Annotated in this window: 53 protein-coding genes and 4 pseudogenes (1 of these 57 only partly in view); 51 read left to right on the forward strand and 6 right to left on the reverse strand. The window is 38.5% G+C overall.

Features of this window, described 5'->3' with window-relative positions:
- Nucleotides 1-192: 192 nt before the first annotated feature.
- The 6 genes and pseudogenes from HMPREF9707_RS06180 (at nucleotide 193) to HMPREF9707_RS06200 (ending at nucleotide 4,903) form a co-directional block, all read left to right on the forward strand.
- Nucleotides 193-687, forward strand: a complete 495-nt coding sequence (locus HMPREF9707_RS06180) for a hypothetical protein (RefSeq protein ID WP_006701842.1) — start codon at nucleotides 193-195, stop codon at nucleotides 685-687.
- A gap of 420 nt (nucleotides 688-1,107) precedes the next feature.
- Nucleotides 1,108-2,096: pseudogene (locus tag HMPREF9707_RS06185) on the forward strand (virulence RhuM family protein).
- A 186-nt stretch (nucleotides 2,097-2,282) separates the two neighbouring features.
- Nucleotides 2,283-3,082: pseudogene (locus HMPREF9707_RS06190) on the forward strand (virulence RhuM family protein).
- Between the two features lie 499 nt (nucleotides 3,083-3,581).
- Nucleotides 3,582-4,031: a GNAT family N-acetyltransferase gene (locus tag HMPREF9707_RS06195; RefSeq protein WP_006701847.1), complete on the forward strand. Its 450-nt coding sequence runs from the start codon at nucleotides 3,582-3,584 to the stop codon at nucleotides 4,029-4,031.
- A 398-nt stretch (nucleotides 4,032-4,429) separates the two neighbouring features.
- On the forward strand, nucleotides 4,430-4,564 hold the full coding sequence (locus tag HMPREF9707_RS08790) for a LuxR C-terminal-related transcriptional regulator (RefSeq protein ID WP_083857187.1): 135 nt from the start codon (nucleotides 4,430-4,432) through the stop codon (nucleotides 4,562-4,564).
- A 120-nt stretch (nucleotides 4,565-4,684) separates the two neighbouring features.
- Nucleotides 4,685-4,903 (forward strand): hypothetical protein, encoded by a 219-nt coding sequence (locus tag HMPREF9707_RS06200; RefSeq protein ID WP_006701848.1) that lies wholly within the window; start codon nucleotides 4,685-4,687, stop codon nucleotides 4,901-4,903.
- Nucleotides 4,904-4,962: 59 nt separating this feature from the next.
- On the opposite strand, the gene HMPREF9707_RS06205 is transcribed toward HMPREF9707_RS06200, so the two are convergent.
- On the reverse strand, nucleotides 4,963-5,379 hold the full coding sequence (locus HMPREF9707_RS06205; RefSeq protein ID WP_006701849.1) for a helix-turn-helix domain-containing protein: 417 nt from the start codon (nucleotides 5,377-5,379) through the stop codon (nucleotides 4,963-4,965).
- Between the two features lie 325 nt (nucleotides 5,380-5,704).
- Between HMPREF9707_RS06205 and HMPREF9707_RS08990 the strand changes: the two genes are divergently transcribed.
- From HMPREF9707_RS08990 to HMPREF9707_RS06270, 14 genes are all read left to right on the forward strand, one after another.
- The gene (locus tag HMPREF9707_RS08990) at nucleotides 5,705-5,860 is read left to right on the forward strand and encodes a hypothetical protein (protein ID WP_006701850.1); all 156 of its coding nucleotides are present in this window, start codon (nucleotides 5,705-5,707) and stop codon (nucleotides 5,858-5,860) included.
- 244 nt (nucleotides 5,861-6,104) lie between these two features.
- Nucleotides 6,105-6,854, forward strand: coding sequence for a nucleoside phosphorylase (locus HMPREF9707_RS06210; protein ID WP_006701851.1), 750 nt, complete (start codon nucleotides 6,105-6,107; stop codon nucleotides 6,852-6,854).
- Between the two features lie 250 nt (nucleotides 6,855-7,104).
- Nucleotides 7,105-8,148, forward strand: a complete 1,044-nt coding sequence (locus HMPREF9707_RS06215; protein ID WP_006701852.1) for a Fic family protein — start codon at nucleotides 7,105-7,107, stop codon at nucleotides 8,146-8,148.
- A 177-nt stretch (nucleotides 8,149-8,325) separates the two neighbouring features.
- Entirely contained in the window at nucleotides 8,326-9,177 is an 852-nt protein-coding gene (locus HMPREF9707_RS06220; RefSeq protein WP_006701853.1) for a VOC family protein, read from the forward strand.
- A gap of 220 nt (nucleotides 9,178-9,397) precedes the next feature.
- The gene (locus HMPREF9707_RS06225) at nucleotides 9,398-10,807 is read left to right on the forward strand and encodes an aldehyde dehydrogenase family protein (protein WP_006701854.1); all 1,410 of its coding nucleotides are present in this window, start codon (nucleotides 9,398-9,400) and stop codon (nucleotides 10,805-10,807) included.
- 302 nt (nucleotides 10,808-11,109) lie between these two features.
- Entirely contained in the window at nucleotides 11,110-11,949 is an 840-nt protein-coding gene (locus tag HMPREF9707_RS06230) for a hypothetical protein (protein WP_006701855.1), read from the forward strand.
- Nucleotide 11,950: 1 nt separating this feature from the next.
- Nucleotides 11,951-12,898: a hypothetical protein gene (locus tag HMPREF9707_RS06235; protein ID WP_006701856.1), complete on the forward strand. Its 948-nt coding sequence runs from the start codon at nucleotides 11,951-11,953 to the stop codon at nucleotides 12,896-12,898.
- 395 nt (nucleotides 12,899-13,293) lie between these two features.
- The gene (locus tag HMPREF9707_RS06240) at nucleotides 13,294-15,153 is read left to right on the forward strand and encodes a heavy metal translocating P-type ATPase (protein ID WP_006701857.1); all 1,860 of its coding nucleotides are present in this window, start codon (nucleotides 13,294-13,296) and stop codon (nucleotides 15,151-15,153) included.
- A gap of 63 nt (nucleotides 15,154-15,216) precedes the next feature.
- On the forward strand, nucleotides 15,217-15,504 hold the full coding sequence (locus tag HMPREF9707_RS06245; RefSeq protein ID WP_006701858.1) for a hypothetical protein: 288 nt from the start codon (nucleotides 15,217-15,219) through the stop codon (nucleotides 15,502-15,504).
- Between the two features lie 15 nt (nucleotides 15,505-15,519).
- Complete coding sequence (locus HMPREF9707_RS06250) at nucleotides 15,520-15,753, forward strand: heavy-metal-associated domain-containing protein (RefSeq protein ID WP_006701859.1); 234 nt, start codon at nucleotides 15,520-15,522, stop codon at nucleotides 15,751-15,753.
- Nucleotides 15,754-15,836: 83 nt separating this feature from the next.
- The gene (locus HMPREF9707_RS06255; RefSeq protein WP_006701860.1) at nucleotides 15,837-16,514 is read left to right on the forward strand and encodes a Crp/Fnr family transcriptional regulator; all 678 of its coding nucleotides are present in this window, start codon (nucleotides 15,837-15,839) and stop codon (nucleotides 16,512-16,514) included.
- Between the two features lie 450 nt (nucleotides 16,515-16,964).
- Nucleotides 16,965-17,456: a methylated-DNA--[protein]-cysteine S-methyltransferase gene (locus tag HMPREF9707_RS06260; RefSeq protein ID WP_232217670.1), complete on the forward strand. Its 492-nt coding sequence runs from the start codon at nucleotides 16,965-16,967 to the stop codon at nucleotides 17,454-17,456.
- Nucleotides 17,457-17,630: 174 nt separating this feature from the next.
- Nucleotides 17,631-19,607 carry a DUF4767 domain-containing protein gene (locus HMPREF9707_RS06265; RefSeq protein ID WP_006701862.1) on the forward strand — a complete coding sequence of 659 codons (1,977 nt, stop codon included), beginning with the start codon at nucleotides 17,631-17,633 and terminating at the stop codon, nucleotides 19,605-19,607.
- A gap of 566 nt (nucleotides 19,608-20,173) precedes the next feature.
- Nucleotides 20,174-20,413 (forward strand): zinc ribbon domain-containing protein, encoded by a 240-nt coding sequence (locus tag HMPREF9707_RS06270; RefSeq protein WP_006701863.1) that lies wholly within the window; start codon nucleotides 20,174-20,176, stop codon nucleotides 20,411-20,413.
- Nucleotides 20,414-20,479: 66 nt separating this feature from the next.
- Here the strand turns inward: HMPREF9707_RS06270 and HMPREF9707_RS06275 are convergent, their stop codons facing one another.
- Nucleotides 20,480-21,508 carry an Abi family protein gene (locus HMPREF9707_RS06275; RefSeq protein WP_006701864.1) on the reverse strand — a complete coding sequence of 343 codons (1,029 nt, stop codon included), beginning with the start codon at nucleotides 21,506-21,508 and terminating at the stop codon, nucleotides 20,480-20,482.
- A gap of 465 nt (nucleotides 21,509-21,973) precedes the next feature.
- Here HMPREF9707_RS06275 and HMPREF9707_RS06280 point away from each other — a divergent pair, with 465 nt between their 5' ends.
- The 20 genes and pseudogenes from HMPREF9707_RS06280 (at nucleotide 21,974) to HMPREF9707_RS06370 (ending at nucleotide 40,502) form a co-directional block, all read left to right on the forward strand.
- The gene (locus HMPREF9707_RS06280; protein ID WP_006701865.1) at nucleotides 21,974-22,738 is read left to right on the forward strand and encodes a DNA methyltransferase family protein; all 765 of its coding nucleotides are present in this window, start codon (nucleotides 21,974-21,976) and stop codon (nucleotides 22,736-22,738) included.
- Nucleotides 22,719-27,014 (forward strand): Eco57I restriction-modification methylase domain-containing protein, encoded by a 4,296-nt coding sequence (locus tag HMPREF9707_RS06285; protein WP_006701866.1) that lies wholly within the window; start codon nucleotides 22,719-22,721, stop codon nucleotides 27,012-27,014. The genes HMPREF9707_RS06280 and HMPREF9707_RS06285 overlap by 20 nt, the downstream gene beginning before the upstream one ends.
- 272 nt (nucleotides 27,015-27,286) lie before the next feature.
- A pseudogene (locus HMPREF9707_RS08795) lies at nucleotides 27,287-27,391 on the forward strand (helix-turn-helix domain-containing protein); the annotation flags it as partial.
- 199 nt (nucleotides 27,392-27,590) lie between these two features.
- Nucleotides 27,591-28,448, forward strand: coding sequence for a MurR/RpiR family transcriptional regulator (locus tag HMPREF9707_RS06290; RefSeq protein ID WP_006701867.1), 858 nt, complete (start codon nucleotides 27,591-27,593; stop codon nucleotides 28,446-28,448).
- Nucleotides 28,445-29,341 (forward strand): N-acetylmuramic acid 6-phosphate etherase, encoded by an 897-nt coding sequence (gene murQ / locus HMPREF9707_RS06295; protein WP_006701868.1) that lies wholly within the window; start codon nucleotides 28,445-28,447, stop codon nucleotides 29,339-29,341. Before HMPREF9707_RS06290 ends, murQ begins: the two co-directional genes overlap by 4 nt.
- Before the next feature lie 17 nt (nucleotides 29,342-29,358).
- The gene (locus HMPREF9707_RS06300) at nucleotides 29,359-30,825 is read left to right on the forward strand and encodes a PTS transporter subunit EIIC (RefSeq protein WP_006701869.1); all 1,467 of its coding nucleotides are present in this window, start codon (nucleotides 29,359-29,361) and stop codon (nucleotides 30,823-30,825) included.
- Nucleotides 30,826-30,875: 50 nt separating this feature from the next.
- Nucleotides 30,876-31,928, forward strand: a complete 1,053-nt coding sequence (locus tag HMPREF9707_RS08575; protein ID WP_006701870.1) for a MupG family TIM beta-alpha barrel fold protein — start codon at nucleotides 30,876-30,878, stop codon at nucleotides 31,926-31,928.
- Nucleotides 31,929-32,002: 74 nt separating this feature from the next.
- A complete protein-coding gene (locus HMPREF9707_RS06310; RefSeq protein ID WP_006701871.1) occupies nucleotides 32,003-32,275 on the forward strand; it encodes a YkvA family protein in 273 nt (90 codons plus the stop codon).
- A 274-nt stretch (nucleotides 32,276-32,549) separates the two neighbouring features.
- Nucleotides 32,550-33,275: a hypothetical protein gene (locus HMPREF9707_RS06315; RefSeq protein WP_006701872.1), complete on the forward strand. Its 726-nt coding sequence runs from the start codon at nucleotides 32,550-32,552 to the stop codon at nucleotides 33,273-33,275.
- Nucleotides 33,276-33,632: 357 nt separating this feature from the next.
- Nucleotides 33,633-33,932, forward strand: coding sequence for an ArsR/SmtB family transcription factor (locus HMPREF9707_RS06320; RefSeq protein WP_006701873.1), 300 nt, complete (start codon nucleotides 33,633-33,635; stop codon nucleotides 33,930-33,932).
- 18 nt (nucleotides 33,933-33,950) lie between these two features.
- Nucleotides 33,951-34,352, forward strand: coding sequence for an arsenate reductase ArsC (locus HMPREF9707_RS06325; protein ID WP_006701874.1), 402 nt, complete (start codon nucleotides 33,951-33,953; stop codon nucleotides 34,350-34,352).
- A gap of 1 nt (nucleotide 34,353) precedes the next feature.
- Nucleotides 34,354-35,388 carry an ACR3 family arsenite efflux transporter gene (gene arsB / locus HMPREF9707_RS06330; protein WP_006701875.1) on the forward strand — a complete coding sequence of 345 codons (1,035 nt, stop codon included), beginning with the start codon at nucleotides 34,354-34,356 and terminating at the stop codon, nucleotides 35,386-35,388.
- 67 nt (nucleotides 35,389-35,455) lie between these two features.
- Entirely contained in the window at nucleotides 35,456-35,677 is a 222-nt protein-coding gene (locus HMPREF9707_RS06335) for a hypothetical protein (RefSeq protein WP_006701876.1), read from the forward strand.
- 171 nt (nucleotides 35,678-35,848) lie between these two features.
- Nucleotides 35,849-36,625, forward strand: a complete 777-nt coding sequence (locus HMPREF9707_RS06340) for a hypothetical protein (RefSeq protein WP_006701877.1) — start codon at nucleotides 35,849-35,851, stop codon at nucleotides 36,623-36,625.
- A gap of 226 nt (nucleotides 36,626-36,851) precedes the next feature.
- Complete coding sequence (locus tag HMPREF9707_RS06345; RefSeq protein WP_006701878.1) at nucleotides 36,852-38,021, forward strand: Fic family protein; 1,170 nt, start codon at nucleotides 36,852-36,854, stop codon at nucleotides 38,019-38,021.
- A 157-nt stretch (nucleotides 38,022-38,178) separates the two neighbouring features.
- On the forward strand, nucleotides 38,179-38,985 hold the full coding sequence (locus HMPREF9707_RS06350) for a hypothetical protein (protein WP_006701879.1): 807 nt from the start codon (nucleotides 38,179-38,181) through the stop codon (nucleotides 38,983-38,985).
- Entirely contained in the window at nucleotides 38,982-39,383 is a 402-nt protein-coding gene (locus tag HMPREF9707_RS06355; RefSeq protein WP_006701880.1) for an HIRAN domain-containing protein, read from the forward strand. Before HMPREF9707_RS06350 ends, HMPREF9707_RS06355 begins: the two co-directional genes overlap by 4 nt.
- A gap of 89 nt (nucleotides 39,384-39,472) precedes the next feature.
- On the forward strand, nucleotides 39,473-39,745 hold the full coding sequence (locus HMPREF9707_RS06360) for a type II toxin-antitoxin system RelB/DinJ family antitoxin (RefSeq protein WP_006701881.1): 273 nt from the start codon (nucleotides 39,473-39,475) through the stop codon (nucleotides 39,743-39,745).
- Between the two features lie 80 nt (nucleotides 39,746-39,825).
- Nucleotides 39,826-40,014 (forward strand): type II toxin-antitoxin system YafQ family toxin, encoded by a 189-nt coding sequence (locus HMPREF9707_RS06365; protein ID WP_462936786.1) that lies wholly within the window; start codon nucleotides 39,826-39,828, stop codon nucleotides 40,012-40,014.
- Between the two features lie 38 nt (nucleotides 40,015-40,052).
- Entirely contained in the window at nucleotides 40,053-40,502 is a 450-nt protein-coding gene (locus tag HMPREF9707_RS06370; RefSeq protein ID WP_006701882.1) for a hypothetical protein, read from the forward strand.
- Here the strand turns inward: HMPREF9707_RS06370 and HMPREF9707_RS06375 are convergent.
- The gene (locus HMPREF9707_RS06375; protein WP_006701883.1) at nucleotides 40,499-41,437 is read right to left on the reverse strand and encodes an alpha/beta hydrolase; all 939 of its coding nucleotides are present in this window, start codon (nucleotides 41,435-41,437) and stop codon (nucleotides 40,499-40,501) included. The two genes, HMPREF9707_RS06370 and HMPREF9707_RS06375, sit on opposite strands and share 4 nt — an antisense overlap.
- Nucleotides 41,438-41,595: 158 nt before the next feature.
- Here HMPREF9707_RS06375 and HMPREF9707_RS06380 point away from each other — a divergent pair, with 158 nt between their 5' ends.
- Nucleotides 41,596-42,345, forward strand: coding sequence for a class I SAM-dependent methyltransferase (locus HMPREF9707_RS06380; protein WP_006701884.1), 750 nt, complete (start codon nucleotides 41,596-41,598; stop codon nucleotides 42,343-42,345).
- A gap of 408 nt (nucleotides 42,346-42,753) precedes the next feature.
- Here HMPREF9707_RS06380 and wrbA read toward each other — a convergent pair whose 3' ends face one another.
- Both wrbA and brnQ read right to left on the reverse strand, forming a co-directional pair.
- Nucleotides 42,754-43,362: an NAD(P)H:quinone oxidoreductase gene (gene wrbA, locus HMPREF9707_RS06385; protein WP_006701885.1), complete on the reverse strand. Its 609-nt coding sequence runs from the start codon at nucleotides 43,360-43,362 to the stop codon at nucleotides 42,754-42,756.
- A 376-nt stretch (nucleotides 43,363-43,738) separates the two neighbouring features.
- Complete coding sequence (gene brnQ / locus HMPREF9707_RS06390; protein WP_006701886.1) at nucleotides 43,739-45,052, reverse strand: branched-chain amino acid transport system II carrier protein; 1,314 nt, start codon at nucleotides 45,050-45,052, stop codon at nucleotides 43,739-43,741.
- 272 nt (nucleotides 45,053-45,324) lie between these two features.
- Here brnQ and HMPREF9707_RS06395 point away from each other — a divergent pair, with 272 nt between their 5' ends.
- From HMPREF9707_RS06395 to HMPREF9707_RS06430, 8 genes and pseudogenes are all read left to right on the forward strand, one after another.
- Entirely contained in the window at nucleotides 45,325-46,302 is a 978-nt protein-coding gene (locus HMPREF9707_RS06395) for a siderophore ABC transporter substrate-binding protein (RefSeq protein WP_006701887.1), read from the forward strand.
- A 120-nt stretch (nucleotides 46,303-46,422) separates the two neighbouring features.
- Nucleotides 46,423-47,412 (forward strand): ABC transporter permease, encoded by a 990-nt coding sequence (locus HMPREF9707_RS06400; RefSeq protein WP_006701888.1) that lies wholly within the window; start codon nucleotides 46,423-46,425, stop codon nucleotides 47,410-47,412.
- Complete coding sequence (locus HMPREF9707_RS06405; RefSeq protein WP_006701889.1) at nucleotides 47,409-48,431, forward strand: iron chelate uptake ABC transporter family permease subunit; 1,023 nt, start codon at nucleotides 47,409-47,411, stop codon at nucleotides 48,429-48,431. Before HMPREF9707_RS06400 ends, HMPREF9707_RS06405 begins: the two co-directional genes overlap by 4 nt.
- Nucleotides 48,428-49,183 (forward strand): iron ABC transporter ATP-binding protein, encoded by a 756-nt coding sequence (locus HMPREF9707_RS06410; protein ID WP_006701890.1) that lies wholly within the window; start codon nucleotides 48,428-48,430, stop codon nucleotides 49,181-49,183. The genes HMPREF9707_RS06405 and HMPREF9707_RS06410 overlap by 4 nt, the downstream gene beginning before the upstream one ends.
- 70 nt (nucleotides 49,184-49,253) lie before the next feature.
- A pseudogene (locus HMPREF9707_RS06415) lies at nucleotides 49,254-50,070 on the forward strand (ZIP family metal transporter).
- A gap of 120 nt (nucleotides 50,071-50,190) precedes the next feature.
- Nucleotides 50,191-51,108 (forward strand): DMT family transporter, encoded by a 918-nt coding sequence (locus HMPREF9707_RS08580; protein ID WP_198003488.1) that lies wholly within the window; start codon nucleotides 50,191-50,193, stop codon nucleotides 51,106-51,108.
- Nucleotides 51,109-51,626: 518 nt separating this feature from the next.
- Complete coding sequence (locus HMPREF9707_RS06425; protein WP_006701894.1) at nucleotides 51,627-51,977, forward strand: ArsR/SmtB family transcription factor; 351 nt, start codon at nucleotides 51,627-51,629, stop codon at nucleotides 51,975-51,977.
- A 19-nt stretch (nucleotides 51,978-51,996) separates the two neighbouring features.
- Nucleotides 51,997-54,099: a heavy metal translocating P-type ATPase gene (locus HMPREF9707_RS06430; RefSeq protein ID WP_006701895.1), complete on the forward strand. Its 2,103-nt coding sequence runs from the start codon at nucleotides 51,997-51,999 to the stop codon at nucleotides 54,097-54,099.
- A gap of 213 nt (nucleotides 54,100-54,312) precedes the next feature.
- On the opposite strand, the gene HMPREF9707_RS06435 is transcribed toward HMPREF9707_RS06430, so the two are convergent.
- The gene (locus HMPREF9707_RS06435; protein ID WP_006701896.1) at nucleotides 54,313-54,852 is read right to left on the reverse strand and encodes a hypothetical protein; all 540 of its coding nucleotides are present in this window, start codon (nucleotides 54,850-54,852) and stop codon (nucleotides 54,313-54,315) included.
- Nucleotides 54,853-55,312: 460 nt separating this feature from the next.
- Between HMPREF9707_RS06435 and HMPREF9707_RS06440 the strand changes: the two genes are divergently transcribed.
- Entirely contained in the window at nucleotides 55,313-55,588 is a 276-nt protein-coding gene (locus tag HMPREF9707_RS06440) for a hypothetical protein (RefSeq protein ID WP_156790267.1), read from the forward strand.
- A 53-nt stretch (nucleotides 55,589-55,641) separates the two neighbouring features.
- Nucleotides 55,642-57,671, forward strand: partial view of an ABC transporter permease subunit gene (locus HMPREF9707_RS06445; RefSeq protein ID WP_006701898.1) — the 5' portion only. It continues 538 nt past the right edge of the window; only the first 2,030 of its 2,568 coding nucleotides appear in the window; its start codon is at nucleotides 55,642-55,644; its stop codon lies beyond the right edge, outside the window.

Consider the following 57,671-nt stretch of genomic DNA (forward strand, 5'->3'; position numbering starts at 1 on the left):
AATTTTGGCATCTGAGCATGTAATCTAATTACCATCCAAACCACACTTCCAACATACTAAAATCAATCTATCCCTTACCCCCAACACATGTTGAGACGGTAGTATTGATGACAAGGAGTGTTTAGATTTTTAGCATAATAATATGAAACAGAAGCAATAAATGCCAAAGTAGTACATTATCATGGAGGACCAATGAAAAAAGACCTATTTAATGAATTTAAAATAATATGTGTACATTTAAACAATGTTGGAATTGTGCCAACTTTAATGGGGTCCTTGGGTTTAGAGTTTATCTCAAAAACTTCTTGGGAACCATCAGATATAGACATTCATGTTCCAGGTGATCCAAGAGGATGGGAGGCTCCTGACCAGCTTAGAATTTATAATTGGGGTACAATATCCAAAGTCATGGAAGACCTAGGCTATGAATTAATAGACCTTCATGAACATGAATTTCAAAAAAATGGCCTTAGTGTAGAGTATGGCACCATTGATTCCCTATACGACTTTGCTGGAATAAGAGTATCAGACCTAGACCTTATTCAAGTAGATGGTATAACGTTTCGTCTCCCCAACCTAAGGCAGTTTTTAAAAATCTATCAAGCATCTTCAAAGGATTCTTATAGAAATGACAATAATAACAACAAAGATTTTAAGAAAATTGATTTTTTGAAAAAGCATATATAGTTAAGAGTTAATGTTAGACAAGTATTTTTCCTAACCTTAAGTGGAGCTTTTACTTTTAAGTTAATATATATATAGCAAGTTATAAGGGAATTAAATAGAAATAAAAAGATAGCAGTGGTAAAAAACCATCTTGTGTAGCAATGGGAAGGGGTTAGATAAGTGATTAAAAAAGAATATTTAACTAAAATAGAAATGTTATTTAATTTAAATTATTGGTATTATAAGTCCTTTTTAAATATATATCCTTTAGAAAAAGATATTTTAAAGGATTGAAAATCGCTTTTTGACCTAACGATCTAGAAAGTAGTCATCGTGAGTGAATAGCGCGAAATTAAATGAGATTATTGATTTAACTTGGTTTAAATCATTAATAAATATGAACAATTCGTTTGAAATTGCATAATAAGGAGGCGAATATGAGTGACGAATTCGGATAGCAACGGGGAAATCATCATCTACCAAAGTGAAGATGGAACTAGTAAATTAGACGTTAAACTTGAAGATGAAACCGTTTGGTTGACACAAGCACAACTCGTAGAATTATTTCAGTCTAGTAAAGCTAATGTTAATGAACATATAAAAAACATCTTCGATGAAGGAGAACTTGAAGAAAGTTCAACTGTTCGGGAATTCCGAATAGTTCGTCGAGAAGGAAGTCGAGATGTTGCTCGTAACATTAAACATTATAATCTGGATATGATTATCTCCCTTGGCTACCGCATCCAATCTAAAGTCGCTACGCACTTTCGTCGTTGGGCCACTGACCGTCTAAAAGAATACATCATTAAAGGATTCGCCCTAGATGATGAACGACTTAAAGGTCAAGCAGGTGGCAATTATTGGAAAGAATTATTGGATCGTATCCGCGATATTCGCTCATCAGAAAAAGTCATGTACCGACAAGTCCTAGATTTATATGCAACGAGTGTTGATTATGATCTCAAGAACCAAGAATCTATCGCTTTCTTCAAGATGCAGCTCATGGGCATACAGCAGCTGAAGTGATTTATCAAAGAGCGGATGCAAACCAACCTTTTATGGGACTGACTACCTTTGCAGGTGCCATTCCGACTCTGAAAGATATTCAAGTGGCTAAGAACTACTTAAAGGAAGATGAATTAAAAATTTTGAACAACTTAGTTTCTGGGTACTTTGATTTTGCTGAGGTTCAAGCTATACAACATAATCCCATGCATATGAGTGATTACGTTGACCATTTGGATCGTGTCCTCAGTGTGACTGGCCGACCTGTCCTGCAATCCGCAGGCAAGATCAGTCACCAACAGGCCATGGATAAAGCGAAGAAAGAGTATCGTGAGTATCAAAAGAATACTTTGTCGTCAGTGGAAGAGGATTATTTGCAGACAATTAAAGCACTGGAGCAAGAGGTCAAGAATGAAGGTAAATAATAATCTCGCCAACCATACTCCCTATCCACCATACCAAGAACAATCCAACTCCTATACTCGACATATATGGAGACATGCGCTGTCTTAACGAAGTCGAGCGCAAGCGAAGACTAAGTTTAGACGCGAAGTCGGTCTGCGACGATAGGAGCAGAGCATCCTTAAGAATCAACTATCCGGAAATTCCGGATAGTTCAAACAGAAGGCTCTCGTCAGGTAGCTCGTAACACCTTGCACTATAATCTTCAAATGATAATTGCTGTAGGTTTCAAGGTTAATTCAGAACGCGCAGTCCAATTTCGTAAATGGGTGAATCAAATTACAAAGGATTATACGATCAGAGGGTGAGTCATGGATGATGAACGACTGAAACGCGGCACCTTTCTGATAGATAAATATTTCGATGAGCAGTTAGAACGTATTCGAGAAATTCGCGCAAGCGAAAGAAAGTTTTATCAAAAAGTAACTGATTTGTATGCTACAGCCATTGATTACGACAGAAATTCCGCGACAACACGACGATTTTACGCTTCCGTTCAAAAAAAATGCATTACGCAGTTCATGGGCACACAGCAGCTGAATTGATTGTAGAAAGAGCAAATCACTCCAGAAAGCATATGAATTAACGGACTTGGTCGGATGCGCCTGACGGAAAGATTAAGAAAAGTGATGTAACGATTGCCAAAAACTACTTAAGTCAAAGTGAAATAAAACAACTAAATCGTATGGTAACGGCGTACTTGGATTTTGCTGAGACTATGACATTAAGGCATATCCCACTTACCATGCAAGACTGGGAGAAAAGACTTAACAGTTTTATTGAAATGTTCGAATACGGCATTTTACAAGATGCAGGGAAAGTATCAGCTGAAATCGCTAAAATTCATGCTGAAACAGAATTTGAAAAATATCGTGTGATTCAGAACCAACTATTTGTGTTAGATTTTGATAAATATTTATTGGAATTGGAAAATAAAAGGAAGGATTAATGGGATTATTTTCGGTTGTTTTAGAATATGTAGTTTTTTAAATCAATAGTGGTTGAAGCGAAGGTTGACAGCAAATGGATCTTCAAACAAAACCACCTATCCACCATAACCAAATCAATCCATAGCTTAAGGTTGATACATGTGGAGGCAGTGGCATTACTTATGAGAAGTGAGGAAATGATTCGTGACAGCGAACTGCTGAGTGTGTAATATTGATAAAAAACTAAGTTAAAAATCATATAAGAACGAGGTTTCTTGGCGTTTATTGCATGAGAGAGTTTTAGCATTATAAAAAGAAACGAATGAACTTCAGCCATAAAATTCCCGACCAAATCGGAATTCGATTCCAGATTAGTCGATTTAATGCTTGATTATGCAACAAAAATTTTACGGATAATATTAAAGATGAAATCATTTCATAGAGCTTATTAATTAATCATTTATTATAGTGTAGTGAAAATAGAACTTATTTATTAATTATTCTAATTGGGAGGAATAAATGAAATTAGCTCAAATTACAGAGAAAAATATTTATGATGTAATGGCCTTGAGACTTAAGAATAATCAAGAAACTTTTGTAAGAGATCCACAGTTTTCCTTAGCGGAGAGTTATTACTACCGAGATGATGATACTGTGCTCTTATTCGCTTTAGAAGAAGAGGGCAAGGTTGTCGGATTTTTGTCTCTAATTACTGAAATCGAAGAAAAGACCGTTTATATTTGGAGAATTGTTATAGGAGATCAATTCCAGTCCAAAGGATATGGAAGAAAAGCTCTAAGAAGCATTGAAGATTATGTACGTAGCCTTGAGGGATACGAAAAAATTGTATCGGATTATGTGATGAATAATGTGGCTATGAAGCATCTATTAGAATCTGAAGGATATATTGAGACTGGAAAGCAAGAAGAGTGGAATGAAATCATAATGACTAAAAGACTAGAGAGATAAAATAGCATAATTTTTATTTGATTGGAATTGAAAAATAGTGTGACTACTTCAAATTGTTGATATAGTAATTTTTTTAGGCTTAGTTTCTTATGACCAATAAGCTAGAAATTACATGTTGAGACGGTATATTACTTACAGTGAATGAAACGAAACAGCGAACAATTACGTAGACCTGTGAGATAGCTGTCGAATGCTTTAGCCGCAGAAACGTAGTGACGTACGGATCTAATGCGCGAAATGGAGCTAGAGAAATGATACGACGAATTGAGGTGAAAGTTTTTTAAAACTATCAGCTTTAAAAAGAGTATGCAGATTATGAACTAGGTGTTAAGGATTTTATCAATAAATCCGTTGAAATTGATGAATTAGTTAAACGACTTAAAGCAGCTAAACTTGGAATGAGTACATCGCGACCAAAGAAAATTCTTGATCGTCTAACACCTCGAGAGATTGAATTATTGCAAAAGCTCGTCCAGAGTCAAAGCATGAAAGAGCTAGCCAAAGAATTGTATATTAGCGAACGAACTTTATAGAATCATTTAACGAATATTTATAGTAAGTTGGATGCCAGTAACTTAATCGAAGCCTATAATAAGGCCATGGAATTGGGCTATATTAATCCAGTGATGTAATTATTAAAGGGGGGATCAACTATGAAAAATACAGGTAAATGTCCAAAATGCGGGGAATCCGATTTGATTTATGTTCCAGGTTCTGTCGCCTATGGTGTGGGTAATAATATTATGATAGGATTGACCACACTATCTGCTGTCCGGGTGAATCGCTATGTATGTGCAACATGTGGCTTTACTGAAGAGTGGATAAATTTAGAAGATATTGCTAAGGTTCAGAAGGCCTATAAGCGTCCATAAATATTAGAAAAAGGTTGTGAGTAAGATGATTCGACAAATAATCGAGGTCACTCTATTAATTATTTTAGTTTATCTTTTTGCTTCCTATCTAAATATTTGTATACACAGTAAAATACGATGGCTGTAATCAACTCAGTGACTATATTGAATTTTATCCCTAACAAATTGTTGAGAATTAAAGTTATTCCAAAAAATGAGATGATAAATAAAGGTAGCTCAATATACCATTTTAAGATAAAACGGCCCCTATTTACTTCCTTGTCCAATTGACCTGTCATTTCTACATCTCCTTTCAATAGATAGTCAAGAGAAACTGAAAAGTGATCAGAAATTTGAACCAAGGTTGTTATATCTGGGTAAGATGCTTTAGTTTCCCATTTCGAAATAGAACTCCTTGAAACTTTTAAAATATCAGCTAAGTCCTGCTGTGTTAAATTCTGATTTTTTCTAAGCTCTTTAATTTTTGATGCAAACATTTTTCCCCTCCATGATTTTATCTTACAAGATTAACAAATTATATTGTGTTCTTCTCTTTCACAAAGCTTGATGTGAAGAGAATTCACATGTATTAAATAATAAAATGAATAATGATAATTTAAAATACTCAGAATCAAATAGATGAGATCCACCTAGACCTATTGAAGTAAAGTATATACATTTTTACTCTTTAAAACGATGAATTTCAATAATTATTGCAATTCATCGTAAGCAAAAAATTTTCTATAGAATAAAATCAGTTTGCAGAGCTGAATAGAATAGCAATTCATTGTACAATTAAATTGAAAAAAGCGAGGAGATATTATGGAGATTGATTCCAAATTAATTTCTGTTGATGAAAGTCAGAAAAGTATTATGGGTGTAAAATTTAATTCTGATAAGAAATATCGTGCTGCCGTATACACTATTTCATCTAATATGATTGAGGGATGGAACCCAACAAGAGATGATGTTAGGTAGTTAAAAAGCGAACCGATGAGGTTTTTGATAAATATGGAGAAGAATAGATGAAGATAAATATATTCAGAAAAGTGTACTAACAGCTTAAATGATTTTTTGAATGAGTCAATGAGTAAAGCTACAGAATGGATCATAAAACATGGGTCTAGAAGTGCTAGTAAGAATAATTAAAAAATGAATGTGAGGCATTTAATACGAGCTAAGTAGGCTATGTTGAAAATGATAGAAATTTATAGGAGGAACTATGATAATAGATAGTTATGATAAAGATACAGAGCCAGTTATAAGTCTAAAAGACTTTTATGGAGAAAAGAAAAACATCGTAGATAAATGCTTGATAATATTTTCGAAAAGCCTGTTAGAATATTTACTTGATAACTTTGAATGCCAAGAAATTGGCAATATAGAGTCTGTAAATGGATCGAGGGCAGTATACAAGAGCACCTTTGAAGGTCAAGAATTTGCCTTTTATCTTACGATGATGGGTTCAGCCCTTGCATCAACAGATTGTGTCGAAGTTAATTGGCTTACAGGTGCTAACAAATTTATTATGTTTGGATCTTGTGGTAGTCTCGATAAGGAACAGACTTTTGGCAAGTATATTATACCTACAGAGGCTTATCGAGGAGAAGGGGCGTCTTATTATTATGCTGCTCCTTCAGATTACCTGGATATCAAAAACCATAATGAGCTTGAAGAATTTTTTATCAAAGAAAAAGCACCCTATACTAAGGGAAAGGTCTGGACGACAGATGTGATGCTTCGTGAGACTCGTGGGCTTGTCTCAAAGAGAAAGTCGGAGGGTTGTATTGCCGTCGAAATGGAGCTGGCTGGTGTACAGGCAGCCTGTGATTTTTACGGACTAGAACTGTACAACTTCCTTGAAGCAGGAGATGTTTTAAATGAGAGATCTTATGAAGTTGAGGGACTCCATAGTGCCAACCATGATCTTGGAAAGTTGTACCTGGCTTTAAAATTATTAAAAGAAATATAGGATAGATAATTAAAGAGAATAGATTTGGAATCTTTATATTTCAATAAAACTTAGCTAGTTCTATACTCTTTGCAAAAGACTCACTCAATACAAGTGAGTATGTTTATGGTGATAGAAGATTGATAGTATGTTAATCTCGCCATTTTTGATTACTCATAGCCAAATTCATCTAAATGGCGAGTTTTATCTCGCCGATATTGTTTTATATACGCCAAATGTGGTATAATGGCGAGAAGGGTGGTGATAGTTCATGAGGGAATTTAATTATTCAAAATTACTTAGTTTAAATATTCCAGCAACGATGTATGATCTAATATCAAAAATATATGAGTATAAGGGAAAACAAGAACTGTATGTAGCTAATTTCCCGGATGTACTGGAAAAAATGGTAGAAGTCGCTAAAATTCAATCAACAAAATCATCAAATGCAATTGAAGGAATTTCTACCAATGATAGTCGATTAGAAGAATTGATGAATAAAAAAAGTCAGCCCAGAAATAGAAATGAAGAAGAAATCTATGGGTATAGAGAAGTACTCGATATCATTCATGAAAACTATGAGAACATTAAACTTACAAAAAATAATATTTTGACCTTACACAACAGATTATATTCTTACTCAGGGGAAAGTCATAAAGGGAAATTTAAGAGGATGGATAATAGTATCGTTGAAACTAACGAACTTGGAGAGAAAAGAATAAGATTTCAGCCTGTATCAGCGTTTGAAACAGAATATTATATTGATAAAATGATCAGTGCTTACGATGAAGCTATCAGTTTAAACATACCACCATTGTTACTAATTCCAGTTGTAGTTCATGATTTTTTATGTATTCACCCCTTTTCTGATGGGAATGGGAGAATGTCTAGGTTGCTAACACTACTACTTCTTTATCAAAATGGTTTTTTTGTAGGAAAATATATTTCTTTAGAAATGATTATCGAAGATACGAAAGATTTGTATTATGAAGAGTTACAAGCTTCAAGTGAAAATTGGCACTCAGGATATAACGACGAGTTACCATTTATAAAATTTATGTTATCAATCATTTATAAAGCATATAGTGAATGTGATGAAAGATTTAAGATCATCGGAGAGAAATCACTGACATCCGCAGAAAGAGTGATGAAGGTATTTGAAAATTCCTTAGAAGCGCTATCCAAATCAGATATTGTTATACTTTGTCCGGATATTTCAAAGAGAACCATTGAGAGAGCATTAAAAGAACTAAAAGATGGAGGATTAATCAAACAAGTTGGCAGTGGAAGAGCGACGAAATATATTAGAGCTTAAGATTATTAGCATCTACAAAAGTAGGTGCTTTTCTTATACCTAATTTCAGAAGGTGGCAAAATAGGTATTTTAAATTTAATAATTGCCCCAAGCAAATTGTTTGATGTTCATCCAATACAATCATACAGTTAATTAGAAAGAATGACGAACATCCGATAGGAAAGAGAGGAATAAAAAGTGATATTTCATCAGAAACCCGCAACCTATGTTGGTGAAGTCCAGTTGAAAGTAAGTAATTTGAGTGAATCGATTCGTTTTTATGAAGAGGTTATTGGGTTAACGATTAAAGATCAGTCAGTATCGCAAGCATCATTTACAACGAATGGGAAAGACACTTTACTAACGATTATTGAACCCGAAGGTATTCAATCTAAAAAAGGCCAAACGACCGGGTTATATCATTTTGCCTTATTACTGCCAACACGTGCAGACTTAGCACAAGTCGTTGGACACTTTATACAAGACGGAATTCGCTTTGCTACGGGCGACCATTTAGTGAGTGAGGCAATATATTTAGCGGATCCGGATGGAAATGGAATCGAAATTTATGCAGATCGTAATTCAGATGAGTGGGAATGGCAAGATGGGGAAGTTGCAATGACGACCGTCGCGGTTGATATCGAAGATTTATTGCAAGAGAAAACAACGGATGCATGGCAAGGGTTACCAGAAAATACCGTCATGGGACATATTCATTTACAAGTAAATGATCTCGAAGAAAATGAAAAGTTCTATATTGATGGGCTTGGATTTTCCGTGGTCAATCGTCATGGGGATTCAGCGTTATTTATTTCAGATCATGATTACCATCATCATATTGCACTTAATACATGGGCAAGTCGATCTGCGCGACATGCTGAAAAATCAGAAACAGGCATTAACGCTTATACCATTCTTTTTCCAAGTGAAGAAGTGAGAAATGAGAAAATAGCACAATTAAAGAGAATCGGAGCAACCATCCATGAAGAAAATGGTGCTTATTATACGTATGACCCTTCACAAATTAAAATTATTTTAAAGGAAAGCTGATTAGGATACAGTTTATAAAGAATGATGCAGTTTGAAGTCGCCCCTGAAAAGGGGCTTTTTCATCTTAAATCGAGTTATTAGACATTGAATGAAAACCCTTGTAAAATATTAGTTAGTATATATTAGGAGTAATCACGAAAAACAAAAGGAGGTATGCGACAATATTTCAATTGAGCGCCGAAAGAAGTTGAATGTTGATAAGCAACGAGATGGAGGTATTATGAAATTCGAAAAATTATATATCAATGGTGAGTATGTAGATTCTACTTCTGGGGAATTTATCGAAGTAGAAAACCCAGCCACAAATGAAATTATCGGAAGAGTTCCTCGAGGAAATGCAGAAGATGTTGAGAAAGCTGCTCTAGCTGCGAAAGAAGCGTTTAAAACGTTTAGTTTAACTAGCCTTGATGAGCGCATTGAAATAATGGAAAAATTCGCAGCCTATCTAAAAGAAAATCTTGATGACATTGCTGAATTAATTACGAAGGAATTAGGATCACCCATTGCGTTTTCTAAAAAGACCCACGTACAATTTCAAATAAACCGGGTTGAAAAATATATCAACATCGCAAAAGATTACGAGTTCTCAAGAAGAGATGGTGGAGCCCTGATCGTTAAAGAACCAGCAGGGGTTGTAGGATGTTTAACGCCTTGGAATTATCCACTTGGACAAATTATTCAAAAAGTTGTCTTTGCGATTTTAGCGGGTAATACGATTGTATTGAAGCCAAGCCAGCAAACACCGCTTGTGGCCTATTACGTCGTCGATGGTTTTGAAAAAGCAGGCCTTCCAAAAGGAGTCTTAAACCTCATAACAGGAGCCGGCGGTGAAGTAGGTAATGCAATTGCCACAAGTAAACATATTGACGTCATCTCCTTTACTGGATCGACGAAAGGCGGAAGTGAAGTTGCAAAACTTGCCCAAGAAGCGGTTAAGAGAACAACACTCGAGTTAGGTGGTAAGTCGCCTGCGATCTTCTTAGACAAGGAAAATCTAGAACTTGGCGTCAAACAACTGTTAGGTATCGTCATCCGAAATACCGGACAAACTTGTTCAGCTTGGTCGCGTGCCATCGTTTTAGAATCCGTGCGTGAAGAATTTGAAGCAGAAGTCAAAAAACAATTCCCCGAATTTAAAGTTGGAGACCCAAATGACTCAAACAGCATCGCTGGACCGTTAGCCTCTAAAAAACAATACGATAAGGTCACAGCTTATATTGAAAAGGGCAGAGAAATTGCTGATGTATTAGTCGAGGGTGATTATGACTTCCCAGAAAAAGGCTACTATGTCAATCCAATTGTCTTTAATGATGTGAAGAATGATGCAATCATCGCGAGAGATGAAATATTTGGACCGGTACTTTGTGTCATCTATGTGAAAGATAAGGAAGAAGCAATCGAAGTTGCGAATGATACAGAGTATGGCTTAGCTGGTGCTGTATTTGGCAATCAAGATGACGCTCTTGAAGTGGCGAAGTTGATTCGCACCGGAACGATCACAGTAAATGATGGACCTGGCGAAACAGGGACACCTTTTGGTGGCTATAAGATGAGTGGCTACGGTAGAGAAGGTGGCATCGAAGGTCTAGAAGAATACTTAGAAACCAAGACCATTAATGTGAAAGCGTAGAAAATAGACGGTTTGTTAGATCAGGTCAATGAACACTTATAAGGAGCTAAGTTGCATTTTGCAGCTTAGTTCTTTTTTTCTTTTCATATAATTGACAACCTTGATATGGAAGTATTTCGATTCAACACATACATAGTTCAAAAAATTTCTAAATCCGCTTGGAGATGTTAAAATGAAGCCAAATAGGTTGATGAATTAGGACATTTAAATGGATTGGAAGAATCGGGAAATTTTATTTCTTAACAAAATAATCGTGTATGGTCTGGACTTGTGTAAAATGTAAAAAAACAAGGAGCGAAAAAATGAAAAGAAAATTATTGGTTGGAATAATGATTGGACTCACGACGATGATGACTTCTTGTCAGACTATTGAAAAAGCAGTAGAAGAAACATTCGCTACGCAGCCCCAAAAGCTAAATGTAGAGGAAAAAGAAGACAAAAATTTTTTAGACAAAGTTAAGGATTTCTTTTTTGATGAAAGTAATGACCCCGTTTTTTTATTAGACATCATTAGCGATGCAGAAGACAAAATTGACTTTGAATTTTCGAGTGAACTCGATTCCTATTTTAAGAGTTATCTTTTGGAGAATGAAATTCAACGGTATTTATCCGAAGAAGAAGTCATTGAAATTGTTGAAAAATTTGACGAAAATAACTTCATATTAAATCCTGATAAACGTGATGAAGTGATGGAAGAGTTATTTGAACTGGTAGGTACGAGAGATTTCTATATTTATGAAGCTCGATTTAGACTTTATGATAGCAGTATCTATATTTATATCGTGAATCCTGACATCCTTAAATATGTAGATCTGTATTATTATAATTCAGGAATTGGCTCATGGCATATCATTCCGGAAAAATTGAGTGCGGATGTTGATCCTAGGGCAGGAGCAATATTGTTATCAGATATTGATTTTGAGAATTTTAACAAGATTATGGAAGTCGGCACTGAAATCTTGAAAGAAATAGGAGATTACAGAGAGTTCAATATAATGAATAATGAACTCGGAATTAACATGATTAGTACACATTGGCAGGGTGAAGATTTAGTTTTTAAAGCTGAAGTGAAGGGCGTTAGAGAAGACTATAATTTAACATTTGATGCAAAGGGTAATCTAATCGAGAAAGAGAGGAAATAATATGGCGTTCATATTTTTATTCGTGTTTTTCATGTATATTTTCCCTATATTTTTTCTTGCCGTACCAGTTGTTCGGACAACGCCTATTGTTGCTACAGCGCTCTTAGTTATTGGTGTAATTCTTTGGTTAGTACAAACTTACATGATTTCAAAGTTTATCACGATACCTAAAAAAAAGGCGAAGCAACATAAAAAGATTCAACAAAACGGAAAGGCAGTCCAAGCTGAAATCTTAGCTTGGGAGCATGATGGATTGATAGAAGATGATCCTTCCAAAAAAATATTACTTACCTTTACGAATTTAGCGGGGAGTCAAGTCAAGACCTATCTGCATCTTGTTGACACTAAGGAACATGAAAAAAGGTTCGAGCCTGGAAAAGAAATTACTATAAAATTAAATCAAAGTGGTTTTGAACCGCCATTTGCCGTTGGAAAAGGAGAATACGCGACATCACCTCGACCTTGGATCTGGGTTTGGCTGATTTTTAATATTCTCTATATGGTTGGCTTATTCCTTGCTTCCTATTATTTTCAGAGTGATGGTTACGGTTGGCGTTTTCTAAATCCATTCTCGTCATGGTTTTGGGCACCCATTTTCGGAATATCTATTATAAATTTCTTGTTAAAAACATTTGGCAGCCAAGATATTATTAGCAAATTCTACCAACTTACCTCGGTTCGTTCTGATAAAGATTTTGGCGAACTATTATTATATGGTAAAACAACGCAAGGTGAAATTATTAACTATTCTCAGACAGGAAAGTATATTAATGAACAACCTCAAGTGCGTTTCGATGTCCATTTTTTAAATGACCAGGGAGACTTGATAAGTAAAAAGTTTAAACAAATCATTCCTCTGACAGATTTACACGAATTAAAAAAAGGCGAAGCTGAGGTTATCTACCTCCCGAGAGATACGGATATCTTTATGGTCAAGCCTTCTCAATAGGAGTGATCATAGTAGAGTTAATTAGATTGATTTCCTATTTTACAGAAAGAGAAGGTTTGTATTATGGGGAAAACATTAAGAGAATTATTAAATGAAGAACTAACTAATCTGGAATTTAAAACGGAGTGGGATAATTTAGAGGATTAATTTCAAATTAATTTTAAGCTTGATCCCACGATTATATTTGTGGCGAAATTTTTGTAAATAAATGGGCTCTTTATCAATGAAAGAGAGTATTCTTTTTAGGAATTAGGCTGCTTTTAGCGCTTAGTTCCTTTTTTGTATCTTTCTTCAGTCAATTTTTTGAGGGAGTTTGATTGACAGCCGTCAAGGTGAGTTTAAGTTATTCCCTGTATGATTGAATCAAAGAAATCAAACAGGGGAGAGAAATTATGATGCAGAAATTTATTCAGTGGACACTCAGACATAAAACTCAGATCATGGTCACTCAGCTATTCTTCATTGTCATTGGTTTTGGATCAAGATTTACAATCAATTCGATGAAACTCTTTAATTTTAGTTTAGTGATTGCTTCGATTATTGGAATTTTACCTATTCTATTCCAGGCCTATTCTGCACTGAAGGTAAAAGTTGTTTCTATTGACGTTTTAGTCTCGATTGCGGCATTGGCTGCTTTCTTTATCCAAAATTTTGAGGAAGCCGCGATTGTTACTTTTCTATTCTTATTTGGAAGTTGGTTAGAGGCGAAAACGCTCGATTATACGCGTTCCTCTATTAAAGAATTGACAGAGATGGCACCCGATACTGCTTGGGTTAAACAAGCGGATGGTTCATTTGAAGAGATCGACGTCGATTTTGTCGAGGTTGATGATATCATTCAAGTCAAAACGGGAGGTAGAGTCCCCGTGGATGGAACCATTATTGAGGGGGCAGGTTATTTAAATGAAGCCTCAATTACCGGTGAGTCGATCCCAGTGAATAAAGCAATCGATGATGAAGTTTATTCCGGCTCGCTGTTAGAAAATGGAACCGTCTATCTTCGAGCAGACCGAGTGGCGGAAGATTCGACTTTTGGTAAAATTCTTGAATTGGTTGAAGAAGCTCAGGATGCTAAGAGTTCAACAGAGAAATTTATCGATCAGTTCTCTAAATACTATACATATGCGGTCTTAGTGATTGGTTTGATGGTAGGACTTCTAACACGAGATATCGAACTCGCAGTAACAATTCTTGTCTTAGGGTGCCCGGGTGCGCTTGTGATTGGTGTGCCAGTATCGAATGTTGCCGGGATAGGTAACGGCGCAAAAAATGGGATTCTCCTTAAGGGATCAGAAACGATTCAAGATTTTGCAGCTGTGGATACTATGATTTTCGATAAAACCGGAACCTTAACGGAAGGGGAACCCAAAGTAGCTGACGTGGCCGTTTATTCAGATCAGGGAGATCAGGCTCTCGCTTATTTATTGGCCATTGAAAAAGAATCCGATCATCCATTAGCTCGAGCGATTATTGAATACCTAGAAAATGAAGATACCGTTTTGAAGATTGATTCGAGTGAAGCAATAAAGGGTGCAGGAATTATAGCTATGATTGAGGCCAACCATGTGGCGGTCGGAAATTTAAAATTGATGGAGGAACAAGGATATTCAATCTCTCAGAAAGTTCGAGACGATGTGCGAGACTTTGAAAGTAAAGGAAATTCGATTGTTCTGACCGCTGTGAATGGAAAGATCGAAATTTTAATGGGAATTCGAGATCAGCTAAGAGCGGGTGTGAAAGAGCAATTACAGAAACTAAGAAAACAAGGGATTAACAATTTGATTGTTGCATCAGGAGATAATCAAGGCTCTGTTGACCTAGTCGCTAATGAATTAGGCTTGACACAAGCGATGGGTAATATGCTTCCTCAAGATAAAGCAAACCTTGTTAAACAACTCGTTCAGGCTGGCCATACCGTTGCATTTATCGGTGATGGAATTAACGATAGTCCGTCCTTGGCTAATGCACAAGTAGGTATTGCGATGGGATCGGGGACAGATATCGCGATCGAAACATCTGATGTGGTGCTTGTTCAATCTGATTTTGACCACCTTAATCACGCTTTAGGATTGAGTCAGGCAACGAATCGAAATATGAAGCAAAATATTGTTATTTCTATAGGGGTTGTCGTTATTTTAGTGTCAATGTTGCTGTTTACACCTTGGATGAGCATGTCGATTGGAATGTTGATTCATGAAGGAAGTATTTTAGCGGTGATTCTCAATGCGATGAGATTACTCCGATATAAACGATAACTTGACGGTGGTCAAGGAAGGTTTCGACCAAACTAGCTAAGATAACAGTAAGGGGGAATCAAAATGCAAGAAAGTATTGAGTTTTTAAAGAATCACCATGACCAATTAGATACTTTTACGAAGGCTGTCGCGAAGGTCCATGGAAATCATCATCCAGAAGTGATTGAAGTAAGAAAAATTTACCAACAAATTGACCAAAAATTAAACGACGGAATTAATGATCTTGACGCTGAGTTTGATTCGTTACGAAAAGTAACATCGAATTATGAAATACCTGATGACGCATGCGAAGCCTTTTCGACCGTATATCAAGTATTACATCAAGCAGACACATTAAGAAATAAAAAATAAAAGGAGTGTTTAATTATGCAAAAAGCAACATTAAAATTAGAGACATTGGCTTGTCCATCTTGTTTACAAAAAATAGAAGCAGGTATCAAAACATTGAATGGGATTGATCCGGAGGACGTGAAAGTCATGTTTAACGCAAGTAAGGTAAAGGTGCGTTTTGACGACCAGAAGACTTCACTTAAAGAAATAGAAAATATGATTGAATACTTGGGGTATCAAGTATTAAAATCAATCGCTAAGAGTGAATAAAGCGAAAAAAGCAAACATATGACTGTTTGCTTTTTACTTTTACTGTAAAATAAGGATAATAGGAGACAAGGAGGCGATTAAAGATGACAAAGCATCAATCGTGCTTGCATCTGGTTCCCATATTTAATCATTTGGATGACTCATCCATGCAGCTCATCGCCAAAAAGATTAAACATCAGTCCTTTAAGAAAGGTGACTTTTTATTTCAAGCAGGAGACCAAACAGATAAGCTCTATGTTGTTCATAAAGGAAGTATTAAAATTTATCGACTCTTAGCAAATGGCCGCGAGCAAGTCGTCAAAATTTTAAAAACAGGTGATTTTATTGGCGAAACAAGTATTTTCAAAAAAGATACCTATCATGAAGATTACGCTGAAATATTAGAAGATAGTGAAGTGTGCGTGATCGAGCAAAAAGACCTGACTCAAATTTTAAAAGACTACCCAGAGATTTCGCTCAAAATTATTGAACAAATGTCAAAGCGACTGAATGATTCCTATAAGCAAACGACGCAAGTTACCACGGAGAGTATTGGCGTCCGTCTGGCTATGTACTTAGTGGATCTTGTGGACTCAGACAGTGAAAGTCCAACCGTTACGCTACCTACTTCACGAAAAAATATTGCTTATTATTTAGGTACAACCCCGGAGTCAATCAGCCGAAAATTTAAAGAACTAGAGGAAAAAGGACTGATTATTCAAGAAAGTTCCTCCTTAATTAAAATAAATAATCTCGATGATTTAGTCTATTATTCTGAATAAATATATACATTCACGTTGTGACCCGACTCACCGCTGGATAATGCGAAATGAGTCGGGTCTTTTGATGTTCTATAATAAATAAGGTTGATGAAAAAATTTTTTCCCAGCTGATTTAATGTTAAAATAAAGAAAAAAGTCTCGACAGAAGGTTAATGAGATAGAGAAAGGATAACCAAAATGAAAAAATTAATGAAAATATTTTTAAAATAACTTTGATTATGGGGATTATTATTGTGTTCTTAAATTTAATTTATTTTGTCGTATATAAAGATGCTTTTTTTAATAAAAATACATATTCAGGAATTTTAATTATAATATTTAGTCTATATTTCAGAAATATCGATTCAGTTTCTAATTGAAATACTGCGCTGATAGCATTACTAAGAATACCCTTGCCATATTAAACGCCATATATAAGAAAAAGTATTTTAAGATGCTATGTTACAAAAAGTGAGGTGCAAGAGATTGGATTTCGCCGTTTATACGTTCCCTTTTGGATTCTTGAAGATTGGCTATCGGGGAGAAGTTTTATTATTGCTACAGAAGATTGATGCGTCCGCTGATGCTGGAAGGAAGACAGACTTCACAGAACGTGTCTATACAGAAATTATGGAGTATTTGAAGGGTGAACGAACGTCGTTCGATATTGCATATGAGCTAGAAGGAACGGAATTTCAAAAGAAAATTTGGGAAGAACTAACAAAGATTCCCTATGGTGAAACGCGCACCTACAAAGAGATTGCCGTGGCGATTGGCAACCCTAACGCCAGTCGTGCCGTTGGAATGGCTAACAACAAAAACCCGCTGATGATGATAGTCCCTTGCCACAGAGTGATTGGGGCAAATGGCAAGCTGGTAGGTTATGGCGGGGGGCTTGCTATGAAGAGAGAGCTGTTAGCGATGGAAAGGCGGGCCATGAAAGGGGATCATGCTACCTCATGAAATTAAAAGACATTAAAACCTACCGCAATCAACATCATTTGAGGAATTGTTATATTCAATTTGATTTGAATGATGAGGTTCTGTTTACTTCTCATTTGTTCTGTCAGTTGTATTTTTAATTAATATGACCTATATTTATTCATAAAGTGACAATATAGAACCGAGGTGTACTACATGAAAATGTTGAAATGCATGCGTTGGATAATGTTAGTAGCAGGGATGAGTTTGTTAACAGGTGAGCCAGTCAGAGCAAATGAAGAGCTCCCTGAATACTATCGCCCTGTAATTGAGGATTATGAGAAGAATTTGGACCGGATATTGGATGCTGATTTCACGGGTCTTTATGATAGTCCTTATATTTCTGAACTAGGAATTGCAAATGCGCGTCCTAGCGATAAAATTATTTATTCTATTCAGGACCTAGACCATAATGGGATTCCTGAATTGCTATTGACTGGTGTGAATGAATACCGGAGTTTGTTCCATATCTTTACCTTTAATGGAGAAGAAGTTGTTACTGTCGCCGGTTACGACTATCCAGAAAGACCTGATACAGGAGAAATTGAAGCCCCATATGTTCATCTATCTCCTAAAAGCGGGTTAGATTTCTATCAGGATGGTAGGTTAGGTTATAGATTAACGTTCTCTGCCAGTGGAAGCTTCTATGCATTTGTTACCTTCAATGAAGGGGGTGACGATATTGTCCCGATTGCCGAATATTCTTCTTACTCACAAAACGACACAATGGTGTACGAAGATAAAACACATCAAAAATTCCTAACAGAAGATGAATACCGTTCAATCATGCCTGGAGATGATGAATTGATTGATATTTATGAAGATTGGCAATGGTATGAGATTGGCGGCGGAGAGAGTGTCCAAGAGTCAAGCCAAGTTGATGTGGCCTTCTCCGAAGAGATGCAAGATTACTTGAACCGACTGCGGGATTTGAATCATCGCTGGTATGAGTTGCTTGATACATCATGGGATACGGAGCAAATCACTGTACACGACTTGATGGCATTGGATATTCAAGTATTTGATGATGCGAATGTTTATCACCCCATTATTCCAGCAATGTATCGCAAAGCTCAAGATGTTGCTGCTGAATATGACGAGTCGGAAGACGCACATTATCGGATTAGAAATATTTCCGATTTAAAGACGATTGCCCAGAATACCTTTGCGATTGAGAAGATGCTTCTTCCTGAATTAACGGATGAATCACTCGAGGCACTCAATCACTTAAGATTTTATTGCTTAGCAGCTTATTATGAAGCTATCAATCAGGCAGAAAAGGAAACTGGATTCTTATCGTACGGCTTCATACTAGAATCTTTAGATGGCATGAAATACGATGTCGCAGAACTGTTCACGGTGGATGATGCCAGATATGACTTACTCAATCGGATTAGCATTGTTGCCGGAGAATCCGCAGAAATCAATGGATTTGGCTTCAAATATTGGCAAATGGAATATTTCCAGAATCCATATCCAGAAGGCACGCACCATATTGTATCGATGCGAACATCAGCTGGTGCACAAGATATTAGTGGGGTCGGGATTTTCTTCATTGACAAATATACTGGTGAAATGCAATTCGCAACACTAGGGAACACTAATAATCCGCAAGAGATTGATCCATTTGATTATCAAGCATACTATCAAGTAGATGTGACGAATCATTATCCAGCTTTTGAACCTGTTGAGTTCCCTGAATTACCGGCACCATCATTCGATGCTAAGGCTCATGAACGATTAGGCAATATTATGCAAAGTTGGGGAAGCACGATGAATCAAGTCTATCAACAATATACTCTCGAACATCCGGTTGATTTCTACGGCGGAACATTCCCGCGTAAGACGTTCGAAATCAATCTCGACGGTGAGATTACAACGATTCACTATCAGCACGACGGTGACGGAATTCTTGGTATCCGAATTGATGCCGTCTACTCAGATATTGAAGATACTGCAAATTCATCTGATGAACGACACTTATACTTATTTGTAGCTGACCCAACTCACCCTAGAGTCCTTGTAGCGTTACAGGGACCAGATGCCGATGGCCATACCCTCTTCTGGGACACTCAGAACTCCGATCTCATCGGACGCTTCAATTTCCTCGTGAAGGAACTTTATCAGGAATAAAATTAAAGAGAGACTGAGACATTCGTTCTATAATCGTTGCTAGATACGAAAAATATAGATAATACGCACATATTATCTACAAAATATTGTAAAATAATATATTGAGGATACAAAAAAACAGTAATTATCCGAAGAAGAATGTATAGACTTAAAACGAGGCTGGGACAAAAGTCTCTAAAAAATCGACGAGCGTAAAATTTAATTTAACGCTCGTCGGTTATATTTATTATAGAACCTTAATGCCTACTGCCTGCAACATGATACAGTTGTATGAAGGTGTTTAAAATGTTATTATCTAGCCAACTTGTATTTTAAGTGGAGGTGCCTCGAGTGTCTGATTATGGGAAGGTCAAATTGAAGATAGACCAGCAACTTAAAATAAGTGGCATGAGTAAAAATCAACTGGAGGAGAAGGCGAAGTAACCTTTACTCTGGCAAACGAAAGAAGAAGCGGTTCATCAAGGGAAGTATGCTTTAACAGGGAAAGTGTTTTGTAGTCACTTTGGGATATCTTCCGACGCATCAAGTGGAATAGTCGGGGAAGTAAGGCTATCATTTAGCGGTGTGTGACTCGAGTTAAAAATCATACCCAATGTCCAGCCCGAACAATCAAAGAGGAAGTGCTACATCAAGCAATTGTGGATGTGTTGAACCAAATGCTTGAGGGAAAAGAGAGTTATTTAGGCCAATTAGAACGTAATATTAGTCAGGTTTTGGACCAAACTTATGATCAAAAGGTTGAGCGAGCGGATGACCAGCTTGAAATGACTTTGAAAACGGGAGAAATCGTAAGGATAGACAAATAAGAGAGACCTAGAGCTATGTTGTGACGCTGACATAGTTCTGTGTCTCTTATTTTTAGTCGAACAACTTTATAACAATTGGTCTAAGCTTTGAACAATATTAATTTTAAGGAGTTCCTTCCAATCATCAACAAATCCTATTTTTGATAAGTGAACTATTTTTGAATCTTGGCTAAGTCGTTCATCCAGTGTTTCTAGAAAAACATTCCATCGTTGATGTGTCTCCCTGGAGTCGAAGAGTAAGATATTCTTAAGGCTGATTAAATAGGCAAACAGGTCTCTATTATCATTTTTCTTTTTTCCATAGCGTTTCATTTTACGCATGTCATGAGAGTAAAGCTGTGGATTACCACTGATCAGCAATTTACCATATATACGCTGGTTGTGTGCGCATAAGTTTCTGAGAAACCAGGCAGCAGAAAACCATGAAAATAATCTAGCCTGGATTTCTTCCCCTTTAATTTTCTTTAACTTTTGATGCCGTGAGAGGAAACCATAGTAAACCCAGTTTTTCTTGATATCGTTATTCAGTGATGAAAAGAAGAAAGAAATTTGGCCAAATGTCATTTCTTCTGCCAAGACCCATAAAGGGATACGCCCCTGTTTCTTGTCGAGATGGTGTTTGAAAGCAAGGGAAGTTTGATTTTCTTCGACAGTTTTTTCAAGACTTTCAAGCACTTCGTTATACTTTTCAGTGTTTAAATACAGCTTTTCATCTAGATAGCATTCTCCTTTTTGATAAGGACCTTTATAATTAACACAGGCACTTGTAACGACCGTTGTTTTCATCATTTCCTCTATTCGATAGGTAAATGGACTGATTGCCTGCCTTAAAAACTCATCGAAATGAGCTAGCTGCATTAGGTCTGAAAAAGTAAATGAATTATGTTGATTGTCGTAGGGCAGTTGTTTTTTATATATGGATAGGGAATAGTAGTTTCTTGTTTTGAGAACAAGCCTTGCTTCAGATCTTTCAGAGGTAGAAAAAGTTAGCGGCAAATTATCAGAGCACTCTAAACGATGAATGAGTCCATCAATATTTAAGAAAGGTTTTACCAATGTAGAAGTTTCCCTAGAAAATTTGAATGACTCTGGCATTTTCACTAACCTCCTCAAAAAAATGACCCACTACGTTTTGAATCAGGGAACGTAGCGGGTTCTGGTACCTAGATTATAACGGAAAATTTTCTTAAATACAAGGGTCAAGCCGAATTTTGGTGATTTTCAAACTATGCTACTTACCCAACATACTAAAATCAATCTATCCCTTACCCCCAACACATGTTGAGTGCGTCGTATTGATTGAAAAGAAAAGCTGATAGGGATAGGGTTTGTATAGATTTACGATGTAGAAGGAAGCTCCTGAGAGGGGGCTTTTTTCTGTTGAGGGAAGGAAAATGATGGAAATGTGGGTGGGCGTATGTGGGAACTGATCGACTTATTATTAACTGATTATCGGACTTGCATGTGATGTAAAAGCTTTCAATATATGCTAGAATATACATTAATGAAAGTGAATAGATTTAACAAATACTAGTCTAAATCTTGGGAGGGAATTGCTTGATGGGAAATAAAGAAGTGATTATTAAAAGTAAGAAGCGCGTTCAAAAGCATGGAGAAGTTTTCACTCCCAAGCGGATTGTCAAAATGATGCTTGATCAACCAGGAATCAAGGAAGCTTGCGAATCAGTTACTGCTACCTTTTTGGAACCTTCAGCTGGAGAAGGGGCATTTTTAATTGAAATACTCAAACGAAAACTTAGTATCGTACAAAAGAACTATAATGAGAATCTCGCTCAGTATGAGAATTATTCCCTCCTTGCGTTAACCACGCTCTATGGAGTAGAGCTCTTAGAAGATAACGCGCAGCGATGTGTCATGAATTTGTATAAAATATATAATGATTTTTATCGCGAAGCGGCTGAAGCGCACGAAACCAAAGTTAGAGATAAGATATTTCGAGCCGCTCAATATATCATTTCTAAAAATATTGTCCAAGGGAACTTTTTGACAAAAGAACAAGTTAATGGAGATCCAATCATATTCACGGAATGGAAACTATTAGATACAAGAGCGAATCAGAAAAAACTCAAAGTTCAAAGAACGGAATATAGTTTAGAAGAAATTGCAGAGGGTACGGAACATGAATCGGGCTATATTCATGGAACTTTATTGCCAGTGGAAGAAGCTCAATTAAGCTTGTTCGACTTATTTGAGGATGAGATATCAGATGAAGAACCAGAAAAAAACTATCGTTACTTGCCATGTTGGATTGAAGATGTTCATTTAGAGGAAATGGAGGAAATCGATGAGTCGGACACAAATTAAACCTTTCGAGGAACTCAATCTAAAGATCTATGGTTATACATTGCCCCAAGTGCCTGATCATGATGGTTATATTAAGATAGGTGAGACCTCACGAGAAGTAGAAGCTCGAATTCACGAACAAGTAGGGACTGCGGGATTAACTCCTGAAATTCAATTCCACCGTGTCGCTCAAAGAAAAGATGGACAATGGTTCCATGATAGTGATCTTCACCGTTATCTTATATCTCGAGGAATCCGCCGTCATAATTTTGGTACGAGCGCCAATGAATGGTTCTACTTTAATGGTCAGATTGAAAGAGCGGAGACTTTAACGGATGAGTTCATCCAATCAGGCGCCAGTAAACAACAAGTAACCATTGAACCGATAGATTATGAGCTTCGAAGTGAACAGGCTGAAGCTGTTGAGGAAACATTGGCATACTATCGTCAAGAAGGCAACGACCGAGAATTTTTGTGGAATGCTAAACCACGCTTTGGTAAGACGTTAACGACGTATGATTTGATGCTGCAGCTAGGGGCTGTTAATACGCTAATTGTCACGAATCGCCCGGCGATTGCGAACTCTTGGTATGAGGACTTCCATAAATTCATTAGTCATCAAGAACCGAATATGAAGTTCGTCTCCGAAACAGATGCCTTAAAAGGGAAAGGCATGACACGGGATGAATTTATCGAATTTGTCGTCTCAGAAGAGGCTGGAGATGCTAAACAAGTGACGTTTATTTCGCTACAAGATTTGAAAGGGGCACGTTTTGCAGGAGGTCCTCATAAAAAGTTAGACTGGGTAGCTGAAATTCCTTGGGATCTCTTAGTCATTGATGAAGCGCACGAAGGGGTAGATACTCGTAAGACGGACCGCGCTTTTGAGAAAATTAATCGCGACTTTACACTTCATTTATCTGGAACGCCATTTAAAGCCATTGCGAATGAGAAGTTTTTGGCGGATCAAATATATAATTGGTCTTATCTTGATGAGCAACAAGCGAAGGCGAACTGGGATCCGACACTTGATACCAATCCTTATGAAAAATTACCTACCTTAAGTCTTTTTACTTATCAGATGAGTAGCCTCGTTCAAGATCGACTACAAAGAGGGGCGAACCTAGAAGAAGACGGTAATATGGATTATGCTTTTGACTTGAACGAATTCTTCGCAACGAAGGATAATGGGCGTTTTGAGTATGAGGCGAGTGTCCTAAAGTTCTTGGATAATTTGTCGCAAGGCAAGATGCCTTTTTCACCGACGGAGTATCGTCACCAGTTAGATCATACATTTTGGCTCCTACCAAGAGTTGCCTCTGCCAAGGCGCTTGAAGCATTATTGAAGAAACATCCTGTCTTCAAGGATTACCAAATCATCTTAGCTGCTGGGGATGGTGAAAGTCTAATTGATAGTGAAACGGAATTAGAACAAAGTCAAGAAGTTAAGAAAAATAAAAAATCATACGATAAAGTCAAAGCAGCGATTGAGAAATATCCTAAGACAATTACCCTATCTGTTGGGCAACTTACAACAGGGGTAACGATTCCTGAGTGGACAGCTGTGTTGATGTTGTCAAATATTAAGTCACCTGCGTTATATTTCCAAGCAGCCTTTAGAGCACAGAACCCTTATGAGTATGAAAAGGATGGACAACTCTTCCGTAAAGAGAATGCTTATATCTTTGACTTTGCGCCAGAACGTACGTTGATTCTCTTTGATGAGTTTGCGAATAACCTAACACCTGGTCAATCAGAGACAACAAAGCAACGTCACGACCAGATTAAGACGTTGTTGAATTTCTTCCCGGTGATTGCAGAAGATGATCAAGGGGAGATGCAAGAGCTCAATGCCGAGGAAGTATTGACCATTCCGCGTCATATTAAAGCACGTGAAGTCGTTCGTCAAGGCTTCATGTCTAACCTGCTCTTCAATAATATTGTAGGAATCTTCGGCGCGCCAAAAGAATTGGTTGGAATTATTAATAAGATTAAGCCCGAAGAAAATAAGAAGCATGCGAAAGAAGCACGGCCGATTGATTTACAGAATCCGATGCTGAATGATCGCGGTGAAGTTGAAATTCCTGATGAAATCGTGATTAACCGAACTCGAGATATCTTTGGTGATAAAGTCTTCCAAGTCGAAGATAAGCCGGAATCTGTAACAGTGACGGATTTAACCAACCGCTTCATGGATAGTATTAAAGAGGACTTTGACGAGTTAAAAGATCAATTTGACTTGAATATAACCCAGACTAATCGTGTTCAAGATAATGTCAGACGAAATATCAAAGATGTGGTTGAGGAAGAAGTGAACTACTTTACAACCCAGACAACTTACATTCAAAAAGACTATAATGATGCGCTTGTAAATCCTAATAATACCAAAACCATGACCGAACTTGATGAAGAGCGTCAAGCAAAAGAAAGAGAACTCCGCCAAGAGTTCCAACAAAATATTCAAAAAAGAACCCAAGAAACATTGAACAAAACTGTCGAAACAGAATATAAGAAAATTGAAGAACGGAAGAAAAACAAAACGGAGCAAGATACCCGAGATCATCTACGTGGATTTACTCGGACGATTCCAGCCTTCCTCATGGCGTATGGTGACCGAGATACAAGGTTAAATAATTTTGAACAGAACATTGCCCCAGATACTTTCTTGGAAATCACATCGATTACGATTGAAGAATTTAGAAAGTTACGTGATGGCTTTAAGTATGTCGATGATGAGGGTCAAGAACGTGAGTTTAAAGGGTTCTTTGATGAGACGGTCTTTAATGCCAGTGTCCAAGAATTCTTTGATAAGAAAGACGAACTAGCGAATTACTTTGATGAGAAACTACCTGAAGACATTTTTGACTATATTCCGAATCAACAGACCAATCAGATTTATACGCCACGAGGGGTCGTTAAATTGATGGTAGATAAGTTAGAAGAAGAGAACCCTGGAATCTTCCAGGATAAGCATATGAAGTTTGCGGACTTATATACTAAGAGTGGACTCTATCTAACGGAATTGGTGAAACGATTGAATGAAGGCTTAGCCGATCAAATCCCTAATCAAGAAGCGCGAATTAAGTGGATCTTAGAGAATCAGGTCTATGGGGTTGCTCCAAGTAATATAATTTATAATATTGCTAAAAACTATGTCTATGGCATTCACGGGGATATTGATACCCGTAATTTGGTTCAATGGGACATGGCAAAATCCGCCCAAGAAGGAACAATGAAAGAAGATTTAATCAAAGCCTATGGAGGTGAGAAAGTGAAGTTTGATGTGATTGTAGGGAATCCACCGTATCAGGATGAATCAGCCGGAAATAATAAGACATATGCACCACCAATTTATCACCTGTTTTTAGATAGTGCCTATGAAATTGCTGAAAAAGTTGAGATGATACATCCAGCTAGGTTTTTATTCAATGCCGGAAGCACACCTAAAGCTTGGAATAATAAAATGCTGAGAGATAATCATTTGAAAATTTTATTTTATGAAGAAGATTCTTCAATAATTTTTCCGAATACAGATATTAAAGGGGGGATAGCTGTATCATATCGAGACATTAACAAACTAATTGGACCGATTGGAATTTTTTCGCCTTATCCTATGCTAATAGAAATTTATGGGAAGGTACAAAAATTATCTGAAGATAGCCTGATGAATGTAATTTATACTCAAAATCGATTCGAATTAGAAAAATTGTATAATGATTACCCAAATTTAAAAAGTAAAATTGGGAGTAATGGGAAAGATAAAAGATTAAGAAATAATACTTTTGAAAAAATCCCACTATTTTTAGAAAAAGCAAAATCAAACACAGATATAGCTATTATCGGTGTGATTAAGAATAAAAGGTACTGGAGATACATACTCGAAGAATATATTGCTAAAGAACACGAGAATCTATTTAAATGGAAAGTTATTGTGCCAAGGGCTAATGGGAAAGGGTTGTTAGGCGAACAACTTAGTTCTCCAGAAATTATTGGTCCTAGGAAAGGATATACTCAAACTTTTTTAGGTATAGGAGCTTTTGAGAAAGAACTAGAAGCAGAAAACTTGTTGAAATACATAAAAACGAAATTCACGAGAGCCATGTTGAGTATTTTAAAAATTGATCAGCACAATGAGAAAGATACATGGGAATGTGTTCCGATCCAAGACTTCACTTCCAATTCCGATATCGATTGGTCAAAATCTATTCCGGAAATTGATCAGCAATTGTATGCAAAGTATGGTTTGAGTGAGGAAGAAATTCAGTTTATTGAAGAGAATGTTCAGCCAATGGAATAAAAACGTGTAAATAAAGGGTTTCTAATCACTTATCAAGTGGTTAGAAACCCTGATGCTTTTCATTTGATTTTACGCTCACCATCTACTTATTTAGAGGAGACGGATATATGAATCTTTTAAACGTGGATTTTATCATTAAGTTAGCCACCTGTAAAATAAGTTTGTGAAAACAAAAAAGCCATATGATTTCATGTTACTATAAGTGCGTCGAATACTATAGAAAAGGATGAAATCATATAACTTACACCCATTAAAACGCAAAATATTGCTCACATCTATCTGAATTTGAACGAGGCAAGATAGCGGCATGGAAGGCAGAAGGGATTTCAAACCGCGAAATTGCTCGTCGTCTAGGATGTTCACCTCAAACGATCAATAAGTCCTATCCAAAATCATTAGAGATTTAACGTGATTCCCCAAAAAAGAGGCAACCTATTATGGTCATTTTCTTGACAACATACTCATTTCTGTTCATTAACTGAAACGATGTTTCTTTCTGTAAGCGATTAATTGAAATTTTGTTTCATTCGTTTTATAATTTAATTTAGTAATTTATTTAATAAGAGAGGTGGTGTCGTGTCAATTTTATCTGTTCGACTTCGAGAGCATCACATCGAGGCGACACAGACGGAGAAGGTAATCATCGATTATATCCTTTCATCCCTTGATTCTATGCCGGAATTAACAATTTATCAGCTTGCCGAACAGACTTTTGCTTCGCCCGCTTCAATTAGTCGCTTATGCAAGAAGCTTGGATTTAAGGGGTATAGTGATTTTCAGAAAGCTGTAATCTACGAACAAGCCTCCCGCAACACCTATCTCGAGGGTAGGGTGATTGATTTCGCGAAGAATTCAACTATTGAAGAGATTATGGATGGAATGATTTCCCGCAACATTCTAGGTATGGAAGAGCTCAAGCAATTGATGAGTGAAGAAAGTATCTTAAAGACCGTTGAGCTGATTGAAGCATCCAATAATTTGTCATTCTTTGGAATGGGTGCCTCACTGATTGTGGCCATGGATGCTCAGATGAAGTTCATCCGGGGTAATAAGATGGCGATGGTCAATCAAGACTGGCACTCCCAACTCTTAGTTGCGCGGAATATGAAGAGGGGTGATTTGGCTTTTACGATTTCTTATTCTGGAGAGACAGAGGAGATGGTTGAGGTTACTCGAGCGGCCAAGTCCAATGGCGCCAAGATTATTACCTTGACCAATCAAGACAATTCGACGATAGCCAATCTAGCTGATGTCAATTTATTTATACCGTCCAATGAGTTACCCTTGCGAAGTGCTGCGACGGTCTCGAGGCTCATGCAACTGAACTACATCGATGTCATCTTCCAGACTTATCTGAGTCGGAGTGAAGATTCGATAGAGATCTTAGAGCGAACAAGAATAAATAAGTTAAGTGAAGGAGGGGATAGAATTTGAAAGAAGAACCCAAGTATACAACAGAACAGCGTAATCCAGCGAGTATGAATCTAGATCAATTACCGACTCTGGAAGCCTTGAGAATCTTCAATGAAGAAGATCGTAAGGTACCAGAGGTCATCTCCGGACTGCTCCCTGAGATTGCTCAAGCAATCGATAGTGTAGTTGATTCCTTCGAGCAGGGTGGTCGACTCATCTATATCGGGGCAGGGACCAGTGGACGTCTAGGTGTCCTAGATGCCTCTGAAGCACCTCCGACGTTCGGCGTGAGTCCAGATATGGTTGTAGGAGTCATTGCTGGTGGCGAAGAGGCTATTCGGAATCCGATTGAAGGGGCTGAGGACGATGGCTTGCAAGGTCAACGAGACCTTGAGACGATTAATCTCTCGTCCAAAGACACAGTCATCGGGATTGCCGCATCAGGTAGGACCCCCTATGTCATCGGCGCCTTAGAATATGCTCAGTCAATAGGTGCTCACACCGTTGCGATTGCCAACAATCAGGATTCTAAGATAGGCAAGGTTGCAGATATAGCAATCGAAGCGGAGGTCGGACCGGAAATCCTCACAGGATCAACCCGTCTCAAGTCAGGTACGGCCCAGAAATTGATTATCAATATGATTTCGACCATGGCGATGGTCAGAATCGGTAAGGTCTATCAGAATCTTATGGTGGATGTCCAGACTTCCAATGAGAAATTACGTCATCGTGCAGTAACGATTGTCATGGATGCGACAGGTGTCAGTGAAGCACTTGCAGTTGCGAAGTTAAAGGAAAGTGATGGGGATGTAAAGAAAGCAATCGTCATGATTTTACTCAATCAAGATTTAGAGGTCGCCACTAAATCTCTATCAGATGCTCACGGTAAGATTCATAATTTAATTAACAAATAGAATTGGAGGAATAAATAATGTCAAATCAAGCTTTGATTCAAAATATTCTTACGGCAATCGGAGGCGCAGAGAATATTGACAACGTTACTAACTGTATGACGCGGATGAGAGTAAAACTTAAGGATAATAGCAAGGTCGACATGGAGAAGTTAAAGAATACGGATCGAGTCTTAGGTGTCGTTGAAGCCGAGACACTCCAAATTGTCTTAGGCCCAGGGACGGCTAAGAAGGTCACCGATGAGTTAATCGAGACGCATCAATTGAATCGAGGGTTGAATCCTCAAGACGATCCGATGGCCACCAATGTGAATGAAAGCACTGGTGTCACTGCGGATTGGCAAGGTAATAAGGAGTCGGTAAAACAAAGCCGTAAGCAGAGTCCACTTAGACGAGGACTTGAATTGATTGCGAATATCTTTATTCCGATGATTCCAGCAATTATTGCAGCGGGTCTGTTCTCAGGCTTGAGTACCTTAATTGGTCAACTCATCGCGCAAGAGGTTGTTGCGGGTAATTTCTGGGAAGGTACACGAATTCTCTTCTCACTCCTAGGGACTTCCTTCCTTGGATACTTTGCAATCTACACTGGGGTCAACTCAGCTAAGCAATTCGGTGCGACTGAAGCTCTCGGAGGTATGGTCGGTGCGATGTCCATCGCAGCACCCTTAATTGACTTCGCAACACTCCTTGGTCTCTATAATGCAGATCAACCACTTAATTCTATCTTAACGACAGGTAAGGGTGGGATTATTGGGGTTATCATCGGTGTATGGGTCTTATCTAAGATAGAGAAGATTGTTCGCAAACATACGCCAGATGTCCTGGATTTAATTGTCACGCCATTCGTGACCTTATTGATTACAGGATTATTAATGGTTATGGTTATTATGCCGGTTTCTGGATATGTATCTGATATTTTAGTTAACTTCTTGAATCTCTTTATCGGATCATCTAATCCAATTATTTCTGTTCTATCAGGCTATATCTTATCAGCAGTCTTTCTACCAATGGTCTTACTCGGATTACACCATGGCTTAATCCCAATCTATGCTATCCAATTGGAGAATCTAGGCGGTGTTAGCCTCTTCCCAGTCTTGGCGATGGCAGGAGCTGGTCAAGTAGGGGCAGCGATTGCGATCTATCTCTATGCACGTAAACGTAACAATCAGAGACTTCAAAAAATTATTACCGGTGCACTTCCAGCAGGATTCCTCGGTGTTGGTGAACCATTGATTTACGGGGTAACTTTACCGCTTGGTAAGCCATTTATTACAGCAGGATTAGGGGCAGGATTCGGTGGTGCCTATGTCATGTTAATGGGTGTTCAATCCACTGCATGGGGTCCTTCAGGACTGGTAGCGATTCCGCTCATGTTCCCAGATAAGATGATTCATTACTTCATCGGTTTAGTCATTGCTTATATTGGTGGATTTATTATGACCCGTCTTTTCATGAAGCCAAGCGATTTAGAATTATTAGATTAAACAATCAAGGTCGTGGAGTTCGCTTCACGGCCTATTTTTAGGAGGATAGCATGTTACACAAATTAGGTATAAGTTCCTATGTCAGCAAATTTAATGAATATAAGGATTGGTACGCTCAATTCACCGGCCAACATGTACCCGTCTTCACATCCTTGCATATTCCTGAGGAGATGAATCCAGACTATGCCAAGCAAGCCGAGGAGATGTTGACTTGGTTCAAAGATCGAGACTTCTATCTCATCGTCGATATATCACCAAGGACGTTAACGATGCTAGAGCTGGATTCCTTAGACGCTCTAGTGGACAAGTTTGGCATTCAGAATATTCGGTTAGACTTTGGTTTTGAGGTAGAAGATGTCTTGAATATGACCACTCAACCAGATATCACCTTTAATGCTTCTCAGCAAGCTTTATTCAATGAAATCCAGCAACATCAATTGACTCAGAATTATTACTTCATGCATAACTTCTATCCAAGACCTGAGACTGGCAATGATGCCGATTATTTTGAAGCTATGAACCTAGCGATTCGTGAGTTAGGGCAGGAGCCCATTGCCTTCATTGCAAGTAATCTGGCACAACGAGGGCCTATCTATGAAGGACTTCCGACCTTAGAGCACCACCGCAATCTCTTACCTTATATCCAATTTGTCGAGTTGGTGCGCATATACGGCATTCAAGCGATTTTCATCGGAGACTATCGAATCGATGATGTTCAGTTGAAGCTAATCAAAGACTTTATCGAAACAAATATCGTTAGTATTCCAATTGAAGTCGACGATGATTATCAAGAGATTCTCAACCAGACCTTCACCATTCGGACGGACTCACCAAAGGACATCTTTAGGCTCGTGGAATCCCGAGATTACAAGCCGAAAGACGATTGGACTCTCCCACGGAACCATCTGGTGACAGGTCGCAGAACTGGGGATATTACCTTGGATAATGACGGATATGAGCGTTACGCTGGGGAATTACAGATTCTGAATACAGCGCTTCCAGCTGATTCAAGAGTTAATGTTATTGGGCGAGTTGATGAGGAATATATCCCATTGTTAGCGAGTCTCCAGCGAGATACGAAGCTAAGATTCATTCGACAATAATTCAGACTTGAGACTGATAACTTAGGGAGCAGGGCATCGTATAATAGGGTTAGTAATAGGAAAGGTGGTTTACGATGACTCAATTAATGAATAAAAGCACACGTATGTCCATTGGCAAGTTCATCCGAGCTTTATTTAAGAAGGATACCCCGATTTCCATTAAATTAATCGTTGGGCTTGCGCTGATCTATACAATCGTGCCCATTGATTTGTTACCTGGCTTCTTAGGCATCGTAGGTCTAATGGATGATGCCGCAGTAATCGCACTCTTAACATCCTTCGCGATGAAACTTCTTGATCATCATGAAGAAAAAATGATGATGCAGTCAACTGCCAATGTACAATAAAATAATCAAGTCTACCCCGCGAATTGTCCTTAAAATGTGAGGACGATTCGCATTTTTTTGTAGTCTTTTTGAATTATTAACACTCGCGTAGGAGTGCTCTAACTCACATATCGAATTCCATAAGTGAGTTACACAAGTTCTACAATCGTAATTTATGGATTTATAAGATAATTTATGGCTCGTTGTGATATACTTACTGTTGACTCAGTCGCTTCTATAGCTTTTATTTGATTTTACATTCACCATCCACTTGTTTAGAGGAGACTATCATTATATGAATGAATCAAAACAAAATAATAGGTATCAGATAGAGGAAAACGGAAGGCGATTAGCTACAATCAAAACCTACCGCAATCAATATCATTTGAGGAATTGTTATATTCGATTTGATTTGAATGATCATGAAAAGATTATTGATCCTTCGATTTTACAATCAATCGCGGACGAGCAGAAGTGCCCGCTACAAGCAATGATTGCTTCTTCTGAAACTCAGAAAGCTAATTTCCTAAAGGAACAAGGCTTTAAAAAGGTGAGAGTGTGTTATGAATTAGAAGTTGAAAAGGATGATTTGTTTGTAACCGAACCTTTTCAAGAGATAAAGATACTCAAAGCAAATCGTGGTGATGCTGACTATCTATCTTGTTGTGAGATGCTTTTTGAATACTATAAAGTAACTCATGAGGCGATTAACCCTTTAACTTCACCCTTTGAAGAATTTATCGAGTTAATACCTGATGAAGTTCTCTATTCCAAGGATAACGATATAATCCAACACGCTGCCTTCGTAGAAGATGATGAAATAGCTTATGTCAGTTCGATCGATGAAAACACATTTGCTCGTTTCGTATTAACGGTTGTGAATATGCTCTTTGAGGTTTACCCGTCGATTATTTTTGAAGCAGATAATACCGATTGGGTAGCGATGACCTTAAAAAATCTGTTCAATGTTGCTAGTACAGTGACCTTTGATACTTGGATCTATGAGAGTAGTGGGAATTAACGCCATCTTATTTAAATCAATCAATTAGATGAATCATTATCAGCCTTAGATAAAGAAAATTACCATCGAATCGAAAATTATTTGCTTAATCAATATTACGCACAGAGATTCAAGTAATCTTAGTCAATATGACCAAGTGCTAGATTTGGATCAGTTAGATTAGAAGAAATTTGATTTGATTTGTATCACAACGAACGAAGTTAGGTGAAATACCTAACTTTTTTATTTTGCTTGCTTTATACAGGGGATATAGCATAGAATCTGGCAAAAGACATTGACAGCTATCGATATGAAGAGTAAACTATAAATCACATCGATAAGTATCGATATGATCAATTGAATCGAAGGAGTGAGAGGATGGATAATGATTATCGAAATTCGGCGAAACTGTTAAAAGTCATTGCTGAAGAAACGCGCTTAAAAATTATTGATATGCTCTCGTGCGGTGAGATGTGTGCATGTGATATTTTAGAAAAATTAAGTATCTCCCAATCGACACTAAGTTATCATATGAACTTACTCGCGAAGCATGAGCTGGTGCATGCACGAAAAGATGGTTCTTGGATGCGCTATACATTAAACGATGTGACATTTAATGAATTAAAATCATTCCTTGAAATGATTACAACAACGAAAACGGATTGTATTTGTAAATGATAAAAAGGAAGAAAATCTATGAAAAAGAAAGTCGCTTTTATTTGTGTTCATAATTCCTGTCGAAGTCAAATTGCTGAAGCACTGATGAAAAAACATGGTAGTGAATGGTTTGATGTATATTCTGCTGGAACAGAATTAAAATCCCAGATCAATCAAGATGCTGTGAGATTGATGAAAGATTTACATCAAATCGATATGGAACAGACTCAAGCACCGAAGCTAATCACTCAAATTCCGGCGGTCGACTATTTGGTGACGATGGGGTGCAATGTGACCTGTCCAATTCTACCTTACAAGTATGAAAGTGAAGATTGGGGGTTAGCTGATCCAACCGGTAAATCAGATGAGGAATTTATTGAAGTAATCCAGCTTATTGAGCGGAAAGTCTTAGATTTTATTGATAAAGTAAAGGAGTGCTAAAATGAAAAATAAAGAGATCAGTTTTTTTGAAAGAAATCTAACATTATGGGTTTTGATCTGTATGATAATCGGGGTTCTCATTGGGAAATTTCTACCGGTGATCCCAGATACATTATCGAAATTTGAATTTTATAATGTATCGATTCCAACGACCATTTTATTATGGATTATGATTTATCCGATGATGCTAAAAATTAATTTTAGTAGTATTAAAAGAATTAAGGATAATCCAAAAGGATTATTTATCACTTGGATTGCCAATTGGATTATTAAACCTCTATCGATGTATCTTATCGCATATTTATTCTTTTTCATTATTTATGGTCGTTTATGGGGCGTGGATTTGGCGACGGAATATTTAGCAGGTGCGGTCTTATTAGGTGCTGCTCCTTGTACGGCAATGGTCTTTGTATGGAGTAAGTTAACGAATGGGGATAGCGCATATACGCTCGTTCAAGTGGCATCGAATGACTTAATTATTCTGGTGGCGTATATCCCAATTGTTAGTTTTTTACTGAATATGAGTAATATTCATATTCCATGGAAGACGTTATTCTTATCTGTAATATTATTTATTGTAGTCCCACTTGTTGTTAGTATTTTGACGCGAAGGCATATTATCTCTAAATACAGTGAAGACTACTTAGAGAAGGTTTTTATTCCTAAATTTGATAAATACACCATGGTTGGGTTGTTATTGACGTTGATTATTATTTTTTCTTTCCAAGGTTACCGAATTATAGAACAACCTGCGAATATCGTGCTTATTTCAATCCCGCTGATCATTCAAACCTTATTGATATTTGCAATTACGTTTGCGATGGCACACTTTGCGAAATTACCATACTCGATCGCTGCGCCATGTGCGATGATCGGCGCTTCTAATTTCTTTGAATTGGCAGTGGCAGTGGCTATTTCATTATTTGGGTTATCATCAGGAGCTACGCTTGTAACGGTCGTGGGTGTTTTAGTAGAAGTGCCAGTCATGTTATTTCTAGTTAGAGTAGCGAATGCAATGGAAAATAAATTTCAATAAATAGAAAAGTTAGGACTTGGACAAGTTAGTGAATGAACTTGCCAAAGGGATATAGAAGGGATACTATATGACACTTTTAAAAATAATCTTGTTGATCGTAGGATTGGCGTTCTTGACCTTTGGTTATTTGATTTATTTCAAAAAGCAATACCATTTGATTAATGGGTTTGAATCGGCCTTTAAAGCAGGTCGAAAGACCGCAGCCGATGCTGATAAAGTTGGGAGGGTTGAGTTAATCCTTGGTGGCGTGTGTTTGTTGGGCTGGATTTATCTGATGGTTTTTAAGTAGTATAAAATCATGAAAATACTGTTTTGATTTTTAAAGGTCAGCTTACCATATAGAATCTTATTTTATGTCGCTTTACCTAATATTTACATAATCTTTACCTAGAATTTAATAATTTATTGACATTATCATGATATGATAACTTTAAAACACACTAGTAGGAGGAAGATAAAGATGCACCTCAAGCGATTATGGAGATTTGTTGTGACATTGTCACTTACCTTTTTTGTGGTTTTTCAAAGCGTTTCAGCTCAGAGCTTAACCGATTTAGCGGGAGAATATCAAATTGATAATAATGAGTTCGCGTATCAACTGGAAAAATTTATTGGAGAGGAAATGAATTTTCTTAAGTCAGGCGGGGAGAGTCGTCTCATTCTTTCCGACCAGGGTGAGATTGAATTGGATATGAGTACTGAAGATGTAAGTGATGATTTTCCAATAGAGAAAATCACTTTCAAGACCGGACTTGCAGAGACAGAAATACCAGATCAATATAAATTGAATCTGGATCAGTATGAATTGAATCTCGCGGCCAACGCGGAGAAGCTCTATCAAGTAGTGAATGCTGAATTAGGCGATAGCTCAATTGAAGTTAGCTCTTTGGAGGATCTAGTGGACTTGATGAAACTGACCGCCAAATTGGACAAAGAGGAGTTTTCACCAGAAGAAAAGGCCTTAATCACACTTGTGATGGATCAATTAGAGGAAAAAGATGGAATGATCTATCTTTCCTGTAATCGAGAGATGGTCCAAGAAATCTTTGAAATTTTTAAGACTGATAATCTGACGGACCCTGATTTAACCTTTATAGAACACTTGTTAGAATACATCCCATTCAAGTTAACGAGAGCAGAGGATCAACTGCAAGTTCAAATCTCACTAGAACCCTTTACGGGGGCAGAAGGGTCAGGAGAAGCTGTGTTGAACTTAACTTTCAACGCTGTTCAATAGTATCAAGCATCATAGAGGAAATGCTGTTTCCTTTATGATGTTTTTTGTATTTTTATATAGCTAATTTTGCGGTCTCGAGCACGCTGGGAGGCAGAGAATATCTAAAGAAGTAAAGTCAAATTGAAATAAATCGTCTATATTTACGCGTCTTATTTCAAAAACTGTTAACTTTTTGAAATAACAATGGTAAAATAACTTTATTATTTCAAAAACAGGAGGTTTGGAGATGACTAAAGATCGAGCTGGAACGTTTATCCCTAATTTATCTGGGGATTCTACTTTTTATTCATTTAAACCCAACCCCTTGCCACCAGAACCACCGATTCAACTGGATGATGTTTTGCTTAACCTTGTCGTGGAAGCTCACCGACTATTAGCGGTCCTTGATGATCGGGCTACTCATTTACTAGATATGGATTTATTTATTTCCATGTATGTTCAGAAGGAAGCACTTCTTTCGTCGCAAATCGAAGGGACACAAGCGACACTTGAAGACCTGTTTCATTCAGAAATAGACAAGCATATCAATGAAGATGTCAGTCAAGTCGTGAATTACGTTCAAGCTACTCATTATGCGATTGACCAGCTAAGTAAGTTACCTTTGTGTAATCGTCTTTTATTGAATACGCATAAAATGCTATTATCAGATGTTCGTGGGAAAGAGAAAAATCCAGGAGAGTTTAGGAGGAGTCAGAATTGGATTGGAGGGACGGGTTCAAGCCTAAAAACTGCCCGCTATATTCCGCCTAATGTTGAAGATATGACGATGAGTCTTCATCAGTTAGAGGATTATTTAAATACCGAAAATGGCTATGATCCCTTAATCAAAGCAGCGCTGATTCATTATCAATTTGAAACGATTCATCCTTTCTTAGATGGAAATGGACGCATTGGTCGTTTGTTAATCATTCTTTATTTACTGGAACAGGAAGTTATTCAGACACCCGCCTTATACCTATCTTATTATTTGAAGCAGAATCGAGTGGAGTATTATGACAGAATGACGGCAGTAAGAGAAACTGGAGACTTTGAGCAATGGGTAAGATTTTTTATTCAAGGAACGGTGATCTCTGCTAGGTCTTGCATTGAAACGGCAGATCGATTAATTCAATTAAAGGAAGAAGCGATTCAATTGATTAAAAATCAGGATTTTACCCCACGAAGCTTAGAAACGGTGTTAGAGCTATACCATTATTTGTTGACGCATCCAGTTGTTAATATCACACAGACGGCTGAAGCGATGGGCGTCGCTTATAATACAGCAAGTACAGCCATTCAACGGCTTTGTGATTTAGATATTTTAAAGAACATTTCTACACAACGACGTTCTAAAGTGTTTGCCTATCAAGACTACTTGGATATTTTAAATGAAGGGGCAGAAATTGAAGGGGTATAATAAATAGGTGGGAAGTGTATGTGGTAGTTTTACCTCAGTCTATAAAGAAAATAGAGACATAGGACTGCGCTTGTTAAAGTGGCATCGTTCTGTGTCTCTTATTTTGATATAATTTATTTGAGGAAGCAAAGTGAAGTGGACAGGAAGGGGGAGCGGGATGGGACAGATTATTGAGTTCCCAGATGATAAGAAAGCGCGGGAGAGAGTAGAAGCGTTAAAGCAAACGTTGGAAGAACTAATTTTTGAGAAAAATCATCTGCAATACATTATTTGTGAGAATATCCAAATGGAATACATGCTGATTTTCGGGAGCCTTGAATATGAACTGTATCAATCTTACTGCAAGTATTTGCGTTTGCGGCGAAAAAGAGAGTTGATTCAAGCGAAGATAAATCGACAAGAGAAAATTAATATGAAAATAATTGAGCTTCAGCTTGATGAAGAGTTTGAAGCGTATCAACAGCAACTGAATGAAAAGATTGAGGAAATTAACCAGGCTCTAGCACGCTCGAAGGCGGATGCGTTGTCTGAAGACCAAGCAGCCCAACTCAAAAAAAGTTACCGGAGTATCGTAAAGAAATTGCATCCGGATCTTAATCCGAATATTACTGAAGCAGAAAAAGAAATGTTTTATCATGCGACGGATGCTTATAAGGACGGAGATCTTCAAACGATCCAACTTATATTTGAGATTGTATGTAGTGATGGGATGGAGAGTGAAGCGACTTTAAAAGGTAAATCGTTGCATGAAGAAGTTGAACGACTTGAAGGGTTAGTGAGTCAAATTCAAAATGAAATTGAACAGATACAAACTACCCCGCCTTACATTTGGAGTATTTATCTAACCGATGAGACGAAAAAAACCGAGAAGTTAGACGAGTTAAAGCAGGATATTGAAGAATTTAAACAGGCAATACGGATTCAAGAAGAATATATTGAGCAGTTAATGAGGGATGCGACATGAGTGATTTGATAAATAGAAACCAAGGTGATTTATTCCGCTATCTATTAAATAGTGAGACAGGGATTGAAATACCGAAGCCTTTTGAGCGGGATATTTATTTATTTGATACGTATGTGGCGGGCACTGCGCATATTGAAGGAATTGATGCGATTGCAGGTCAACTTCAAGTAGGCGACAGATTAGTATTTTATCGTGAACCCGAGAATGAATACGACTCGCAAGCGATACGAATCGAAACGTTGAAGCAAGAGAAGATTGGCTACGTGCCACGGCAAGATAATGTTATTTTCTCAAGGCTGATGGACTCTGGGAAAGTTTTGTTCGCGAAAGTGATTGAAAAAGAAGAGCGGGGTAATTGGGTAAAGATCAGTATTCAAATTTATTTGCATGAGAGTTAGGGAAGTAATAAAAATACGTCGTATGCGATCCTATTGTATTGACAACGTATTGCTTTCGTAAGTATAATTAAGTCGAAGGAGTGATAGGGATGGCAACGACTAATTTAAATATTAGGACAGATAGAGAAGTAAAAGAAGCAGCAGAAAAAATTTATTCAAGATTAGGTATTAATATGACGACTGCAGTAAATATGTTTTTAAGAGCAAGTATTAGAGAGTGTGGCATTCCTTTTGATTTAAAACTGAATGTTCCAAATCAAGAAACCCTCAAAGCGATGGAGGAGGCTAGAGAGATTGCTAAGGATAATAGTGCTGTTTCTTATGACAACATCGATGATTTGAGGTCTGCTCTTGAAGTATAAAATTAAATTTACGAGTCGCTTTAAGAAGGATTTAAAGCTAGCTAAAAAACAAGGAAAAAATATCGATAAACTGTTTTGAAGTGATTGAAAAGTTAGCGAATGATGAAATACTAGATGAAAAATATAAAGATCACCAACTGATTGGAAACTATAAAGGAACGAGAGAATGCCATATCGAGCCAGATTTTCTTCTTATCTATGAGAAATTTGAAAAGATACTTGTATTATCATTAGTAAGAACGGGATCTCATTCAGATTTATTTAAATAAATGGTATTTCTAACTTTTGCTAAATCAAGGAGGCAACTGTGATTCAAATAATCGTATTGGCGATGTTTTTATTGGGGTTTGCTTATAATGTTCATTTGAAGCGAAAAGTTACATGTCAAGTCAAGCAATCATCTCTCGTATGGGGAGTGGTGGGTAGCTTTTCGATGGTTGCTTTAATGATGGCGTATCATTGGAGTTCGACGGTGATGGGCTATACAATCGCTGTCAGTTCGATGCTATTGGTATATTCCATGGCGTTTTTTCAAGGGGCAGGGCCAGACGGGATTATTGTTTTCATGGGAACGACACCATTATTAAGAAAAATCTCATGGCAAGAGGTAACGTTATTGGAATCAACTCCAATAAAAAATACCCATGACCTCGAGCTTAAAGTTAAAGCGCACGGTGATGAGTATAAACAAAGATATGCTCAAGCAGATTGGGAAGTTTTATGGAATGAGCTGAACGATTTCAAATTTTTGGGCTAAGGATATTGCTGTAGAAACTGACTGACGATTTGACGATAGGTGGCGGTATCTTCACGTGGGAAGACGGCATGTTTGAATCCTTTAGCAGTGTACAGTTGTTTTTTCTCGTGTGGAATAGCTTCAAAGAGTGCCTCTCCCATATGAGGTGGTGTCAGAGTATCTTGATCTGCGTTCGTAATAAGTACTGGAATGGTGATATTTTTGAGGTAATCCGACGCATCAATATCTTTAAATGAAAAATGTAATTTCAGCATTGTGTAAAGATTTCCTGCGAATTTCATATAATTTGCAGGGATTTTTTGTTGGGCTTCAATATCATAAAGTTCTTGATCGAGTAACTCGTTTGAATCGGCTACGGGAGATTCAAGAATTAAGTAATCAATGGATTCCTCGTTCCGGCCGGCAGCGATAGCGGCACTGGCCCCTCCGTAAGATTCACCCCACAATACGAGCTTGCCTTCCTCAGACATTTCATCTTTCGCATAATCAATCGCATCTAAAATATCATAGGATTCAAGCACCCCGAAAGTATTATAAGGGGCGAGGTTATCGCCTGAATAGCGTTGGTCAATGGCGAGCACGTTATATCCGAGATCAAGAAAAACGCCCATCACATCCGTTAGAGAACGGCTCGTCCCGCCCATTCCATGGACAAGGACAGCGATATCTTTGTTTTGGTCTTCTTTAATTAAAATGGCTGGGATTTGGTGGTCGTACTTACTGGATGGAAATTCAACTTTTTGGAAATTTTTGTCTTTAACAAAATTGTCGAATTTTTCAAGATATGTTTCCGCATAGGTTAAGGTATCTTCTCTAGAAACCGCATTGGTGTAGCCTTCGAAGACTTGTTGGCCGATAAAAAGTGTCAAGCCGATAGCGAGAACAACAAGTAATCCAACAATCCATAGTATGATTTTAGTAATTTTGCGTCGCATGGCTACCCCCTTGTTTTAATCATTCGATTAAATTAATTTTAAAGAATATAGGGTAGTATCTCAAGTAAAGATTATGTAAAGTAAGTCGATGTTCGTATTGTTGAGGTTATTTTGCTAAGATAAAGCAAGGTACTATTGTTCAAGAGGAGGTAGTGAGTATGCAAGAGAATCAAGCATTTTACTGTGGAACGCAAAAGATGTTACAAGCAGCGTATCGGGAATTATTGTTGGAAGATTATCAACCAACAGTAGATACAATGCTAGAACGAATCGGTGAGCGTCCAAATTCGGCCTTGGAGTTAGGCTGTGGCGTAGGATTGGCTGCGATTAATTTAAGTAAGTTAGGTGTTGAGGTAACAGCCATTGATTTCGAGCCGACAGTTCACCAGATTGCGCTGGAAAACAAAGCGAAGTACGCAGCAGAGGTGAATTTTTTTAGAGAGGATTTTTACCAATTTGATGCGGCGTCGCAATTTAACTTAGTCTATTATTTAGATGGATTTGGGATTGGTGAGGATGCCGATCAATTGAAGTTGTTGGAAAAGATTAAGGAATGGCTTACTCCAGAGGGGAAAGCGTATATTGAGGTCTATAATCCGAATCATTGGCGGAAAGCAGATGGGGTTACGTTACCGTTAGTTGAGGATGTGTCGCATCACTATCGCTTTGATGAAGCCGCGCATGAAATGATCGATATTTGGAAGCGAGAAGGTTCTGAGGTAGCGTACACTCAACGATTGAAATGTTACTTGCCAGAAGACTTTGAGCAACTCGTTAAGCGAGCTGGCTTTGAAGTAGTAGCGTTCTATCCAGAGGGAAGGATGGACTACGAGACAATGCAATACCATCCACAAGCGTCATTGACCGACTGCTTATCATATTCCGCAGTGATCGTTCCCGTTAATTAAGAAAAAAGCAAAAGACCGGTGCCATGGGTTTGGCACCGGTTTTGTTGTTTGGTTGAACCGATTTCTGCAGTATGTGTCCTCGGTTCGAATAATATTTTGCGAGTTTTAGTAGAATGGGTCGTCTGTTGTACAAACTTTGTGCGAGTTTTAGTAGAATGGGTCGTTTGTTGTACAAACTTTGTGTGAGTTTTTGTAGAACAAGTCGTTTGTTGTACAAACTCAATGTGAGTATTTGTAGAACGCGGCACCTGTTGTACAAATTTTCTGTGTATTTTAGTAGAACAGGCCTCGATTCTCGCATTCTCGAACGAAAGTTGTGAGAATGGGTTGCTGGTTCTCGTATTCTCGAGCGAAAGTTGTGAGAATGAGTTGCTGGTTCTCGTATTTATCAGTGCTTACCAGATTTTATTACGCGTTAATTTTTTCGGTAATATCGAGTAGGCGGTGTACCATATCTTGTACAGCTTGTTTAACCGTATCGTGATCTTCTTGGAAGAAGGCGCCAGATTCGTCTGAGCTTGTTGTGACAGAAATACCGTATGGATTTCCTAGTGTTGAGATGGCTTCGCTTGTGAATCCGGGTGTAACAATCACAGCACCCCAGTGCATCATTTGAGTGTAGAGTGATTGTACGGTTATCTCTTGACCACCGTGGGTAGTATTAGTGCTAGTAAAGGCCGTAACGACTTTATTAACTGTTTTACCTTGTGCCCAAAGTCCGCCGAGCGTATCGATAAATTGTTTCATTTGGGATGCCATGACTCCGAAACGAGTTGGGAAGCTGAAGATAATCGCTTCGCTCCACTCCACATCTTCTGCAGTCGCAACAGGAATATGTGAAGTTGCATCGACATGTTGTCTCCAAGCTGGTTGCGAGTCAATCGCAGCATCAGGTGCTAATTCGGTAACTTTACGAACACGTACTTCTGCGCCTTTTGCTTCGCCAGCTTCAGCAGCTAGGCGTGCTAGTTCAGCGTTTGTACCGTATGAGCTGTAGTATAAGATAAGTAATTTCATTAAATCATCGTCTCCTTTATATTTGACATATGAAAATATATTAACTGAAATTTGTAACAAATATCAAATTTTTTGCTCAAGCATTCGATTATGCAGTTGACTGGCGAAAATATTCGTATAAGAAAGTAACGAAACCTCTGATAGTAGGCATAGCGCCTGCATCAGAGATTTTTTGGTGATGAGTGAGTATCGGTGGTTTAGACCTCGTTGAGTTAGATTAGTAGAACCGTCGTCTCATTCTCGTAACTTTCGCTGGAGAATACGAGAACCGTTGCTCCATTCTCGTAACTTTCTCAGTCCTACAATCTGTTTCACTCAAAAAGCCCCCCTCGCTGCTACACTTAAGTGCATCAGGTAAAGGTGGCTGAGAACAAGCTTAAGTCAAACTAACTTTGTCACGTTGCCAGGCAAACAAGGTAAAGACAGCGGACAAGCAAATAGCAGGGAGCAACCACTCGAGGCCGAATTGGCTGAGCGGTAACTGAGTCGTCCAATCGGCGATCGGGGCGGCCCAAGTTTTAGTCAAAGCCGGGCCGGTGCTAGCGAGAACTTGAACCAGTCCAATGAGACCAGCCGCAATCACACCGCCAGTGTACGTCGCGTCATAGCGAATTTTTCGGTCAAAGAGTGACCAAATAATGAGGATCATAACCATCGGATAAATGATGTTAAGAACGGACGAGGCAATGCCAATAATTTGTTGCGTCCCAATCAGCGAGATAATGAACTCCGTAATGACGCAAATAATGCAAATCACTTGATAAGACCAGCGACCTCCAGATGCTTCGTGGAAGAAATTACTGCAAGCGGAAGTGAGTCCGATCGCAGTCGTCAAACAGGCAAGTGCCACGCAAATTCCCATTAACAAATGTCCCCATTGCCCGAGAATTAAGAGAATCATCCCATTAAATACTTCGGTTCGCCCATGTTCAAAGCCGTAGTGGGTTGAAATTTGAGAACCAGCGTAGGCGAGAGCAATATAGACCACTGCCAACAAGATAAAAGCAACCAGTCCTACCAGGCTTCCAGCCTTAATTTGTTGGCGACCGGAGGCATAGCCACGTTGTTTGAGTTCATTCATCACAATGCTTGCCATCAACGAAGCACCCAATGCATCCATTGTTTGGTAACCTTCTTTAAAACCATGGGCAAAAGGATGTGGTAATCGGTTAGCAGCAATTGTCTCAGTCGGGTTGAACAAAATCACCACCACTAAAATAAAGATAATCATCAAAATACTCGGTGTTAAATACTTCCCAATATGTTCGACGACTTTCTTTGGATTTAAAGCTAAATAAGCAGTTAAACTAAAGAAAATTAAACTGGTCACCCAGATTGGGACGCTTGGGAATACTTGATGAACGAAAATTTCGTGGGTGGTAGCACCGGTTCGCGGCACCGAAAAGAGTGGGCCGATTAACAAGATCGCAATTCCGGCTAAGATCATGCCGAATTTCGGATGGATTCGTTTGCCGAGGTCATGGGTCTGTCCACCGAGTTGAATCGTCACGAGTACGCCCAAAACAGGGAAGAAAGGGTCCGATGCTAAAAAGCCCCCGATGGCTTTCCACCACGCTTGTCCGCTAAGGACACCGAGATAAGGTGGAAAAATTAAATTGCCTGCGCCAAAGAAGATGGCAAAAAGAGCCAGTCCTGTAATTAAAATGTCTTTCGGTTTAATATGCGTCATAAGTCTTCCACCTGTTCTGTAAAATGATTTGTCCCTATCTTACCATAGTTAACGGATAAAAATAAGTGAATTATTATTTAATTTTAATCATTTACTAATAATTAGACGCCGCCTCTCCGAAAAATTATGCCTATTTTGAATGAATCTAATGAGGTTTTTGTAATGATTCTTGTTTTCTCGCTATGGTAGTTTTACACTTTTTTATCTGTTAAACTAACCAAAGTGAGACAATCATTTTACATATTTAGAAAGCTTTGGAAGGAGCCAATAACATGTTCAAGAAGCAATTTAAATTTTTACTATTAACTTTATTGTTAATTGCGGGCGCGATGAATCCTACAAATATCGCTGCGGAAAATGATACTGTGACGATTACCGATGCGACTGGGGAAGTGACCGTTCCGAAAAATCCCCAAAAAGTCGTAGCGCTCGATAATCGAACCTTTGAAACACTCGAGCAATGGGGAATTCAACCGGTGGCGGTACCTAAAGATGTAATGTACCCAGCGAGTGCTTTTGTCAGTGATGATAACATTGCTAACGTCGGGAACCACCGCGAACCGAATTTAGAAGTCATCGCAGCAGCACAACCCGATTTAGTCATTGTCGGTCAACGTTTTGCTTCTTATTACGAAGAGATTAAAGCTCTCGTGCCTGAAGCAACAGTGATTAACCTTGATATTGATGTGAGCCAAGAGAGCGAGGACCCAGGCCGTAATTTGACGGAAGGGTTAATTGAAACAACCCGAACACTCGGAGAAATCTTTGATAAACAAGCGGAAGCAGACCAATTAATTCAAGAGTTTGAAGCTTCCATTGAGCGGGCCAAAGCAGCCTATCCGGCTGATGAGACCGTGATGAGTCTCGTTGTATCGGGCGGTAATCTTGGTTATGCAGCGCCTCAGATTGGACGTGTCTGGGGACCGTTATACTCGATTCTCGATTGGAATCCTGCTTTAGAAATCGAAAATGATTCAACGGATCATAAAGGCGATGATATCTCGGTTGAGGCCATCGCAGAAAGCAATCCCGACTGGTTGATGGTTTTAGATCGGGATGCAGCGATTCGTCAAGATGATCAACCGGCGCAACCTGCGCAAGATGTGGTTGAAAATTCTAAAGCACTTGCGAATACAACGGTGATTAAAAATCAGCAAATTGTTTACGCACCGGCTGATACTTACACGAATGAGTCGATTCAAACCTTTACGAAATTATTTAATTTAATTGCCGATGCAATGGCCCAATAGTCACTGCATAAAAAACCAGCGATAGCGTTTGAACGTTGTCGCTGGCTATTTTTACTTTTGAAGTCTGTTGGTGGATTGTGAACGATCGTTTAGAGAAAATAAAATGAAAGGCGGGATTAGATGAAGTCAGCACATCCTCAAACTGAAAGAAAAAATCAAACGCACCCTCGCAGATGGGGTCTCGGGCTACTGATCGGATTAGTGATTTTATTAGCCGTCCTTTCACTGTTAACGGGGGCATATAATCTTACGGCGCGTCCGGAAGGGTGGCAGATGCTGTGGATTACACGGGTTCCAAGGACGGCAGCCTTGATGTTGAGTGGAAGTGCGATGGCACTGTCTGGACTCGTGATGCAACAGATCAGTCAAAATCGCTTCGTCGAACCGACAACAACGGGTACGATTGAATGGGCCGGGTTAGGCCTGATTCTCTGTTATATAGGGGTACCCTCGCCCTCGCTATTTTTACGTATGACCTTTGCGATGGTCGCTGCAATGATTGGAACGAGCTTGTTTTTTATCTTGGTTCGCCAAATTCACCTGAAATCAAGTTTGACACTGCCATTAATTGGGATGATGCTCGGCGCTGTCATTTCAGCGGTAACAACGCTACTGGCTCTAACGTTCAATTTAAGTCATACACTTGAAATTTGGTTTACTGCCTCTTTTGCTTCAATTGAACAAGGGCGCTACGAGTATTTGTGGTTGATTTTAGTCATGGTGGTCGCGATCTATTATTTAGCTGATCGATTGACGATTGTTGGACTGGGTCCCGAAGTTGCGACCAACCTAGGGGTAAATTATCAGCGGGTGACAGTGATTAGTACGATCTTGGTGTCATTTGCAGTAGGGATTGTTGCCAGTGTAGCAGGTTATTTACCGTTTATCGGATTAATTGTTCCGAACACGATTTCGCTACTGTTAGGTGATCATATTCGTTCGAATTTACCATGGGTGTCGCTTTCAGGGATGGCCGTGATGCTTAGCTGTGACTTGCTGTCACGTACGCTCATTGCGCCGTTTGAATTACCTGTATCTGTGATTTTGGGGACCGTCGGGTCGGCTACATTCATTGGCTTATTACTGTATCAAAGGAGGCGATGGGCATGATGCAACCGGGAGCTTATTTTCCAGCTTTTAATCATTCGCGCGATCGTCAGCGTTTCTGGTTAGTATGGGGTGGGATCCTCATCTTGGGTATATTATTTTCTGTGGGACTTTTATGTTTTAGACAACCCGTTCCGATGGATTCTCCTTCATTTTATCCGGTAATCAAACGCCGTGCCATGGCAGTTCTAACAATCATTGTGGTTGCTTTCTGCCAATCGATTTCCACGATTGCCTTTCAGACTTTAAGTCACAATCGGATGGTGACACCCTCGTTGCTGGGATTCCCATCGCTTTATATTGCGATTCATACCGTCCTCGTATTTTTTGGAGGGGTGCAGTCGTTAATTCAAATGTCGAGTACCGTTCTATTTATAATGCAACTGGTGATCATGGTCATGGTCAGTTTACTGCTTTATCAGACATTACTGACAGGAAAATATGGCAGCATGGATGTGATGTTGCTGGTGGGAGTCATGTTAGGGATGGGATTAAATTCTTTAGCGACCTTTATGCGACGTGTGTTATCTCCTTCAGAATTTGACATCTTACAAGCGCGTTTATTTGCCTCAGTCAATCACGCTGATGGGGAGCAACTGCTGTTAGCACTGCCGTTTTTGGTGTTGGCGACGTGGGGATTATTTAAGCTCAGTTCACAATTAAATGCCCTTTCGCTTGGGGAAGACACGGCTAAAAATCTAGGAATTAACACTGGACAAATTAATCGGCGCACGCTTATTTATATTACGATATTAATGGCGATTTCAACCGCATTGATGGGACCCTTATCCTTTTTTGGCTTTTTAGTGGCTAACTTATGTTATCAATGGGTACCGAGTTACGATCATCGTTATCTTTTTATGATGTCGATTGTCTTGGCTTTTGCCTTTTTATCGGGTGCTTATTTTATTTTAACGCATCTCTTTCACGCGCAAGGGGTAGTGAGTATTGTGATTGAATTAGTGGGTGGTATTGGTTTTTTAATGACATTCTTTCGAAGTAAGAAAGGAGGACTGGCATGATCGAGATTCAACAATTGGTCAAGCATTATGATCCACATACGCAAATAGGGCCGCTTGACTTTCAGATTCCGAGTCAAAGCTTAACAGCACTGATCGGACCGAATGGGGCGGGCAAGACGACGTTACTCACGATGTTAGGTCGGTTGTTAACACCCGATGCAGGCGATATTTTGATTGAAGGGCAGTCACTATCAAAGTACGCCCAGTCACGCTTTGCGACGCAAGTCGCGATTTTACGTCAGGAAAATCATTTTATGACACGATTAACGGTTAAACAGCTTGTCGCTTTTGGTCGCTTCCCCTATAGTCAGGGGCGCTTAACACCATCGGATTATGAAATCATCGACCGCTATATTGACTTTCTCAACCTATCTCCGCTAGCTGATCGATATTTAGACCAGTTGTCGGGTGGGCAACGTCAACGGGCTTATGTAGCGATGGTGTTAGCTCAAGAGACTCCTTATATTTTGTTAGATGAACCGCTAAATAATCTAGATATTGCCAGTTCAATTCAAATGATGCAACACTTACGCTATGTGGTGAAGTCGTTTGACCGGACGATTATTGCAGTCTTACATGATATCAATATGGCGGCACGTTATGCTGATTATATTTATGCAATGCAATCAGGTCAGCTCATTCATTCTGGTACACCTAAAGAAGTGATTACGACAGCCTGTCTTCAAGATGTTTATGGCACACAAATTCAAGTGATTGAAAGTGAATTTGGTCCGATTGCGGTTTATGCGTGACAGTTTGATAATTGCGAAACTGTGGTAGAATAGGATTGTTATAAATTTCTTTATTGGAGTGAAAAAGATGTTGGAGTGGTTAGCCGGATTAAATCCGATTGTTCAAGCGGGACTGGCTGGTGTTATGACTTGGTTCGTAACAGCGCTAGGTTCGAGCTTGGTATTTTTTATGCGAGAAGTCAATCGCAAAGTGCTCGATTTTATGAATGGCTTTGCGGCGGGGGTCATGATAGCTGATTGCAGCCAGTTTCTGGTCATTATTAGCCCCTTCGATTGATTATGCCGAAGTAGCTGGCTACGGTTTTTGGTCGTTTGTACCTGCCATAACAGGCTTTATGGTTGGGGGAATTTTCTTAAGTATTTTAGATAAGATTATCCCGCATTTGCACTTGGACCAACAAACAGCTGAAGGGGTTCCAACGCAATTATCATCAACGACATTATTATTCTTAGCGATTACGATTCATAATATTCCTGAGGGATTGTCGGTCGGAGTTGCCTTTGGTGCGGCCGGAATGGGGCTTTCATCCGCAACGTTAGCGAGCGCATTGTCACTAACGCTAGGAATCGCATTACAAAACTTCCCGGAAGGAGCGGCTTTAGCGATGCCGATTCGAGCCAATGGTAAGAGCAATCGTTATGCTTTTAACTTAGGTCAAGCGAGTGCGCTAGTTGAGATTGTGGCGGCAATTATCGGGGCTTGGTTGGTTACAGAAATTACGGTCATTTTACCGTATGCTTTAGCCTTTGCTGCCGGTGCGATGATCTTCGTTTGTGTTGAAGAATTAATTCCGGAGTCGCAATCGAATGGTAATGAGGACTTAGCAACCTTAGCATTAATTATTGGCTTTGCCTTGATGATGACGTTGGACGTGGCACTCGGATAAGTAGTATTTAAAAGACGGACGATGAGCCCATGGGAGTATGGGCTTTTTGTCTGCCAAAAATTAACGACAGATTATGCTATAATAGAGTAGCATTTAATATCGATTACAGGAGGGATGATGTTGCATTCATCAAATCAAAATCAAGCCCGGGTCGGCTATCTTTATATTTTACTTGCGGGTGCTTTATGGGGGATTAGTGGTATTTTTATCACCCATCTATCTCGACTTGAGATGTCCAATGCGATGGTTACATTCAGTTCATTATTTACCACATCGATTATTTTAGGGGTGATCGTTTGGTTTAAATCGGGCTGGCAAGGGTTCAAACTTAGCCGACGCGGTTTGGGATTGATGTTAATCTTAGGGGTATTTTCGAAAGGTTTATTCAAAATGGCTTATGACGGCGCCATGATCTTAACGGGTGTGGCAACGGGAACTATTTTACTTTATTTATCGCCTTTTTTTGTATCGATTATGTCAACGATTTTATTTAAAGAGAAAATTACTCTCGAGAAATTCATCGCTTTGTGTATCAATTTAATTGGTTGTATTTTAGTGGTGACGGGTGGACGACTCACTGCTTTAGAAATTTCAGCCTTAGGCGTGCTGCTAGGGATTCTTTCAGGTATTTTGTATGCACTGATGACAATTATTGGTATCCTTGCTGGCGAAGATGATACACCCCCTTGGACCTCGACTTTCTATATGACTTTTTTCGGACTGTTAACGACAATCCCTTTTGCTCAACCGTGGAAGTATGCCCAAGTTTTTACGGTACCTACTTATTGGTGGTATTCGATTAGCTTTGCGTTACTACCTGGTACCATCTCAAACTTTTTATTTCTTAATGGGTTAACTTACCCGATTGAAGCATCTAAAGCGCAGATTGTTGCGTCGGTTGAAGTAATTGTGGCGACGTTAGTGGGCGTGCTTTACTTTAAAGAAGCGCTCAATTACGTTAGTCTCATCGGCATCGCGATTATGCTTGCTTCGATCGTATTAATGAATATGCAACCGTCGAGTTCGAAGTCAGCGTAATAATTAATTTACCATCCTGTTTGATCATAATATCAAGCAGGATTTTTTGTTGTTCAGCTGTTTTATTGCTAAGCAGGGTATAAATGAGTTGAAATTGATAAGGTGAATCAAGATGACCAAATACAAATTATGTATCAAGATCGAATGAAATGTGCGCCGGAACTGACAATATTCTGTCAATTCAAAAACTTCCAACATGGAGTGTTAGTTGGGATGCTTGGATACTTTATAACTGATAACTTCTAATCAACGAGGTAATGTACAGTCCGTTTGTCCACGGAGATTGCGGATAGCCAATACTATTTGTTATTCTAATGCCCTTTGTCAACTTTCAGCAATCTCCTCATTCATTTAAAATTTAATTCTCTAGATCCAGCCTTTCAATACGTTCTTGGATAACAACGCAGATAGGAGTTATTAGGACTTGTTAGCATTCTCGAATTAATGATTGACGAAATAGGAAAAATACATTATATTATAGTTGAACAATTGTTCAACTATTAAAACGAGGTGATGTTATGAATCAATCAATGTGTGAGAGCGATGCTATTCATGAAGCCGTTGTTCACGATACTTTATCCAAGATGAGAGCAGAAGATGATTATATTGATTTAGCTGATTTGTTTAAAATGTTTGCCGATAAGACACGTGTGAAGATATTGTATGCGCTAGAGCAGAACGAACTTTGTGTATGTGATCTGGCTGTCGTTTTGTCGATGACTAAGTCCGCTATCTCTCATCAATTGAAGGGATTACGACTGGCTAATTTGGTCAAGTCGAGACGAGAGGGCCAAATTGTCTATTATTCTTTGGCTGATGACCATGTCAAGGAAATACTAGATATCGGGTTTGCGCATCGTGATGAGTAAGGAAGTGAGAGGTGTTATCATGGAAAAAACATATATTCTTAGAGGACTGAACTGTGCGAATTGCGCAGCTAAAATTGAAAAAGAAGCCAGGGAACTCGAAGGTGTCCATTCTTCTCATGTAGATTTAGTTAAGCAGACGCTTAAAATCCAGGCCGATGAGTCAGTAGACTCCAGTCTATCTCATCAAGTCGAAGAGATTGTCCATAGTCATGAACCAGATATTATTGTGCTGGATGCAGCCGCTGAGAGTTCTGAGGATGTCGAAGAGTCTGGGCATCAACAGACCACGTTATGGCGCTTATTCATCGGTGCATTGTTATTTATCATTGGGATAGTACTTCAAGAAGTGATGGCGGTGTCACTACCTATCTCATTATCGTTCTTTCTCTTAGCCTATCTTATTCTAGGTGGAGATGTCATTATGCGTGCGGCTCGCAACATTGCCAAAGGGCGGGTATTCGATGAGAATTTCTTGATGAGTATATCAACGATAGGAGCTCTGATTATTGGGGAATATCCAGAGGCAGTCGCTGTCATGCTATTCTATCAAATCGGTGAATACTTCCAAGATATGGCAGTCAATCGTTCACGCAAATCGATTGCAGATTTAATGGATATTCGTCCAGATTACGCGACGGTAATAAGAGAAGGCGAACACATAGTTGTATCGCCTGAGAATGTATCGATTGATGAAATGATACTTGTCAAGCCAGGAGAGCGTGTACCACTCGATGGTGTGGTCATCCAAGGAGAATCGATGCTAGATACAAGGGCATTAACTGGCGAATCCGTTCCGAGAAAGGTAAGCGAAGGGGATGAGATTCTCTCTGGTTGTATTAACCAACAAGGTGTATTAACCGTACAAGTTACGAGAACATTTGAGACATCGACTGTTTCGAAGATTATCGATTTAGTGGAGAATGCATCGAGCCATAAAGCACCGACAGAGAATTTTATTACAACATTTGCTCGGTATTATACACCCGTCGTTGTGATTCTTGCGTTACTATTAGCTGTTATACCGCCCCTATTATTCAGTGGAGAATGGAATGATTGGGTATATCGCGCCTTGATTTTCTTAGTTATTTCTTGTCCGTGTGCGCTTGTAATTTCTATTCCTCTTACATTCTTCGGAGGAATTGGTGCCGCGTCCAAACATGGTGTTCTAGTGAAAGGCAGCAACTACTTAGAAGCATTGAATCATGTGGAGACGATAGTGTTTGACAAGACTGGAACGCTCACGCAAGGTGTATTTGAAGTTCAAGCCATCTATCCGGCAGAAGGATATTCTGAAGATGATCTTCTTCATTGGGCAGCTGAAGCTGAATATTATTCGAATCATCCTATTGCTCAATCGATTATCAATGCGTATGATCAAGAGATTGATTCAACACGTATCTCTAATTATCAAGAGTTATCTGGCCATGGTGTCAGTGCAGTTATAGATCAATGCACAGTTCTAGCAGGTAATCATAAATTAATGACATCTGAAGAGATTCGTTATGAACAATGTACGCAAGCTGGAACCAAAGTCTATATTGCTGTCGATGGTAACTATGCAGGATGTATTCTCATTGCCGACCAAGTCAAAGAAGATAGCCCTTTAGCAATCGAGCAGCTGAAACAGGCAGGTGTCACGAAGACAGTGATGTTAACGGGCGATGATGAGACAATAAGTCATGCGATCTCTGAAAAGCTAGGTATTGATGAATATTACGCACAGTTGTTACCAGAAGATAAAGTGACGAAGTTGGAAGAGATTGAACGTCACAAACGACCAGACAGCAAACTCGCATTTGTAGGTGATGGGATTAATGATGCCCCCGTCTTAGCGCGTGCGGATGTAGGGATTGCGATGGGCGGTCTCGGTTCAGATGCAGCTATTGAAGCGGCGGACGTAGTCTTAATGACAGATGAACCGATGAAGCTCGTGGAAGCGATGCGAATTGCGAAGGAAACGAAGCGCATTGTCACCCAAAATATTGTGATTGCATTAGGAGTGAAAGGCTTCTTCTTAATACTCGGTGCACTAGGTATGGCGACTATGTGGGAAGCCGTCTTCGGTGATGTTGGTGTCACAGTAATTGCCGTTCTGAATGCGATGAGAATATTAAGGAAATAAAAGGACGCACCACAGCTATTCCAAGTATATATTAGTGATGTTGCATATTTGCACATCACTTTTTTATTTATTACGATGGATGCATACAGTAAGATACGCTACTTAAACATTCAATAGGATAATCAAAAACACGGCTGACATCCACTAAAGTTGGAGATTCGCCGTGTTTAAATGTATCGTTATTCAATGTCACTATCGTCTATTTCATCCTGCTTATTCTTGACTTAATGTATATTCAACACCATCGAATATTAATACGTCATCTTCAAGCTGAGCTTCGAAGAATTCTTCATTCATAAACTTCGCTCGTATAATACCTTCGGTCTCAGTCACTTTAGCACCATTAATAATAAAAATAACGGTACCGTCACCTTTGATTGTATTATAGATACCTTCGATATGGTAAGGAAGCTGGCGATAAATATCTCTATTAGGAAGACCTTCTTCTTCGAATGATTCGATTAAAGCGATTAAAGATTCATTCTCCGGAATATCTTCATTTGTCATATCGGGATTAATATTTCTTGTTATAGCCTCATCTTCTAATTGTAAGAGGGGTAGGAAAATCTCGATATTCTCATATAGGCTATCAAGTGAAGTAATGAATACAACAAATTCTTCGTTCATAATGATTTGTTCAAATGCAGTATCTTCAGCTGAAGTCGTATATGTTCCAGTCGTCTGTGCATGAACAGGTGTATGGAGTAGAAGGGACGATAGAAATAATATAATGAGTAATTTTAGCTTCTTCATAATATTTGCAACCTTTCGTATGTATTAGATAAATGAATACGAGCACTATTCCGAGTATTTGTTCTAACATAGTCACTTTACCCATCATAGACGTGTATACCACTTTCTCTCACTCTTCTCTCCTTTCCAAAGTTAGACCGACTTGTTGGTAGTGCTGTCAATCGTATTCTATCATTATTTTTTTATTAGTAAATAATTATATATGAGATAAGTTAATGTAATATAAAGGTTAAATAAATAGGTTAAGAGATAGCCACAACTTTATCATTACAAATAATAAAAAAATCTTTTTTTTTGGGGGAAAATATATTATAATTATAACGTAAGCGTTTTACTACTGTGTTTGTTTTTGATGATTGTTGTGTCTTAGAACTTGGAACTTGTCATGCAGACAAATAGAAAGGAAGAATCTATAATAAAGAAGTTTTTGAAATGGTTGATTATATCAGTACTTTTGAATTTGTCAATAATCACTCCGGTTTATGCAGTTAACGAGAGTGAAGAGATTATTGAGACCCATGAGATTATTAACTATATTCCACCTATACAAAATATGGTTAGAGGTGTGACACGTAATTGGGTCGGGACACATGCATATGTGGTTAATAATATCAATGGATATCATTACGGTGGATGGGTTCCTCTTGTTGAAACTCTACCGACAGGCCATTGTGTTTATATGGGGCTAGCAACATTACTTGGAGCAGATTATAATTTATTTTCATACGTTACTTAGGACTAAACAAAAGAGTGGATTTGTTTAGTCCTTTTTTAGAAAGGACACATACGATGAATAAATATTTGTTTGAGCTCAAAAAACTTTATCGTAATGGTAGCTTCTTAGTTCTTTTAGTTGTTTCTGTCATGTTATCGATATTGAATATTTTTATGGTGCAGTCGCAAAACTTACAAGACAATTTTAATTCGGCCAACTATGAGCAATACTCAATGAAGTTTATGACAATATTTCAAGGTGAATCGGATGACTTGGAAGATAAGTTAGATGCGTCGCTTGATGTGTCTCCTGGACAATTGCATATGTGGTCAGTCTATGAGGACCCCGAAGCCATCGTTGTTGCGACTGAAGATGGTAGAGGGATGTCGATTGAAAATAAAGAACTTGAATTTAAATATATTCGAGAAGCGCTAGAAATTGACCAGATTGAATTGAATCAAGAACAGAAGGACGCACTTGATTACATTGAGATGCTTGCTAATTATGAGAAGAAGCAAAAAGAATCGAATGATTCTTATCAACATCAAGGAGCCATTACTACATTGTTAGCGGATGGTAGTCTCCTCTTAGGTATAATACCTCTACTCATTATCGCTATTCTGTCAATTCGTTATGTTGGCGAAGATTGGGAAGAAGGGAGTATCGTATTCCAGCGCACATTACCTGTTCGAAGAAGTCAAGTGATGTTCTATCGATATTTGAGTAGCGTCAGCTTATTAATCATTTATCTTGGACTCATCACTTTAATGACAATTATGATCCATCTCATCATGGGTTCAGAGATAGGTGATTGGTTCTATCCATATCGGATATTAATATCGAACTGGGCTCACTTGCCAGCTTATCAAATATATAGTATTTATCTCTTAATCTTCTTAGTGAAAGGTATGTTGTTAATAGGCTTTACTTATTTATTAGTCGCAAGTATTAAAAAGGTCAATTTAGCCTATTTATTGACGGTCTCGTTATTCGGCTTAATAAGCATACTAACGTTATTCTTCCAACAGATGCAAAGTATCTGGAATCCTTTCTTTGTGAGATTACAAGAGCAGGTGATGGGCTTTCTTAAGTTAGTTCCGGTCAATCGATTTCGTGCAGAACCTATGCTAGTAGGAACGCCATTGAGGTGGGGTGTACTCTTAGTATGGCTGTTATTCAGTGTCTTATTTATTAGCTTAGCTATTTACCAATTTAAGCAAAATAAGAGTGTTTCTTATTTGTTTAAATCACGTGAAGTCATTCGTATTCACCGTCCAGAGTGGCGAACATTCACAATGGAATCACTTAAGTTGAATCATTTCTTATCGAAACAATTCCTCTCCGGAATTCTTGCCGTTATCATCGCCGGCATCGCAAGTATTATCTTACTTGAAAATCGGTCGCATCACGTTCAACCTGTGATAGCTGATTATTTCAAAGAGAATTATGCAGAGATTATTAATGACTACACGAGTCAACTCGAAGAGTACCAAGTATTATTAGATCAAGAACCCGTCGGGAGCGACCGTGCCTTTATGATTGAGTCATTGATGGATTTCATTGAAAATGACTTTTTAAACTACTATCAAACAATATATGATTCAATGTCTGAACGAATCCAGGCCTACGAAACTGGAGACAGTCAGACGTATTATCAGTCGTTCGAACCAGAACTTTCAATATATTATAATCCGAATCAAATGTATCAATCACTTGATGATGGCTTATTTTATCTACCTAGAGAGGATTATTATGAGACAGGAGATTTCCCTTCGGAATATGGTTATCGTATAAGTCAGGAACGATTAGAAGAAATGATTCGGCGTGATATTCGTCCGATTCTAGGATCAGGTATCACTTATACAGAATATGACCGTCCGAAAGAAGCGGCAGATTATTGGAGTGAACGAGCGAACTACCAGTTGCGAGATAATTCTTCGTTAGGGCTACTCTATCGATTCATACATATTTATCGTTTCGATTTAATAATATTAGTATTAATAACTGTCGCTGCAGGTGCGGGATATAGTCTGGAAGGGCGCAAACGAGCGTCTCTTGCGTGGGTGTATACATTACCTCAAGAGAGAGTTGAAGTGATGCATCA

This window comes from Falseniella ignava CCUG 37419, assembly GCF_000301055.1.
In the GTDB taxonomy this organism is placed as follows: domain Bacteria; phylum Bacillota; class Bacilli; order Lactobacillales; family Aerococcaceae; genus Falseniella; species Falseniella ignava.

What these genes read in the sequence shown, in the direction of transcription:
- HMPREF9707_RS06180 (WP_006701842.1), top strand. Translation starts at nt 193, where the DNA reads ATGAAAAAAGACCTATTTAATGAATTTAAAATAATATGTGTACATTTA.
- HMPREF9707_RS06195 (WP_006701847.1), top strand. Translation starts at nt 3,582, where the DNA reads ATGAAATTAGCTCAAATTACAGAGAAAAATATTTATGATGTAATGGCC.
- HMPREF9707_RS08790 (WP_083857187.1), top strand. Translation starts at nt 4,430, where the DNA reads ATGAGTACATCGCGACCAAAGAAAATTCTTGATCGTCTAACACCTCGA.
- HMPREF9707_RS06200 (WP_006701848.1), top strand. Translation starts at nt 4,685, where the DNA reads ATGAAAAATACAGGTAAATGTCCAAAATGCGGGGAATCCGATTTGATT.
- HMPREF9707_RS06205 (WP_006701849.1), bottom strand. Translation starts at nt 5,379, where the DNA reads ATGTTTGCATCAAAAATTAAAGAGCTTAGAAAAAATCAGAATTTAACA.
- HMPREF9707_RS08990 (WP_006701850.1), top strand. Translation starts at nt 5,705, where the DNA reads ATGGAGATTGATTCCAAATTAATTTCTGTTGATGAAAGTCAGAAAAGT.
- HMPREF9707_RS06210 (WP_006701851.1), top strand. Translation starts at nt 6,105, where the DNA reads ATGATAATAGATAGTTATGATAAAGATACAGAGCCAGTTATAAGTCTA.
- HMPREF9707_RS06215 (WP_006701852.1), top strand. Translation starts at nt 7,105, where the DNA reads ATGAGGGAATTTAATTATTCAAAATTACTTAGTTTAAATATTCCAGCA.
- HMPREF9707_RS06225 (WP_006701854.1), top strand. Translation starts at nt 9,398, where the DNA reads ATGAAATTCGAAAAATTATATATCAATGGTGAGTATGTAGATTCTACT.
- HMPREF9707_RS06230 (WP_006701855.1), top strand. Translation starts at nt 11,110, where the DNA reads ATGAAAAGAAAATTATTGGTTGGAATAATGATTGGACTCACGACGATG.
- HMPREF9707_RS06235 (WP_006701856.1), top strand. Translation starts at nt 11,951, where the DNA reads ATGGCGTTCATATTTTTATTCGTGTTTTTCATGTATATTTTCCCTATA.
- HMPREF9707_RS06240 (WP_006701857.1), top strand. Translation starts at nt 13,294, where the DNA reads ATGCAGAAATTTATTCAGTGGACACTCAGACATAAAACTCAGATCATG.
- HMPREF9707_RS06245 (WP_006701858.1), top strand. Translation starts at nt 15,217, where the DNA reads ATGCAAGAAAGTATTGAGTTTTTAAAGAATCACCATGACCAATTAGAT.
- HMPREF9707_RS06250 (WP_006701859.1), top strand. Translation starts at nt 15,520, where the DNA reads ATGCAAAAAGCAACATTAAAATTAGAGACATTGGCTTGTCCATCTTGT.
- HMPREF9707_RS06255 (WP_006701860.1), top strand. Translation starts at nt 15,837, where the DNA reads ATGACAAAGCATCAATCGTGCTTGCATCTGGTTCCCATATTTAATCAT.
- HMPREF9707_RS06265 (WP_006701862.1), top strand. Translation starts at nt 17,631, where the DNA reads ATGAAAATGTTGAAATGCATGCGTTGGATAATGTTAGTAGCAGGGATG.
- HMPREF9707_RS06275 (WP_006701864.1), bottom strand. Translation starts at nt 21,508, where the DNA reads ATGCCAGAGTCATTCAAATTTTCTAGGGAAACTTCTACATTGGTAAAA.
- HMPREF9707_RS06280 (WP_006701865.1), top strand. Translation starts at nt 21,974, where the DNA reads ATGGGAAATAAAGAAGTGATTATTAAAAGTAAGAAGCGCGTTCAAAAG.
- HMPREF9707_RS06285 (WP_006701866.1), top strand. Translation starts at nt 22,719, where the DNA reads ATGAGTCGGACACAAATTAAACCTTTCGAGGAACTCAATCTAAAGATC.
- HMPREF9707_RS06300 (WP_006701869.1), top strand. Translation starts at nt 29,359, where the DNA reads ATGTCAAATCAAGCTTTGATTCAAAATATTCTTACGGCAATCGGAGGC.
- HMPREF9707_RS08575 (WP_006701870.1), top strand. Translation starts at nt 30,876, where the DNA reads ATGTTACACAAATTAGGTATAAGTTCCTATGTCAGCAAATTTAATGAA.
- HMPREF9707_RS06310 (WP_006701871.1), top strand. Translation starts at nt 32,003, where the DNA reads ATGACTCAATTAATGAATAAAAGCACACGTATGTCCATTGGCAAGTTC.
- HMPREF9707_RS06315 (WP_006701872.1), top strand. Translation starts at nt 32,550, where the DNA reads ATGAATGAATCAAAACAAAATAATAGGTATCAGATAGAGGAAAACGGA.
- HMPREF9707_RS06320 (WP_006701873.1), top strand. Translation starts at nt 33,633, where the DNA reads ATGGATAATGATTATCGAAATTCGGCGAAACTGTTAAAAGTCATTGCT.
- HMPREF9707_RS06325 (WP_006701874.1), top strand. Translation starts at nt 33,951, where the DNA reads ATGAAAAAGAAAGTCGCTTTTATTTGTGTTCATAATTCCTGTCGAAGT.
- arsB (WP_006701875.1), top strand. Translation starts at nt 34,354, where the DNA reads ATGAAAAATAAAGAGATCAGTTTTTTTGAAAGAAATCTAACATTATGG.
- HMPREF9707_RS06335 (WP_006701876.1), top strand. Translation starts at nt 35,456, where the DNA reads ATGACACTTTTAAAAATAATCTTGTTGATCGTAGGATTGGCGTTCTTG.
- HMPREF9707_RS06340 (WP_006701877.1), top strand. Translation starts at nt 35,849, where the DNA reads ATGCACCTCAAGCGATTATGGAGATTTGTTGTGACATTGTCACTTACC.
- HMPREF9707_RS06345 (WP_006701878.1), top strand. Translation starts at nt 36,852, where the DNA reads ATGACTAAAGATCGAGCTGGAACGTTTATCCCTAATTTATCTGGGGAT.
- HMPREF9707_RS06350 (WP_006701879.1), top strand. Translation starts at nt 38,179, where the DNA reads ATGGGACAGATTATTGAGTTCCCAGATGATAAGAAAGCGCGGGAGAGA.
- HMPREF9707_RS06355 (WP_006701880.1), top strand. Translation starts at nt 38,982, where the DNA reads ATGAGTGATTTGATAAATAGAAACCAAGGTGATTTATTCCGCTATCTA.
- HMPREF9707_RS06360 (WP_006701881.1), top strand. Translation starts at nt 39,473, where the DNA reads ATGGCAACGACTAATTTAAATATTAGGACAGATAGAGAAGTAAAAGAA.
- HMPREF9707_RS06375 (WP_006701883.1), bottom strand. Translation starts at nt 41,437, where the DNA reads ATGCGACGCAAAATTACTAAAATCATACTATGGATTGTTGGATTACTT.
- HMPREF9707_RS06380 (WP_006701884.1), top strand. Translation starts at nt 41,596, where the DNA reads ATGCAAGAGAATCAAGCATTTTACTGTGGAACGCAAAAGATGTTACAA.
- wrbA (WP_006701885.1), bottom strand. Translation starts at nt 43,362, where the DNA reads ATGAAATTACTTATCTTATACTACAGCTCATACGGTACAAACGCTGAA.
- brnQ (WP_006701886.1), bottom strand. Translation starts at nt 45,052, where the DNA reads ATGACGCATATTAAACCGAAAGACATTTTAATTACAGGACTGGCTCTT.
- HMPREF9707_RS06395 (WP_006701887.1), top strand. Translation starts at nt 45,325, where the DNA reads ATGTTCAAGAAGCAATTTAAATTTTTACTATTAACTTTATTGTTAATT.
- HMPREF9707_RS06400 (WP_006701888.1), top strand. Translation starts at nt 46,423, where the DNA reads ATGAAGTCAGCACATCCTCAAACTGAAAGAAAAAATCAAACGCACCCT.
- HMPREF9707_RS06405 (WP_006701889.1), top strand. Translation starts at nt 47,409, where the DNA reads ATGATGCAACCGGGAGCTTATTTTCCAGCTTTTAATCATTCGCGCGAT.
- HMPREF9707_RS06410 (WP_006701890.1), top strand. Translation starts at nt 48,428, where the DNA reads ATGATCGAGATTCAACAATTGGTCAAGCATTATGATCCACATACGCAA.
- HMPREF9707_RS06425 (WP_006701894.1), top strand. Translation starts at nt 51,627, where the DNA reads ATGAATCAATCAATGTGTGAGAGCGATGCTATTCATGAAGCCGTTGTT.
- HMPREF9707_RS06430 (WP_006701895.1), top strand. Translation starts at nt 51,997, where the DNA reads ATGGAAAAAACATATATTCTTAGAGGACTGAACTGTGCGAATTGCGCA.
- HMPREF9707_RS06435 (WP_006701896.1), bottom strand. Translation starts at nt 54,852, where the DNA reads ATGAAGAAGCTAAAATTACTCATTATATTATTTCTATCGTCCCTTCTA.